At 72.4% G+C, this 56,993-nt stretch carries 48 protein-coding genes and 1 tRNA gene (1 of these 49 cut by a window edge); 23 read left to right on the top strand and 26 right to left on the bottom strand.

What is annotated here, in order from left to right; translation table 11 throughout:
* Positions 1-266: 266 nt before the first annotated feature.
* The 6 genes from ispD (at position 267) to ACZ52R_RS00485 (ending at position 6,504) form a co-directional block, all read left to right on the top strand.
* Positions 267-992 carry a 2-C-methyl-D-erythritol 4-phosphate cytidylyltransferase gene (gene ispD / locus ACZ52R_RS00510; RefSeq protein WP_360495879.1) on the top strand — a complete coding sequence of 242 codons (726 nt, stop codon included), beginning with the start codon at positions 267-269 and terminating at the stop codon, positions 990-992.
* On the top strand, positions 982-1,482 hold the full coding sequence (gene ispF, locus ACZ52R_RS00505; RefSeq protein ID WP_465625343.1) for a 2-C-methyl-D-erythritol 2,4-cyclodiphosphate synthase: 501 nt from the start codon (positions 982-984) through the stop codon (positions 1,480-1,482). The genes ispD and ispF overlap by 11 nt, the downstream gene beginning before the upstream one ends.
* 170 nt (positions 1,483-1,652) lie before the next feature.
* Positions 1,653-2,048: a PPOX class F420-dependent oxidoreductase gene (locus tag ACZ52R_RS00500; protein ID WP_360495873.1), complete on the top strand. Its 396-nt coding sequence runs from the start codon at positions 1,653-1,655 to the stop codon at positions 2,046-2,048.
* Positions 2,049-2,143: 95 nt separating this feature from the next.
* The gene (gene cysS / locus ACZ52R_RS00495) at positions 2,144-3,538 is read left to right on the top strand and encodes a cysteine--tRNA ligase (RefSeq protein WP_360495870.1); all 1,395 of its coding nucleotides are present in this window, start codon (positions 2,144-2,146) and stop codon (positions 3,536-3,538) included.
* A gap of 137 nt (positions 3,539-3,675) precedes the next feature.
* Positions 3,676-4,668 carry a 23S rRNA (guanosine(2251)-2'-O)-methyltransferase RlmB gene (rlmB, locus tag ACZ52R_RS00490; protein WP_360495867.1) on the top strand — a complete coding sequence of 331 codons (993 nt, stop codon included), beginning with the start codon at positions 3,676-3,678 and terminating at the stop codon, positions 4,666-4,668.
* 168 nt (positions 4,669-4,836) lie between these two features.
* Complete coding sequence (locus tag ACZ52R_RS00485; RefSeq protein ID WP_465625346.1) at positions 4,837-6,504, top strand: DoxX family protein; 1,668 nt, start codon at positions 4,837-4,839, stop codon at positions 6,502-6,504.
* A gap of 104 nt (positions 6,505-6,608) precedes the next feature.
* Here ACZ52R_RS00485 and ACZ52R_RS00480 read toward each other — a convergent pair whose 3' ends face one another.
* The 3 genes from ACZ52R_RS00480 to ACZ52R_RS00470 all read right to left on the bottom strand — a co-directional run bounded on the left by ACZ52R_RS00480 (position 6,609) and on the right by ACZ52R_RS00470 (position 9,224).
* Positions 6,609-7,445, bottom strand: a complete 837-nt coding sequence (locus tag ACZ52R_RS00480; RefSeq protein WP_360495861.1) for a nucleotidyltransferase family protein — start codon at positions 7,443-7,445, stop codon at positions 6,609-6,611.
* Positions 7,446-7,490: 45 nt separating this feature from the next.
* The gene (locus tag ACZ52R_RS00475; protein ID WP_360495858.1) at positions 7,491-7,934 is read right to left on the bottom strand and encodes a hypothetical protein; all 444 of its coding nucleotides are present in this window, start codon (positions 7,932-7,934) and stop codon (positions 7,491-7,493) included.
* Positions 7,935-8,126: 192 nt separating this feature from the next.
* Positions 8,127-9,224 carry an ABC transporter ATP-binding protein gene (locus tag ACZ52R_RS00470; protein ID WP_465625349.1) on the bottom strand — a complete coding sequence of 366 codons (1,098 nt, stop codon included), beginning with the start codon at positions 9,222-9,224 and terminating at the stop codon, positions 8,127-8,129.
* 282 nt (positions 9,225-9,506) lie between these two features.
* Here ACZ52R_RS00470 and ACZ52R_RS00465 point away from each other — a divergent pair.
* A tRNA-Thr gene (locus tag ACZ52R_RS00465) sits at positions 9,507-9,580 on the top strand.
* A 208-nt stretch (positions 9,581-9,788) separates the two neighbouring features.
* On the opposite strand, the gene ACZ52R_RS00460 is transcribed toward ACZ52R_RS00465, so the two are convergent.
* Positions 9,789-9,962 (bottom strand): hypothetical protein, encoded by a 174-nt coding sequence (locus ACZ52R_RS00460; protein WP_465664003.1) that lies wholly within the window; start codon positions 9,960-9,962, stop codon positions 9,789-9,791.
* 163 nt (positions 9,963-10,125) lie between these two features.
* Between ACZ52R_RS00460 and ACZ52R_RS00455 the strand changes: the two genes are divergently transcribed.
* The gene (locus tag ACZ52R_RS00455) at positions 10,126-11,880 is read left to right on the top strand and encodes an RICIN domain-containing protein (protein WP_465625393.1); all 1,755 of its coding nucleotides are present in this window, start codon (positions 10,126-10,128) and stop codon (positions 11,878-11,880) included.
* A 111-nt stretch (positions 11,881-11,991) separates the two neighbouring features.
* Here ACZ52R_RS00455 and ACZ52R_RS00450 read toward each other — a convergent pair whose 3' ends face one another.
* The 7 genes from ACZ52R_RS00450 to ACZ52R_RS00420 all read right to left on the bottom strand — a co-directional run bounded on the left by ACZ52R_RS00450 (position 11,992) and on the right by ACZ52R_RS00420 (position 20,654).
* On the bottom strand, positions 11,992-14,361 hold the full coding sequence (locus ACZ52R_RS00450) for a non-reducing end alpha-L-arabinofuranosidase family hydrolase (RefSeq protein WP_465752322.1): 2,370 nt from the start codon (positions 14,359-14,361) through the stop codon (positions 11,992-11,994).
* A gap of 294 nt (positions 14,362-14,655) precedes the next feature.
* On the bottom strand, positions 14,656-16,194 hold the full coding sequence (locus tag ACZ52R_RS00445) for a sigma-70 family RNA polymerase sigma factor (protein WP_465615889.1): 1,539 nt from the start codon (positions 16,192-16,194) through the stop codon (positions 14,656-14,658).
* A gap of 126 nt (positions 16,195-16,320) precedes the next feature.
* Positions 16,321-17,535: a sensor histidine kinase gene (locus ACZ52R_RS00440; protein ID WP_465752320.1), complete on the bottom strand. Its 1,215-nt coding sequence runs from the start codon at positions 17,533-17,535 to the stop codon at positions 16,321-16,323.
* Positions 17,532-18,332: a response regulator gene (locus tag ACZ52R_RS00435; protein ID WP_465752318.1), complete on the bottom strand. Its 801-nt coding sequence runs from the start codon at positions 18,330-18,332 to the stop codon at positions 17,532-17,534. Before ACZ52R_RS00435 ends, ACZ52R_RS00440 begins: the two co-directional genes overlap by 4 nt.
* Positions 18,329-19,189 carry a hypothetical protein gene (locus ACZ52R_RS00430; RefSeq protein ID WP_465752316.1) on the bottom strand — a complete coding sequence of 287 codons (861 nt, stop codon included), beginning with the start codon at positions 19,187-19,189 and terminating at the stop codon, positions 18,329-18,331. Before ACZ52R_RS00430 ends, ACZ52R_RS00435 begins: the two co-directional genes overlap by 4 nt.
* 177 nt (positions 19,190-19,366) lie before the next feature.
* On the bottom strand, positions 19,367-20,212 hold the full coding sequence (locus tag ACZ52R_RS00425) for a class F sortase (RefSeq protein ID WP_465752315.1): 846 nt from the start codon (positions 20,210-20,212) through the stop codon (positions 19,367-19,369).
* Entirely contained in the window at positions 20,199-20,654 is a 456-nt protein-coding gene (locus tag ACZ52R_RS00420) for a hypothetical protein (RefSeq protein WP_465615899.1), read from the bottom strand. The genes ACZ52R_RS00425 and ACZ52R_RS00420 overlap by 14 nt, the downstream gene beginning before the upstream one ends.
* A 532-nt stretch (positions 20,655-21,186) precedes the next feature.
* Here ACZ52R_RS00420 and ACZ52R_RS00415 point away from each other — a divergent pair.
* Genes ACZ52R_RS00415 through ACZ52R_RS00405 form a run of 3 tightly spaced genes read left to right on the top strand, consistent with a single transcriptional unit; the run spans position 21,187 to position 24,035 of the window.
* A complete protein-coding gene (locus tag ACZ52R_RS00415) occupies positions 21,187-21,315 on the top strand; it encodes a hypothetical protein (protein WP_360495807.1) in 129 nt (42 codons plus the stop codon).
* 51 nt (positions 21,316-21,366) lie between these two features.
* Positions 21,367-23,217 (top strand): ABC transporter ATP-binding protein, encoded by a 1,851-nt coding sequence (locus tag ACZ52R_RS00410; RefSeq protein ID WP_465615901.1) that lies wholly within the window; start codon positions 21,367-21,369, stop codon positions 23,215-23,217.
* On the top strand, positions 23,217-24,035 hold the full coding sequence (locus ACZ52R_RS00405) for a serine/threonine-protein kinase (protein ID WP_465752313.1): 819 nt from the start codon (positions 23,217-23,219) through the stop codon (positions 24,033-24,035). The genes ACZ52R_RS00410 and ACZ52R_RS00405 overlap by 1 nt, the downstream gene beginning before the upstream one ends.
* 30 nt (positions 24,036-24,065) lie before the next feature.
* Here the strand turns inward: ACZ52R_RS00405 and ACZ52R_RS00400 are convergent, their stop codons facing one another.
* On the bottom strand, positions 24,066-24,518 hold the full coding sequence (locus ACZ52R_RS00400) for a hypothetical protein (RefSeq protein WP_465752311.1): 453 nt from the start codon (positions 24,516-24,518) through the stop codon (positions 24,066-24,068).
* Positions 24,519-24,526: 8 nt separating this feature from the next.
* On the opposite strand from ACZ52R_RS00400, the gene ACZ52R_RS00395 reads away from it, so the two are divergent.
* The 5 genes from ACZ52R_RS00395 to ACZ52R_RS00375 all read left to right on the top strand — a co-directional run bounded on the left by ACZ52R_RS00395 (position 24,527) and on the right by ACZ52R_RS00375 (position 28,918).
* Entirely contained in the window at positions 24,527-24,823 is a 297-nt protein-coding gene (locus ACZ52R_RS00395; RefSeq protein ID WP_465615907.1) for a hypothetical protein, read from the top strand.
* A gap of 182 nt (positions 24,824-25,005) precedes the next feature.
* On the top strand, positions 25,006-25,239 hold the full coding sequence (locus tag ACZ52R_RS00390) for a hypothetical protein (RefSeq protein WP_360495792.1): 234 nt from the start codon (positions 25,006-25,008) through the stop codon (positions 25,237-25,239).
* 209 nt (positions 25,240-25,448) lie between these two features.
* Positions 25,449-25,994: a methylated-DNA--[protein]-cysteine S-methyltransferase gene (locus ACZ52R_RS00385; RefSeq protein WP_465615909.1), complete on the top strand. Its 546-nt coding sequence runs from the start codon at positions 25,449-25,451 to the stop codon at positions 25,992-25,994.
* A 235-nt stretch (positions 25,995-26,229) separates the two neighbouring features.
* A complete protein-coding gene (locus tag ACZ52R_RS00380) occupies positions 26,230-27,648 on the top strand; it encodes a family 2B encapsulin nanocompartment shell protein (RefSeq protein ID WP_465752309.1) in 1,419 nt (472 codons plus the stop codon).
* A 220-nt stretch (positions 27,649-27,868) separates the two neighbouring features.
* Positions 27,869-28,918 (top strand): family 2 encapsulin nanocompartment cargo protein polyprenyl transferase, encoded by a 1,050-nt coding sequence (locus ACZ52R_RS00375; RefSeq protein WP_465615913.1) that lies wholly within the window; start codon positions 27,869-27,871, stop codon positions 28,916-28,918.
* A 183-nt stretch (positions 28,919-29,101) separates the two neighbouring features.
* Here ACZ52R_RS00375 and ACZ52R_RS00370 read toward each other — a convergent pair whose 3' ends face one another.
* Positions 29,102-30,142 carry an NAD-dependent epimerase/dehydratase family protein gene (locus ACZ52R_RS00370; protein ID WP_465615915.1) on the bottom strand — a complete coding sequence of 347 codons (1,041 nt, stop codon included), beginning with the start codon at positions 30,140-30,142 and terminating at the stop codon, positions 29,102-29,104.
* A 269-nt stretch (positions 30,143-30,411) separates the two neighbouring features.
* On the opposite strand from ACZ52R_RS00370, the gene ACZ52R_RS00365 reads away from it, so the two are divergent.
* Both ACZ52R_RS00365 and ACZ52R_RS00360 read left to right on the top strand, forming a co-directional pair.
* Positions 30,412-31,815, top strand: coding sequence for a DUF1254 domain-containing protein (locus tag ACZ52R_RS00365; RefSeq protein WP_465615917.1), 1,404 nt, complete (start codon positions 30,412-30,414; stop codon positions 31,813-31,815).
* Positions 31,816-31,893: 78 nt separating this feature from the next.
* Entirely contained in the window at positions 31,894-33,228 is a 1,335-nt protein-coding gene (locus ACZ52R_RS00360) for a DUF1254 domain-containing protein (protein WP_465752307.1), read from the top strand.
* 148 nt (positions 33,229-33,376) lie between these two features.
* On the opposite strand, the gene ACZ52R_RS00355 is transcribed toward ACZ52R_RS00360, so the two are convergent.
* On the bottom strand, positions 33,377-35,290 hold the full coding sequence (locus ACZ52R_RS00355; RefSeq protein WP_465752305.1) for a BACON domain-containing protein: 1,914 nt from the start codon (positions 35,288-35,290) through the stop codon (positions 33,377-33,379).
* A 150-nt stretch (positions 35,291-35,440) separates the two neighbouring features.
* On the opposite strand from ACZ52R_RS00355, the gene radA reads away from it, so the two are divergent.
* Together radA and disA are read left to right on the top strand one after the other, a co-directional pair.
* Positions 35,441-36,976, top strand: a complete 1,536-nt coding sequence (gene radA, locus ACZ52R_RS00350; RefSeq protein WP_360495769.1) for a DNA repair protein RadA — start codon at positions 35,441-35,443, stop codon at positions 36,974-36,976.
* A gap of 201 nt (positions 36,977-37,177) precedes the next feature.
* A complete protein-coding gene (disA, locus tag ACZ52R_RS00345; RefSeq protein WP_360496087.1) occupies positions 37,178-38,236 on the top strand; it encodes a DNA integrity scanning diadenylate cyclase DisA in 1,059 nt (352 codons plus the stop codon).
* Between the two features lie 216 nt (positions 38,237-38,452).
* On the opposite strand, the gene ACZ52R_RS00340 is transcribed toward disA, so the two are convergent.
* Positions 38,453-39,334 (bottom strand): hypothetical protein, encoded by an 882-nt coding sequence (locus tag ACZ52R_RS00340; protein ID WP_465615923.1) that lies wholly within the window; start codon positions 39,332-39,334, stop codon positions 38,453-38,455.
* A 237-nt stretch (positions 39,335-39,571) separates the two neighbouring features.
* Between ACZ52R_RS00340 and ACZ52R_RS00335 the strand changes: the two genes are divergently transcribed.
* Positions 39,572-40,498 (top strand): HhH-GPD family protein, encoded by a 927-nt coding sequence (locus ACZ52R_RS00335; protein WP_465615925.1) that lies wholly within the window; start codon positions 39,572-39,574, stop codon positions 40,496-40,498.
* A 63-nt stretch (positions 40,499-40,561) separates the two neighbouring features.
* On the opposite strand, the gene ACZ52R_RS00330 is transcribed toward ACZ52R_RS00335, so the two are convergent.
* Positions 40,562-42,157 (bottom strand): MDR family MFS transporter, encoded by a 1,596-nt coding sequence (locus tag ACZ52R_RS00330; protein ID WP_465615927.1) that lies wholly within the window; start codon positions 42,155-42,157, stop codon positions 40,562-40,564.
* A 225-nt stretch (positions 42,158-42,382) separates the two neighbouring features.
* Between ACZ52R_RS00330 and ACZ52R_RS00325 the strand changes: the two genes are divergently transcribed.
* Entirely contained in the window at positions 42,383-43,078 is a 696-nt protein-coding gene (locus ACZ52R_RS00325) for a TetR/AcrR family transcriptional regulator (protein WP_465615929.1), read from the top strand.
* 10 nt (positions 43,079-43,088) lie between these two features.
* Here ACZ52R_RS00325 and ACZ52R_RS00320 read toward each other — a convergent pair whose 3' ends face one another.
* The gene (locus ACZ52R_RS00320) at positions 43,089-44,015 is read right to left on the bottom strand and encodes a M23 family metallopeptidase (protein WP_465615931.1); all 927 of its coding nucleotides are present in this window, start codon (positions 44,013-44,015) and stop codon (positions 43,089-43,091) included.
* 358 nt (positions 44,016-44,373) lie between these two features.
* Between ACZ52R_RS00320 and ACZ52R_RS00315 the strand changes: the two genes are divergently transcribed.
* Positions 44,374-45,567: a threonine aldolase family protein gene (locus tag ACZ52R_RS00315; protein ID WP_465615933.1), complete on the top strand. Its 1,194-nt coding sequence runs from the start codon at positions 44,374-44,376 to the stop codon at positions 45,565-45,567.
* Positions 45,568-45,728: 161 nt separating this feature from the next.
* Here ACZ52R_RS00315 and ACZ52R_RS00310 read toward each other — a convergent pair whose 3' ends face one another.
* The 9 genes from ACZ52R_RS00310 to nadC all read right to left on the bottom strand — a co-directional run.
* Positions 45,729-48,077 (bottom strand): immune inhibitor A domain-containing protein, encoded by a 2,349-nt coding sequence (locus ACZ52R_RS00310; RefSeq protein ID WP_465615935.1) that lies wholly within the window; start codon positions 48,075-48,077, stop codon positions 45,729-45,731.
* Positions 48,078-48,420: 343 nt separating this feature from the next.
* A complete protein-coding gene (locus ACZ52R_RS00305; protein ID WP_360495749.1) occupies positions 48,421-50,940 on the bottom strand; it encodes an ATP-dependent Clp protease ATP-binding subunit in 2,520 nt (839 codons plus the stop codon).
* A gap of 662 nt (positions 50,941-51,602) precedes the next feature.
* Positions 51,603-51,953 (bottom strand): histone-like nucleoid-structuring protein Lsr2, encoded by a 351-nt coding sequence (locus tag ACZ52R_RS00300; RefSeq protein ID WP_360495746.1) that lies wholly within the window; start codon positions 51,951-51,953, stop codon positions 51,603-51,605.
* A 91-nt stretch (positions 51,954-52,044) separates the two neighbouring features.
* The gene (locus ACZ52R_RS00295; RefSeq protein ID WP_465615938.1) at positions 52,045-52,581 is read right to left on the bottom strand and encodes an amino-acid N-acetyltransferase; all 537 of its coding nucleotides are present in this window, start codon (positions 52,579-52,581) and stop codon (positions 52,045-52,047) included.
* A gap of 9 nt (positions 52,582-52,590) precedes the next feature.
* Complete coding sequence (locus ACZ52R_RS00290) at positions 52,591-53,073, bottom strand: BlaI/MecI/CopY family transcriptional regulator (RefSeq protein ID WP_465615940.1); 483 nt, start codon at positions 53,071-53,073, stop codon at positions 52,591-52,593.
* A gap of 258 nt (positions 53,074-53,331) precedes the next feature.
* Complete coding sequence (gene lysX / locus ACZ52R_RS00285) at positions 53,332-54,888, bottom strand: bifunctional lysylphosphatidylglycerol synthetase/lysine--tRNA ligase LysX (RefSeq protein ID WP_360495738.1); 1,557 nt, start codon at positions 54,886-54,888, stop codon at positions 53,332-53,334.
* Between the two features lie 142 nt (positions 54,889-55,030).
* Positions 55,031-55,780: a hypothetical protein gene (locus ACZ52R_RS00280; protein ID WP_360495736.1), complete on the bottom strand. Its 750-nt coding sequence runs from the start codon at positions 55,778-55,780 to the stop codon at positions 55,031-55,033.
* 83 nt (positions 55,781-55,863) lie between these two features.
* Positions 55,864-56,649: a type III pantothenate kinase gene (locus ACZ52R_RS00275; protein ID WP_360495734.1), complete on the bottom strand. Its 786-nt coding sequence runs from the start codon at positions 56,647-56,649 to the stop codon at positions 55,864-55,866.
* A gap of 46 nt (positions 56,650-56,695) precedes the next feature.
* Positions 56,696-56,993, bottom strand: the 3' end of a protein-coding gene (gene nadC / locus ACZ52R_RS00270) for a carboxylating nicotinate-nucleotide diphosphorylase (protein WP_360495731.1). 671 nt of this gene lie beyond the right edge of the window; only the last 298 of its 969 coding nucleotides appear in the window; its start codon lies beyond the right edge, outside the window; its stop codon occupies positions 56,696-56,698.

Below are 56,993 nucleotides of genomic sequence, written 5' to 3'. Positions count from 1 at the left end.
ACTGTCCGGGAGTGGTGCAGTGGCACTTCGGGCGCTGAGGCGTGTCCGGACGACGCCTCCCACCCGAGCCGGTCCAGGCCTGCAAGACCGTTTCTGCACCCGCCCTTTCGCGCATTCCGCGGAGCGCGGACCCTGCAGAACCGTGCGGCGGGCAGCGGACCGTGGTTCTTCGGAAGGGGCCCGGTGCGCCCGCCGGGCACGCCAAGGCCATACCCACTTCGCCGAAGGAGTGAAACCTGAACGCGTCAGCAGCAGTCGCAGCAGCAGTGGTGCCCGCCGCCGGACGCGGTGAGCGGCTGGGGCCGGGGGCCCCGAAGGCCCTGCGGGAGCTCGGCGGTGTGCCGCTCCTGGTGCACGCCGTCAGGGCGCTGGCCCGCAGCCGGGCCGTCGGCCTGGTCGTGGTCGCCGCACCCGCCGACGGGGTGGCCGAGGTGGTCGCCCTGCTGGACAGCCACGGGCTGGACGGCAAGGACATCCGCGTGGTGGCCGGCGGCGCGACCCGCCAGGAGTCGGTCCGGCTGGGCTTGGCCGCGATCCCGGAGGACGTGGAGATCGTCCTGGTGCACGACGCGGCCCGTCCGCTCGTGCCGGTCGAGGTGGTGGACGCCGTCGCGGCCGCCGTCCGGGCCGGGGCGCGGGCCGTGGTGCCCGCGGTGCCGCTGGCCGACACCGTGAAGCGGGTCGAGCCGAACCCGGGCCGACCCGAGCCGGTGCTCGACACGCCCGAGCGGTCCACCCTGCGCGCGGTGCAGACCCCGCAGGGCTTCGATCGCGCCACCCTGGTCGAGGTGCACGCCAAGGCGCTGGCCGAGGAGAGCGCGGGCACCGCCGACGCGCCGCCGGTCACCGACGACGCCGGGCTGGTCGAGCGCTACGGCGGCCAGGTCGTCGTGGTGCCCGGCCACGAGGAGGCGTTCAAGGTCACCCGTCCGCTGGACCTCGTGCTCGCCGAGGCCGTACTCGCCCGCCGGAGGGCCGCCGATGCCTACTGACCCGCAGACTCCCGTGATCCCCCGTATCGGGATCGGCACCGACGTGCACGCCTTCGAGCCCGGCCGCCCGCTCTGGGTGGCCGGACTGGAGTGGCCGGACGCCGAGGTCGGGCTCTCCGGGCACTCGGACGCCGACGTCGCCGCGCACGCCGCCTGCGACGCGCTGTTCTCGGCGGCCGGGATCGGCGACCTGGGCGCGCACTTCGGCACCGACCGTCCGGAGTGGGCGGGCGCCGCCGGGGTGAAGCTGCTCGGCGAGGCCGCCCGGCTGGTCCGCGAGGCGGGCTTCGAGATCGGCAACATCGCGGTCCAGGTGATCGGCGTCCGACCGAAGATCGGCAAGCGGCGGGCCGAGGCGCAGGCCGCGCTGTCGGAGGCGGCCGGCGCCCCGGTCTCCGTCTCCGGCACCACCACCGACGGGCTGGGCCTGACCGGCCGGGCCGAGGGGCTGGCCGCGATCGCCACCGCCCTGGTGTACGAGCGGCGTTGAGGCCGGCGGTCCGGTGAGGTGAGCGGGCGAGGTGGGCGGGCGAGGAAGAATCCGTTCCTGACGGGTGTTCACCGGGTGCCGCGGGGCCCGAGTCGATACTGTTCGGTTTCGGGCCCGCGCGGGGTTCCCCCCCGGGCCGTTCCCGCCGCCGACGAGATGAGGTTCGCCAGATGACTTCCCAACTCTCCGACCGTGCCAAGGCGTTGATCGACGGCAAGAGCTTCGCCGTGGTCTCCACGATCCAGCCCGACGGCAGCCCCCAGTCCTCGGTGGTCTGGGTCAAGCGGGACGGCGACGACATCCTCTTCTCCACCGTCGAGGGCCGCCGCAAGCACCTCAACCTGGTGCGGGACCCGCGCGTCTCGATCCTGCTCAACCCCGCGGACAGCCCGTACGAGTACCTGGAGGCGCGCGGGGAGATCACCATGACCACCGAGGGCGGCCGCGAGCTGATCGACGAGCTGGCCGCCAAGTACCGCGGGGTGGACAAGTACACCTGGGACGGCCCGGACGACGTCCGGGTGGTGGTGCGGCTCACGCCGCGCAAGGTGGTCGGCAGCATCTGACCTTCCGCCCGCGACCTGCCGTTCCCCGGGATCACGGCACCGTTGTCCCGGGGAATGTAGCGGGGCACCCCCCACCGCCCACTACGCTTGACGCTGTGAGCATTCGTCTGTACGACACCAGCACCCGCCAGGTACGCGACTTCGTCCCGCTTGTACCGGGTTGTGTCTCGATCTACCTGTGCGGCGCTACCGTCCAGTCGGCGCCTCACATCGGGCACATCCGGTCCGGCCTCAACTTCGACATCATGCAGCGGTGGTTCGCCCACCGCGGCTACCAGGTGACCTTCGCCCGGAACGTCACCGACATCGACGACAAGATCATCGCCAAGGAGCGCGAGCTCGGCACGCCGTGGTGGCAGATCGCCTACGAGAACGAGCGCGCCTTCAACGACGGCTACAACGCCCTCGGCTGCCTGCCGCCGACCGTCGAACCGCGGGCCACCGGGCACATCCCCGAGATGGTCGAGATGATGCAGGGGCTCATCGAGAAGGGCCACGCCTACGCGGCCGACGGCAACGTCTACTTCGACGTGAAGTCCTACCCGGACTACCTCGCGCTCTCCAACCAGAAGCTCGAGGACCTGCGCCAGCCGAGCGGCGACGGCGAGACCGGCAAGCGGGACCAGCGCGACTTCGCGATGTGGAAGGCCACCAAGCCGGGCGAGCCCAGCTGGGAGACCCCGTGGGGCCGCGGCCGTCCGGGCTGGCACCTGGAGTGCTCGGCGATGGTCCACAAGTACCTGGGCCCGGCCTTCGACATCCACGGCGGCGGGCTGGACCTGATCTTCCCGCACCACGAGAACGAGATCGCCCAGTCCAAGGCCTACGGCGACGGCTTCGCCAACTTCTGGGTGCACAATGCCTGGGTCACCATGGCCGGCGAGAAGATGAGCAAGTCGCTCGGCAACTCGGTGCTGGTCTCCGAGATGGTCCGCGCGTGGCGGCCGATCGTGCTCCGGTACTACCTGGCGGCCCCGCACTACCGCTCGATGATCGAGTACAGCGAGGAGTCGCTGCGCGAGGCCGAGGCCGGGTTCGCCCGGATCGAGGGCTTCATCCAGCGCGCCGTCGAGCGCTGCGGCACGGTCGACGCGGCGCCCGAGGTGCCGCCGGCCTTCGCCGAGGCGATGGACGACGACTTCGGCGTTCCGCAGGCGCTGGCCGTCGTGCACACCGCCGTCCGCCAGGGCAACAGCGCCCTGAACGCGGACGACAAGGAGAGCGTGGTGGCGCGACTGGCCGAGGTCCGTGCGATGCTCGGAGTACTGGGCCTCGACCCGCTCGACCCGCACTGGGCCGGGACGGAGCGCGGCGAGGACCTCCACGGTGTGGTCGACTCGCTGGTCCGCCTGGTCCTGGACCAGCGGCAGGCGGCGCGCGAGCGCAAGGACTTCGCCACCGCGGATGCCATCCGCGACCAGCTCGGCCTGGCCGGGCTGGCGATCGAGGACACCCCGTCCGGCCCGCGCTGGACGATCAACAACCAGTAACCCCATCCGACGATCGGGGTGATGGGTGGGCCGTACCGGACCGGTGCGGCCCTCCCGCATGACGTAGCGCATGCCGTCGGCCGCCGCCGGACAGAACGGGGCGGCCGGGGCATGCCGGACAGACAGGAAGTACAGCCATGGCCGGCAACAGCCAGCGCAGGAACCGTCGCAACCCCGGATCGAAGAAGGGTGCGGCTGTCGGTACCGGCGGGCACAGCCGGAAGGCGCTCCAGGGCAAGGGCCCGACCCCGCCCGGGGAGGAGCGCAAGGGCCACCCGAAGCAGCGCGCCGCCAACGCCGCGATCAAGCGCGAGCGGGACGCCAAGGCCCGCGCCGGCATGCGCCGGGCCGGTGCCGGCGGTCGCGGTGGCCGCGGCGGCGCGGGCAGCGCCGAACTGGTCTTCGGCCGCAACTCGGTGGTCGAGGCCCTGAAGGGTGACGTGCCGGCCAACGCGCTGTACGTCCAGCAGTTCATCGACACCGACGACCGGGTCCGCGACGCCTTCCAGGCCGCCAACGACCGCGGCATCCCGCTGATGGAGGCCCCGCGCCCCCAGCTCGACCAGATGACCGGCGGGATGAACCACCAGGGCCTGGTGCTCCAGGTCCCGCCGTACGAGTACGCGCACCCCGAGGACCTGCTGGCGGAGGCCGCCGACGCCGGCCAGGACGCGCTGATCATCGCGCTGGACGGGGTCACCGACTCGCGCAACCTGGGCGCCGTGGTCCGCTCCGCCGCCGCCTTCGGCGCGCACGGCGTGGTCATCCCCGAGCGCCGCGCGGCCGGCATGACCGCCGGTGCCTGGAAGACCTCCTCCGGCGCCGCGGCCCGGCTGCCCGTCGCCCGGGCCACCAACCTGACCCGCACCCTGGAGGCGTACCAGAAGGCCGGCCTGATGGTGGTCGGCCTGGCCGCCGACGGCGAGGCCGAGCTGGGCGACCTGGAGCTGCTGAAGGGTCCCGTGGTGATCGTCGCGGGCAGCGAGGGCAAGGGCCTGTCCCGGCTGGTCTCGGAGACCTGCGACATGCGGGTGCGGATCCCGATGTCCGGCCTGACCGAGTCGCTGAACGCCGGTGTCGCGGCGGGCATCGTGCTGTACGAGGCCGCCCGGATGCGCGCCAAGCGCTGAGCACGTTTGACGGGCGGGGCGCAGGCGATCTTCCGAATTGCCCGCAACCCGAGTGAAAGGCGATCGGGCCCGACCGGGTCCGATCGCTTTTTTCATGATCACTTCAAGTGTGCGCCGGACATCCACCCGGGAGAGTGTCCTAAGCGGCCGTCACCCGGTTAGACGGGCGTGGACACCAGAACACCTCGGCGCCCCCTGTTCGGCGGCGGCAGCACCGGGATAGACGCGGGCCCGGGCCTCAACACGGTCAAGGTGGAGTCGGACCCGGCGCGGCTCAGCATCACCCAGGCGAGCTTCCGGCTCCGGCTCGGCGCTCCGGTGGCGCCGCTCATCGAGGCTCCGGCCGGACTGCTGTCCACCGGCGCCGCGTTCGGCGACCCGTACGCCAACCAGGGCCTGATCCGCCGTCCGCTGGTCACCCCGCAGGTCGTCGTGCCCGCCTCCGCCGTCCCGGCGCTGGCCGGGGCCGGGGCAGTGGCCGGCGGCGCACCGCGCCGCAAGGGCCGGGTCACCGCCGTCACCTGGACCGGCCAGGCGCCCCCCGGCGACCTCGCGGCCACCCAGCTGCTGGAAGCGGTGCGCCAGGGCGGCGCTCCGGGGCGCGGCGGCGTCGGCCTGGCCGAGGCGGACACCCAGGTGATCCCGTCCCTCGTCGGCGCCCGGACCGTCCCGCGCCAGCCCCGCGAGGGCAACGGCACCGCCACCGACGCGGGCGTCGGCCCGGTCGGCGAGCCGCACGGCTGGACCCCGAGCGGCGAACTGCCCGAGGTCTGCGCCGCCGACGCCGAAGGCAAGCAGCCCTGGTACCCCGGCCGACGGGTCGACCTCGGCCTGGTGCTGCTGCCACTGCGCGCCGTCCTCGGCTCGCTCTCGGTCTACGCCGGGTTCAGCAAGCTGTGCGACCCGGTGTACTTCGACGGCGGCGAGCGCGGCTCGATGATGCGCTGGCTCTCCTCGCTGCACCCCTGGAAGGTCGCCGAGCCGCTGCTGGCCTTCGCCATGGCGCACCCCGTGGGCGCCGGCCTGGTGGTGTCGTTCACCGAGATCGTGGTCGGCGTGCTGACCGTCCTCGGCCTCTGGCAGCGGCTCGCGGCCGGGGCGGCGATGACGCTCTCCGCCGTGCTGCTGTTCACCGTCAGCTGGCGGTCTGTCCCGGTCTACGACACACCCGATCTGATCTTCCTCGCGGCGTGGAGCCCGCTGCTGATCGCCGGGGCGCCGTTCGCCTCGCTCGACGGCCGGCTCAACCTGGAGGCCTGGCGGCGGTTCGGCGCGGACGCGCCCGGGGCACTGCGCCGCCGGGTGCTGCGCCGGGGCACGGTGGTCACCACGGTCGTCGTCGGCCTGACCCTGCTGCTCGGCTCGATGCTCGGCGCCGCCGTCCGCACCGGCGCCCGCGCGCACCAGGCGCCGACCCGCCCGGCCACCGACTACGGCACCCCGGTGTGGCCGGCCGGCGGCCCGTCCGGCGCCCCGGCCGGCAAGGCCCCGTCCACCTCGCCCTCGCCCGCCGCCCCGCGCCCGGCCACCCCGACGCCGAGCGCCACCGCGCCGGCCACCAAGCCGGCCACCCCGACGCCGAGCGGCAAGACACACTCCGGCAGGGCGGAGACCGGGACGGGCGCCTCCCCGGCACCCGCCGCCCCGTCCGCCGGGTCCGGCGGCTCCGCGCCCGTCCAGCGCAGCACCCCGGGCCCCGGCGGCTCGGGCTCGGCGCCCAAGTCCAGTCCGAGCTCCGGCGCCGGGCTGCTCGGCGGGGTGCTGGGCAGCGCGCCGCTGGCCGACCTGTCCGGCGACGGCCGCGCCTCCCGCCCGGGGGCCCCGACCGCGACCTGAGGCCCCGGTCACGCCGGTCGGCCGGGTGCTCCGTGGGGGAGCACCCGGCCGACCGGCGTTTCGTGGCGCCGCCGTTGTCGCGCCCTGGTTGCTGAAGGCCGTTGCTACTGGGGCGCGCGGCCGGCGCCGGCCGCGAGCTCCTTGGCCGCCTCGGTGAGGTCCTTGGCGGTGTCGATCGCGCGCCAGTACACGCCCTGCGGCAGCTGGTAGCCCGCCAGCCGCTTGCTGCGGGCGAGTTGGGGGAAGGTCGTGCGCTCGTGGTCGCCCACGTCCGGCAGCAGCTCGGCGAACTCCGGGCTGAACACGTACAGGCCGGCGTTGATCAGGAAGGGCGAGGGCGGCGCCTCGATGAAGTCCAGCACGTTGCCGAACTGGTCGGTCTCCACGGCGCCCCACGGGATCCGCGGCCGGGCCAGCGCGAGCGTCGCGACGGCGTCCCGCTCGTGGTGGAAGGCCGCCATGTCGCGCAGGCTGAAGCGGGTCCAGATGTCGCCGTTCGTGGCGTACCAGGGCTCGTCCGAGCGGGGCAGCGCCTTGGCCGCGTACTTGAGCCCGCCGCCGCGCCCGAGCGGCTCCGCCTCGACCACCGTACGCACCCGCAGCGGCAGGTCCGCCTTGTCCAGCCACTCCTCCAGCACGTCGGCGAGGTGCCCGCAGGAGACCACGACATCGGTGACGCCCTCGGCGGCGAGCCAGGCCAGCTGGTGCCCGAGGATCGGCGTACCCGTCCCCGGGATCTCGACCAGCGGCTTCGGGCGGTCGTCCGTGTAGGGGCGCAGCCGGGAGCCCTGGCCGCCGGCCAGGATGACGGCCTGGGTGACCGGCGTCGAGGTCGGCCGGGGCGGGTGCGGCTGCGGGGAGTTCGCGGACTGGAGGGAGTTCGCGGACTGGGGGGAGCTCGGGGACGTGAGGTCGGCGGTGGGGCCGGAGTCAGCGGTCATGTCTGAACAATAGGGCCGCCGCCCCGGCCACGGACCGGACGAGCGTCAACCCACCACGCCCGCCGCGAACGCCCCGTCGCAGACCGGGCGGGCGAAGGAACGGGCCCGCTGGACGTCGCCCTGGTACTTGCGCACCGCCGCCTTGCCCAGTTCGGTGGCCAGCGAGGTGCAGTACGGCGTCAGCGAGGGCTGCTCGCGCATCGAGCGCTCCAGCAGGTCCAGCGCGGCGGACGGGTTCTTCGCCCGCAGCTCGTCCAGCAGGGCCACCCGCAGGGACTCCTGCGGGGCGAGCCCGTCGGCGGTCTTGGCCGCGGTGGTGGAGCGTCCGATCCCGGCGCCGTCGCCGCTGGACGCCGCCACCACCTGCTGGTCTAGCCCGGTCGGCGGGGCCCACGGGACCCGGGTCACGGCGAGGGTGCCGGTGGTCACCAGGACGACCGGCAGGGTCAGGGCGACGGTCTGGCCGATACGGCGCACAAGCTGCTTCACCCTCAGGAGAGTAGCGGTGGGTACGGGCCGGATCGCCCTCCGTTACACCATCGAGTGACACAGTGTCCGGGTTCGTCCCCACGTCGTGTTGACGCGGGGGTGTACGGACGGAGCCCGCCGGACCGGGGAGGGTCCGACGGGCTCCGTCGTGCTCATCAGCCGAGTCGGCAGTTGCCGGCCGGGTCGGCTGCGTCAGTCGCAGACGCTCAGGCGCTTGCCGGTGCCGGTCGCGAAGACGTGGGTCTCGTTGGCGATCGGCACCACGTGGATGGTCTCGCCGCGGGCCGGGATCTGGCGGCCGGGCACGCGGACGACCAGGTCCCTGTCCTCGCCGCCGATCTTGGTGGTGCCGTAGACGAAGCCGTCCGAGCCGAGCTCCTCGACCACGTTCACGGTCACCGCGACGCCCTCGATGCCGCCCGCCGGGACGATCTCGAAGTGCTCGGGGCGGACGCCGACGGTCACCGTCTTGTCGGAGCCGGCGCCGGCCAGGTTCTCGCGCGAGATGTTGACGACCGAGCCGCCGAACTTCACGCCGCCGTCGACCAGCGGCACCTCGACCAGGTTCATGGCCGGCGAGCCGATGAAGCCGGCCACGAACAGGTTGGCGGGCTTGTCGTACATGTTGCGCGGGGTGTCGACCTGCTGCAGCAGACCGTCCTTGAGCACCGCGACCCGGTCGCCCATGGTGAGCGCCTCGGTCTGGTCGTGGGTGACGTACACCGTGGTGATGCCCAGACGGCGCTGCAGGCCGGCGATCTGGGTACGGGTCGAGACGCGGAGCTTGGCGTCCAGGTTCGACAGCGGCTCGTCCATCAGGAAGACCTGCGGCTGGCGGACGATCGCCCGGCCCATCGCGACACGCTGGCGCTGACCGCCGGAGAGCGCCTTCGGCTTGCGGTCCAGGTACTCGGTGAGGTCGAGGATCTTCGCGGCCTCCTCGACCTTGGTGCGGATCTCCGACTTGTTCACGCCGGCGATCTTGAGCGCGAAGCCCATGTTCTCGGCGACGGTCATGTGCGGGTAGAGCGCGTAGTTCTGGAACACCATCGCGATGTCCCGGTCCTTCGGCGGCAGGTGGGTGACGTCCCGGTCGCCGATGCGGATCGAGCCCGTGTTGACGTCCTCCAGACCGGCCAGCATGCGCAGGCTGGTCGACTTGCCGCAGCCCGAGGGGCCGACCAGCACGAGGAACTCGCCGTCCGCGATCTCCAGGTCCAGCGCGTCCACGGACGGCTTGTCCGCCCCGGGGTAGATGCGGGTCGCCTGGTCGTACGTGACAGAAGCCATGGTTGTTGCTCTCCTTCACCGGCAGGAACGTGCCGGACGATCCGAGTAAAGGGGTGTGTGCTTGCTCCGTCGCCCCGTCAGTGGTCTGAACCACTACACGAACCGACTCCCGGCGACGCTACCTGCGCTTCCGCGGCTTGTCAGCCCCCACCGACCCGATTTCGGCATCGGTTCCATCACGCCCGCCCCACCCCACCAACCCCCGGATATCCCACCACGCCGCCACCGCGGCCCGGTAGACTGCCCCCGGTGCCGCCGTGATCCCTCGCGGACGGTCACCGTGCCTCCTTAGCTCAGTTGGCCAGAGCACCGCTCTTGTAAAGCGGGGGTCGTCGGTTCGAACCCGACAGGGGGCTCCGAAATGGAAGGCCGCCGATCTGCCCGAAAGGGCAGATCGGCGGCCTTCTTCGCGTCTACGTGGATCTGAGCGACCCCCGCTTCGGCGGGTGGGCGGGGCGAGGATGGTGGCGCGTCGAGCGCGACCTCGTCCCTGTGTTCGGCCGGTACCGTGCGGCGGGCCGGGCGGCCCCCGGTGCCCACCGTCGCCGACCGACTGAGTGGCAGTCAGCTGCTTTCCGCCCTGGCCGCCGCCCCTCCCGGCGAGGTGATCGCCGCCTGGCGCGCGGCCGGGAAGGGATTCTCGCGGGCCGCGGCAACCTTTTCGGGGCCGGTGACAACCAGGTGTCGTCCGGCCGGGTGGTCCGGCCGGAGGAAGCGGCTGAAAGAGAGCACCGACATGTCCCCTCGCCCCTCCACGCCGTCGGAGGCGTCTCCCCCCGGCGACCACGGACGCCGTGGTCGTCCGTCGTTCCGCTCGGCCCTACCGGGTCAGCGGCAGACGCATCGTCGCCGCCGGTTGTACCAGCGTCGGGGTTTCTGGGCGGCCGTCGGCCTTGCTGTCGTGGGCGGCTCCGTGGTCGTGGTCAACACGGCCTCGGCGGGAACCGTGGACGTGGACACGAAGCCCTGGTACATGCTGGTCAACCGCAACAGCGGCGAGGTGCTGGACGGCCTCCGTTACGCCACGAACGACGGTGCTGCGGTGGTGCAGTGGGGCCGTCACGACGGGGCCAACCAGCAGTGGCGGTTCATCGACGCGGGTGACGGGAACTACCGGCTGCAGAACCGCAACTCCGGCAAGGTGCTGGACGACTACGGCTGGTCGAAGACCGCCGGCTCCGGCCTGGTGCAGTGGCGCGACCTGAACGGCGCCAACCAGCAGTTCCACCTGGAGAAGTCGCCGGACGGCTACCTGCGTCTGATCAACCGCTTCAGTGGCATGGCCGTCGAGGTCCAGAGCGGTTCCAAGACCGACGGGGGCCGCGTCGCCCAGTACCACGACTGGGGTGGCGCCAACCAGCAGTGGCTGCTCGTCCCGGTCGGGAACGCCGGCGGCACCGGGAGCGCGGCGGGCTCCGACAGCACCCCCACCCCCAGCACCCCCACCCCCAGCACCCCCAGCCCCGCCGTGCCCACCACGGCTGCCACGCCGGGCGGCGGCACTGCGACAGGCCAGGCTACGAGCGGGACCCGCCCGCCGTCGGCGCCGTCTCCGGCCGCCGGCGGTAGCGGCGCCTCGGCGACACGTTTCATGGGCAGCAGCACGGTGCTCATCGGCGGCTCGATGTCCGACGCCTCGGCGACCGCCGCGCCGTTCGACGTGCGATACGCCTATGTGCACAGCCAGCCCGCGCCCTCGTCGGCCTACTATTCGGCAGCGCTCTGCCAGGCCGCGTGGACGAGCTGGTGGGGCTGCTGGGGCGGCAACACCACGGCGCCCGGCAACTACGTGACCTGGGGCGACACCCATGCGGCCCAGGCGACGTACCAGGGCAAGCCGCGGCCGCAGAAGAACTTCTGGACCTGGTACTCGTTGCGCGACCTCGGGGATGCGGCGGGCCAGGGCGACGGCCCGGGCGAGGTCGTCGCCATCAACAAGGCCGACCTGCTCACCCGCTACATGAACGACTACCGGTTCTTCCTCCAGAAGATCGGCAACAACCACGACATGATCGACATCGAGCCCGACTTCTGGGGCTACGTCCGCTCGCTCGGCAATCCGCACCAGGTCGCCGCGCAGGTCACGGCAGCGAATCCGACGGACTGCGGATCGCAGGAGAACAGCGCCGCCGGACTCGCCGGTTGCCTGATAGCGATGGCGCACAAGTACGCGCCGAACACGGGCGCGGGGTTCCACCTCACCTGCTGGGACTGGCAGACCAACGTCCAGGGATGCGTCAAGGACTACGCGGACCTCGGGGCGAAGAACGCCGACTTCCTGGCCACCGATGTGGTGGACCGCGACGCGGGCTGGTACGCACAGCCGGCGCACGGCGGCCGTGACACCTTCTGGACCGACCAGAAGGCCGCTGCCGCGCTGGGCTTCTACAAGACGATGGCCGAGTCGGTGGGCAAGCCGGTGGTCCTGTGGCAGATCCCCGTGGGCAACATGGCGCAGAACAACACCCTCAACCACTACAAGGACGACAAGGTGGACTGGTTCTTCGCGCACATGGACCAGGTGGCGAACGCGCATATCGCTGGCCTCCTGTTCGGTGCGGGCCAGCAGGAACAGACAGGGGTCGAGTCCGACGGCGGGAACCTGATCAACAAGACGATCGCGTACCACAACTCGGGTGGTACGGCGCTCAAGTAGCCGCACGCAGCCTGTCGGCCCCTTCCCTTCGCCGTGGGCGCCGATGGTCATCTCGCATCAAGGAACCCCAGCCGACGCACGGCTGGGGTTCCTTGATGTGGTGGGTATCGGTCAGTGCTGCAGGGTGAGGAGGCCCGGCCGGTACGGCAGTTGGTCGTAGGGGCCGGTCGCGGTGGGGGACTTGCCCTGGTAGAGGAACTGCAGGTTGCAGGGGTCGATGGTCATGGTCTGGTCGGGGTTGTTGCGGACCAGGTCACCGTGGCTGATGTCGTTGGTCCAGGTGGCGCCGCTGTTGGCCTTGCCGGCGAAGGGGTTGCTCTCGCTGGCGGCCTGCGGGGTCCACGCGCCGCTGAGGCTGGAGGCCGTGAACGAGCGGAAGTAGCGCTGCTCGTTCGCACCCCGGGCCTCGACGATCATGAGGTACTGGTTCTGGCCCTGGACCTTGTAGACCTGCGGCGCCTCGAACAGGTTCTTCACCGTATCGCTCATGACCGTCGTGTACGACGAGCCGAAGTTGCCAGGGAAGTTCCCGATCGGCATGCTCGCCCGGTAGATGCTGCCGTTGTCACCGGCGAAGAACAGGTACATGTTCTGGTCGTCGGCGATCAGGGTCTGGTCGATCGGGGCAGCGCCCGGAATGCCGCCGGTGAACAGCGGCTGCGGCGCGGACCACCCGTTGGGGTTGGTGGGGTCGCTCGACGTGCGGTAGATGAACGGCCACGCACCCCACTGGTACGCCAGCACCCAGATGTTCTTGGGCGCGAAGTAGAACAGCGTGGGCGCCACCGCGGCCTGGCCCATCCCGCTCTGGCCGGCCGACGCCATGTCCGACCAGTTCGAGAAGGGACTGAACATCATCGAGCCGTACGACGACCCGTTCACGTTCGACGCGTAGACCAGGTGCTTGCCGTTGTAGACCACGTCCGTGAAGTCCTTCACCGAGGCCCACCCGTTCGCCGGCTGCGCCAACGCACCGGTCGACGACCAGCGGTACGTCGACGGCAGGGCACACGTGCCGCCCGGCGGGGTCGACGTCCCGGACAGGCCGGCCCACTTCTGGTTGCTGCCGCCGGACCAGCAGGTGTACAGCTGGATCTTGGTGGCGTTGGCGGTGCCCGCGCCGACGGCGTCGAGGCACAGCCCGGACCGGACGCCGGCGATCGAGCCGTCCGCGTTGATGTTCCACTGCTGGTCGGCGCCGCCGTTGCAGTCCCCGATGACCGCTGCCGTGCCATTGCTGGTGCCCTTGGCCTTGGCGGCCAGGCACTTCTTTCCGTAGACCATCAGCTGCTTGCCCGAGGTGTAGGTCCACCGCTGGTTGGTCTGTCCGTTGCAGTCCCACAGCTGCGCCTGGGTGTCGTTGACGGTGGTGAAGCCGTTGATGTCGATGCAACGACCGGAGGCGACGCCCTTGATCTCCCCGGTGCCGCTCCCTCCGCCCGTCCCACCCGTTCCGGTGCCGGAGGCGGCCTTGAAGGCGTTCATGACGGCGGTGTAGGCGGGCTTGGGGTTGCCGTTGCGGTCGAACAGCAGCGGGTTCTCGCCACTGCGCCAGGAGTCGCTGTCGCGGATGCCCCATACCGTGATGCCGGTGCACCGGGCGACGGACAGGCAGGCGTTCACCGCGTTGGCGTACGCGGTGGTGGACGCCTGGGCGATGTCGAGCTCGGTGAGCTGGACGTCAACGCCCAGAGCGGCGAAGTCGGACAGTGTGGTCCGGAAGTTGGACGGCGGGCCGCCGGCGCCGAAGTGGCTCTGGAAGCCGACGCAGTCGATCGGCACGCCGCGGGACTTGAAGTCCTTGACCATGGTGTAGACGCCCTGGGTCTTGGCGTCGGTCCAGTTCTCGATGTTGTAGTCGTTGTAGCAGAGCTTGGCCGAGGGGTCGACGTTCCGGGCGGTGCGGAAGGCCTCCTCGATGAAGCCGTCGCCCAGCACGTTCTGGAACACCGAGCTGCGGTGCCGGCCGCTGCCGTCGTCGGCGAAGGCCTCGTTGACGACGTCCCAGGCGTAGATCTTGCCCTTGTAGTGGGACATCTCGGTGGTGATGTGATTGTCCATCACGCCGCGCAGGGTGTTCGCGTCGCCGATGGAGCTGACCCAGGACGGGAGCTGCGAGTGCCAGACCAGGGTGTGGCCGCGCATCCGCTGGCCGTGCGCCGAGGCGTGGTTGACGATCGAGTCGGCGCCCCCGAAGTTGAAGTTGCCGCGGGACGGCTCGATCGCGTCCCACTTCATCTCGTTCTCCGGGGTGATCATGTTGAACTCCCGGTCCGCGATCGCGGTGTACGTCGAGTCCCCGAGCCGGCCGGCGGCCACAGCGGTGCCGAAGTACCTGCCGGAGGGGGTCGCCTGGGTACCCAGGGCGGCGGCTCCGGCGGAATTGGGGAGGAGCGCCACGACACCGGCCACCAGCGCCGCGGCCGACGTTGCTACCGCCACTACCTGGCGACGCCGGCTGAGCCGGTGCAGACCCTTCATGACTCTCCCCGCGGGTTGCGGGTCACCCTTGGCGCCGCGATCGTGCGCGCCTCGGCCGGGGGTTCGTGGGTGTGTCGCATCATTGGAGCGGCTTTCTTCCGGGGATTCCTCAGTGGGGAAGCACCTCCCATGCCGGCCCGTCAGGGTGAGCGGCGGGAAGAGCACCCCACACATGGGAGGCCTCCGGACTCACGGCCCCGTAACGAAAAAGGTGGCGCGATCCGGACGATTGCCCGGTGATGCATCTCGCAGGCGGAAAGCGTTACGCCGAGCCCTGCGGCCTGGTCGTCCCCGTCAGGCCTTGCGGATGATGAAGGAAGCCTGGCCGGCGAAGGCCCGAGTGCCGTCGGAGCCGTCGAGCCAGATGCCACCGTCGCGGTAGCGGAGGACCGATCCGGGATAGTTGTGCGCGTGCAGGGTCACCGACCCGGCCACCGCCCCGGGGAGCGGACAGAAGGTGGCGTCCTCACGGAACAGCTCGCTGCCGTCGTCGGTGCTCAGCCGTAGCCGCAGGTCGCGATGGCGCAGGTAGCGGCCGTCGGCGGCGCGGAAGGTGACGCACCGGGTGTCGGCCAGGCCGCCGATGACCGTGAAGGTGACCCGCTGCCGGGTCTGCGCGCTGCTGGACGCGTCGACGCGGCCGAGCGTCGCGAAGTCGCCGGCGTACGTGAGGTACAGGGCGGGGTCGTCCACGGACTCCAGCGACTGTGCGCCCAGCGGAACCACGGCTGCGATGGCGGACGGGCTCACCGGAGACGGTCCGGCCGAGGTGGTGGTGCCCGGCGAGGTCGGCGTGGGACTGCCGACCGTGGGAGCGGCGGTGACGCCGGGCACCCGAGGCGCCGGTTCGGGCCAGGTCGCGTAGGTGGTGGCGGCGCCGGTGATGAGCACCGCGCCGGTGGCGAGGCTCACCAGCGGATGAGCGGTCACCGCGGAGAGTTTGGCGATCAGCGAGCTGTGCAGGCCGCCTCCCCCCGTCGCCGTGCCTGCCGCGACCTGTGCCGTGGCCAGGCCGGCGGCGCTCGCGGCCGTACCCGACAGCAAGCCCTTGGCGGCCAGCGCGGCGATGAGCCCGGCCGGGACCGCCAGCGGCGCGACGCCGAGGAGCAGGAGTTCGGCCGGAATCCGTTCGGCCGTTGTCGCCGCGCAGACCGGGCATCCGCGGGTGTGCCGCGCGATCCGCTTGCGCCACACCGATGCGGGGCGACCGTCCCAGCCGACGACGGTCTCGTCCAACTGCGGACAGCGCGGGTCGGCGTTCAGCGAGGCGACGATCGTCCGGCTCAGATCCAGCTGCTCGCGCATGCGTTGCAGGCGCACTCCGATGTGGGCGGCCGTGAGCCCCGTCGCGGCGGCGAGGTCGTCACGGCTCAGCGAGCCGGCGCCTTCCTGCCACCACAGCGACAGCAGCACCCGATGGTCCGGGTCGAGCCACCGGCCGGCTTCGACGACCTGGCGGCGCTCGTCCGACACGTGCAGACGCAGGATCGTCATGTCCTCGGATTCGGCGCCGGCGTCCGGTATCTGGTGCGCCTCGTCGATGACCGCGCTCCGGCCGGCGAAGACGCGTTGCCGGTGGCGGTGGGTACTGATCTGACGGAGCGTGATCGACACCAGCCAGGACCGGAAGCTCTCCGGGGCACGCAGGGCAGGCAGGTCGCGCACCACGCGCAGCAGGGCTTCCTGGACGACGTCGTCGACGTCGGCATGTCCGCTCAGCGCACGCCCGACGATGTTGTAGAGCAACGGCAGGTACGCGGCGATCAGCTCCTCGCGCGCCCGGTCGTCACCGGCCTGCGCCGCGACCACCAGCCCCGCGTGGTCTGCATCCATGAGCCCCATCCCAACCTTCCTCAGGGGAGCGATCCGCCGCGTAGGCGCCACACCTTAGCGTCGGCAAAGGACTGCGGCCAAAGGCGGCCGAGGCCCGTGCCATGGGTCACGGACCGGCCCGGGGTGTCAGTCGGGTGGGAGGGTGAGGGTGGCGAGGGCGCCGCCGGCGGGGTGGTTGGCGAAGGTGAGGGTGGCGCCGATGACGCGGGTGTGGCCGGTGGCGATGGTGAGGCCGAGGCCGTGGCCGCGGCCGCGTTCGGGGACGTTGGTGCGGAAGCGCTGGGGGCCGTGCCGGAGCAGGTCGTCGGGGTAGCCGGGGCCGTGGTCGCGGACGGCGATGCGGTGGCCGTCGACGTGGAGGTGGACCGGGGCGGCGCCGTGGCGGTGGGCGTTGAGGATCAGGTTGCCGAGGATGCGGTCCAGTCGGCGCAGGTCGGTGCGGACCTGCCGGTCGGCGGTGGCTTCGGTGACCTCGACCGTGACGTCCAGTCCGGTGAGGGAGACGGTACGGCGCACCGCGCGTTCCAGGGGGACGGCGCAGAGGTCGGGGGACTCGGCGTCCGCGTCGAGGCGGGAGACCTCCAGGAGGTCCTCGACCAGGCCGCGCAGGGCTTGGACCCGGTTCTGGACGAGCTGGGTGGGGCGGCCGGGCGGCAGCAGTTCGGCGGCCGTGACGAGGCCGGTGAGCGGGGTGCGCAGCTCGTGGGCGACGTCGGCGGTGAAGCGCTGCTCGTCGGCGAGGCGGCGGTGCAGGGTGCGGGACATCAGGTCGACGGCGGCGGCGAGGTCGGCGACCTCGTCCTTGCCGTCGACGAGTTCGCCGATCCGGGTGTCCGTCCCGCCGGCGGCGATGCCCCGGGCGGCCGTGGCGGCGGTGCGCAGGCGGCGGCTGATCCGGTCCGCGACGAGCACGCCGGCCAGCACGGTGGTGAAGACCGCGGCGACGACGGTGAGCAGGATGATCCGGTCCAGGTCGGCGATGGCCTGCCGGTCCTGGGCGAAGTCCACCCGGACGGAGAGCACCCCGTCCTGGACCGGGGAGGCCGCCCACATCGACTCGCCCTTCCCGTCGGCCGCGAGCAGCGAGCCCTGCCGGCCGCCCCCGGCGAGGGTGCGCAGGGGGCCGGGCAGGGTGGGGTCGTCCAGCGCGGCGCCCCGGCCGGCCAGTTCGCGGTTGCGGCCGTAGTCGGTCAGGGCCGAGTCGAGGGCGGCGAGCGCGGTGGCGCGGGCCTGGTCGACGTGCTGACGGATCATCGCCTGGTGGACCAGCAGGCCGACGGCCACCGCGACCAGGACGGAGATGGCGGCGACGGCGGTGGCGATCTGGCGGCGCAGGGTCATGCCGGGCGCCGCAGCTTGTAGCCGAACCCGCGGACGGTCTCGATCCGGCCGGAGCCGATCTTGGCGCGCAGCCGCTGCACGTGGACGTCCACGACCCGGGTGTCGGCGCCCCACTCGTAGTCCCAGACCCGTTCGAGCAGGGTGGAGCGCTCCAGCACGATGCCGGGCGCGGCGGTGAACTCCAGCAGCAGCCGCAGTTCGGTGGGGGTGAGCGGGACGAGGCGGTCGTCGACCCGCACCTCCATGCTGTCGGTGTCCACTCGCAGGCCGTCGAAGCTGCGGACGGCGGCGGAGGACGGGGGCGCAGGGGCGTCCGGGGGCTGCGGGGCGTCGGTCGCGGCTGCGGGGATGCCGACTGTGGGGGAGCCGGCTGCCGGGGAGTCGGCCGAGGGGATGCCGGGCGCGTCGGCCGCCGGGACGACGCGGATGCGGCGCAGCACCGTACGGATCCGGGCGACCAGGACGGCGCTCTCGAAGGGCTTGACGACGTAGTCGTCCGCGCCGGCCTCCAGCCCGGAGACCACGTCCACCGGGTCGGTGCGCGCGGACATCATCAGGATCGGCAGCTGGCTCTCCTCGCGGATCCGGCGGCAGAGGCCGACCCCGTCGAGCAGCGGCAGCATGACGTCCAGCAGGAGCAGGTCGGGCCGGACGGCGTGGAAGGCCTCCAGGCCCTCCAGGCCGTCGGCGGCGGTGGTGACCGGGAAGCCGTAGCGCTCCAGGGCCATCCGGGTGGCCTCGCGGATCACCTCGTCGTCCTCGACCAGGAGGATGTGCGGGTGGGCGGGGGCGGTCATCGCTTCGGCTCCGGGGTCGCGGTGGGGGCGGCGGGCTGGGAGGTCGGGCGGGCCGCGCGCGCGGAGGGGACGGCCGCGCCGGGGGCCGGTTCCGGCGGTCCGACGACGGGGGAGCGGGCCGGCGACGCGGGGGACCTGGGGGTGGCGCTGGGCGGCTGGGCGCTGTCCGGGCCGGTGGGCGGCAGCACGCCGAGGCCTTCGTCCTTGCGTTCCAGCAGGACGAGCCTGACCCCGTCCCAGCGGTAGTGGCTGCTGGTGCGGACGTAGACGCTGGTCGACTCGTACAGCCACAGTTCGGAGCCGATGGTCTCGGCGCTGAAGGTCCGTTGGACCTGCACCCGCAGGACGGGCAGGAGCCGGTCCTCGGTGGGGGCGAGGGTGTAGACGTGCAGCACCACCGGCCCGGGGGTGCTGACGGTGGTGATCAGCGAGAGCCGTCCGTCCCCGGTGAGGTCGCGGAACTCGGGGCTGCGGACCTCGCACCCGGTGCAGGAGCCGAGCGCCTGCCGCTCCTCCGGGGTCACCGCCGGGTCCTTGGCGAGGACGGTGCGGACGTCGAGCGCGGTGATGTCGCGCCCTGGGACGGTCAGGTCCGGTACGGGCTGCGGTGGCGCCTGGGTGGCGCCGCCGGCCCCGGTGTCGGACGGGGGCGTCGACTGCGAGGAGGCCAGGTTCGGCCACAGCGGCCGGGGGACGGGCGATGGCGTGACGGCCCGGGCCGGGCCCTGGTCCCGCAGGCCGCCGGGGGTGGCCCGGCCGAAGGCCAGGGCGGCGAGGGCGAGGAGAACGACCAGGCCGGCCAGGGCCGCCACGGGGACGGCGCCGGGCCGGCGACGGGGTGCGGGTGGTGCTGCCACGGTCGGTGTTCGTCCTCCTGGTCTGCGGCGCGGTGCCGGTTCGTCGCCCCGTGGCCGTCCTGGTGGTAGGTCGCCCGGACGGCGGCCCGCGGTTCCGCCCGGGCCGGAGCGGCGCGGGTCAGGCCGGGACGACGGGCAGGTCGGGTCAGGCCGGGACGACGGGCAGGTCGGGCCCGGTCAGGCCAGGTCCGCCAGCACGATGATGTTGTCCGTCCAGTGGCCGTCCGAACCGATCCGCCCGCCGCAGGTGATCAGCCGCAGCGCGGGTGCGGGCGTGTCACCGTAGACCTGCTCGGTGGGGAAGCCGTCCTTGGCGGCCTGGAGCAGCGTACGGACCTTGAAGTCCACGGTGCTGCCGTCCGCGCGCCGTACCCGGACCAGTTCGCCGGGCTGCAGCTTCGGCAGCTGCCGGAAGACCGCCGGGCCGTGCACGGTGTCGTAGTGCCCGATCAGGACGGCGGGCCCGGTCTCGCCCGGGGTGGGGCCGTTGCGGTACCAGCCGACCTCGTCGCCCCGGTCGGCGGGCGGCACCTGGACCGTCCCGTCGGAGTTCAGGCCGAGGTCGGTCACCGGCGCGTCCACCCCGGCGGAGGGGATCAGCAGGCGGGTCGGCGGCGCGGGCGCGAAGGGCTTCGGCGCGCCGGGCACGGCGGTCGTGGGGGCCGAGGCGGCCCCGGTGGCCGGTGCCGTCGGCGGGGTGTCGGCGGTGCCGCCGTGGCCGGAGGTCTCGATCCGCACCACCGGGGTGTCCCGGCCGGAGAGCGCCAGCGAGGTGCCGAGCACCAGGCAGAGCAGGCCCGCCGCGCCGAAGGCCGTACGGCGCAGGGCGCTCGGCCCGGGTCTGGCGGCGCGACGCCGCCCGCGCGCGTGCCCGCGGCCGCGGGCCTGCCCGGCCCCGGCGTCGCGGTGGCTGCCGGTCCCCACCGCCGGGGCGGCCCCGGCGCCGCTTCCCCGCCTGGCCAGGTGCGGGGGAACGGCGCCGGGGTGCCCGGCGGACTCGGGACCGGTGTCAGCCGCGCGCACCGGAACGGCGGCGCAGGACGGCGAAGCCCAGCGCCCCGGCGCCGACGGCCGCGACGGCGCCGCCGCCCGCGAGCATCAGGCCGGAGCCGTCGGCGGCACCGGAGCCGTCACCGGCCTGCGCGGCGCCCTTCGGCACCTCACGGACCTGCGGCTGGGCGCCGTTGGGGGCCTGCGGAGTGGGTACGGCCCGCGGGCTCTCGGACGGCGAGGCCACGGCGGCGGGGGCCTTCGGGTTGGCCGGCGCCGGGGAGGCGGTGGGCACGGCGCCCGAAGCCGGCGAGGCGACGGCGCCGCCCGGGGCGGTCGCGACGGGCTTCGGCGCGCCGTCGGCCCAGGCCTGCCCGCCGGTGACGACGGTCAGCAGTGCGGCCCCGGTCAGGGTGCAGGCCGCCAGGAGGCGGCGGGCGGGCGAACGGTCGGTACGGCTCCTGCTCGTGCTCATGCGGTGTTCTCCATCTGCATCGGTGGTGTACGTCGGTCGTCGGTGCGGACCGATCGCGTCACGCGCGGCCTCGCGGATCGCGTCGCTCGGGACGTCGCGGATCGCGTGACGCGGCGTGATGCGCAGCGGTCGCGGACGTTCGTCGTCGGCGCCGGACGCGCACGTCCTCGTCACGGACGCCCACCGGCCGGTACAGCCGGAGCCGGTACAGCCGGAGCGGCCGCTACGGCCGGGGCGTCGACAGTGACGGTAGGAGGGCCGTGTCGCGGTCCTCGGCCGGTCGTGTCACGGTCGGCCATCGGCTGCGTAACGGCTGCGGGCGGCGACGTCACCGCGCCCCGTGACGTCGCCGCCCGGTGCCGCCGGAAGCACCCGCACCGGCACCGACGAACACTCCGCGCCGCCCACGAAGTCACTCCGCACCGCCCATGAAGACCCTGCGCATCGCACCGACGCGCCGGTGAGCGCCCCCGCCCTCCGGCGCGTACCTCTGGGTGGGGGACCGAGCGGGACCAACAGAGAGGTGACAGCGATGAGCATGCTGGCCAACCTGGTGCCGGCGATGCGGCATCCGCGCAAGCGGACCGGGACCGGCAAGGAGACCAGGCACTCGAAGACGAACGACCGTCGCCGCCGTCGTGGAAGCAACTCGCGGCACTGACGGCTTCGCCGTCCTGTCAGGGCCGGGCCGTCACAGGCCCGGCCACGTCCCATGGGCTGGATTCGTACCGTGTGGTCGCTGCGGCGCCTGATGGCCGTCGACGCGGGTGACGGCGACGGCCGGGCGGACCCGGTCGTCGAACCGGCCCCGGCCGTCCCGCTGCGGCGGACGTTCGGGCGGTTCTGGCCCTACACCCGAGGCGGCCGGCGCTGGCTGGCCCTGTTGCTGGGGTTCGTCCTGCTCGGGCCGCTGGTCGACGTGGCCGCGATCTGGCTGTTCAAGGTCGTCGTCGACGATGTGCTGGTGCCGCGCAGGCTCGGGCTGTTCCTGCCGGTCGCGCTCGGCTACGCCGGGCTGACGCTGGTGGCGGGGGGTCTGCGCTTCGCCGACGAGACGACCTCGACCTGGGTCAGCGAGCGCTTCCTGCTCGCCGTGCGCACGGACGTGTTCCGGCATCTGCAGGGCCTCTCCCTGGGCTTCTTCGAGCGGCGGCGGCTCGGCGACGTCCTGTCGCGGCTGACCTCGGACGTCGAGGCGGTCGAGACCTTCCTCCTCTCGGGCGTCCTCGACGCGGTCGCGTACGTCGCCGAGCTGGCCGTCTTCCTCGCCGTGCTGTTCTACCTGCGGTGGGACCTCGCCGCGGTGGCCCTCGTCGTCGCGCCGGTGTTCTGGTTCACCGCGCGGCGCTTCTCCGTGCTGGTGAAGGCCGCGTCGCGGGAGCGGCGGCGGCGCAGCGGCTCGGTGAGCGCGCTCGCCGAGGAGACCCTCGACAACATCGCGCTGGTGCAGGCGTACAACCGGCAGGACTGGGAGCAGGACCGGTTCCACCGGGAGAACCTGGCGCGGTTCCGGGCGACCATGGCCGCGACCCGGCTGCGGGCCCTGTTCGCGCCGATCGTGGAACTGCTGGAGCTGGTCGGCGCGCTGATCGTGCTCGGGCTGGGCGCCTGGGAACTCGCCACCGGCCGTCTGACACTCGGCGAACTCCTCGTCTTCGTCGCTCTGCTGAGCCGGCTGTACAGCCCGATCCGGGGCATCTCGCGGCTCAGCAACGGCTTCTACTCCGCCTCGGCCGCCGCCGAGCGGATCATCGAACTGCTCGACCAGCGGCCGCAGGTGGCCGATCCGCCGACCCCGCTGCGCCCCGGCCGGATCCGCGGCGCGGTGGCCTTCGACCGGGTGTGGTTCCGCTACCCGGGCACGACCCGGGTGGCGCTGTTCGACGTGTCCTTCCGCGCCGAGCCGGGCGAGACGGTCGCCCTGGTGGGGGAGAGCGGGGCGGGCAAGTCGACGAGCGCCAAGCTGCTGCTGCGCTTCTACGACCCCGAGCGCGGGGCCGTCCGGCTCGACGGCATCGACCTGCGCGAACTCGCCCTGTCCGACCTGCGCGAGCACATCGCGGTCCTGCTGCAGGAGACCCTGGTGATCCACGGCACCGTCCGGGAGAACATCGCCTACGGGCGGCCGGGCGCGACCGACGCCCAGGTCGTCGCGGCCGCGAAGGCCGCCGACGCCCACGAGTTCGTCAGCCGGCTGCCGGACGGCTACGACACGCTGGTGGGCCGGCAGGGCGGCCTGCTCTCCGGCGGGCAGCGGCAGCGGATCGCGATCGCCCGGGCGATGGTCCGGGACGCGCCCGTCCTGCTGCTCGACGAGCCGACCACCGGGCTGGACGCGGAGTCCGGACGGCGGATCCTGGAGCCGCTGGGCCGGCTGATGCGCGGCCGGACGACGATCATCATCTCGCACAACCTGCTGACCGTACGGAACGCCGACCGGATCGTGCTGCTCCGCGGCGGCTGCGTCGCCGCCTGCGGCACCCACCGGGAACTGCTCGCCCGCGACGACGGCTACGCCCGGCTCGACGGGCTGCACCGGCCACCGCTCCAGGGGGTGGCCTGATGGGCTCCCGACAGCCGCTCCCCGCCGGCGAGTCCATCGCCCCCGGCTACCGGGTCCTGGCACATCTGTGCCGCACCGGCTGGCTCGACGTGTACGACTGCTGGAGCGAGGAACGGGACTGCCGCTGCGTGGTCAAGGTGCTCCGGCCCGACCGCCGCCGCGACCGCCGACTCCGCGAGCGCCTGCTCCGCGAAGGCCGCTGGCTGGCCGAGTTCACCCACCCGCACCTGGTGCGCGGCTACGGCACGGGCGAGCGCCCGCAGCCGTACGCCGTGCTGGAGACCCTCACCGGCGAAACCCTCGCCCACCTGCTGGACACCCGACCGCGCCGCCCCGCCGCCACCGACCTGGCCATGCTCGGACTGCACCTCTGCTCGGCGACCCGCTACCTGCACGGCCAGGGCCTCCTGCACCTCGACCTCAAGCCCTCCAACATCGTGATCGACTGCCGGCGCGCCATCGTGCTCGACCTCAGCATCGCCCGCCCCCCGGGCCCGGGCACCCCCGGCATCGGCACGGACGGCTACCTCGCCCCCGAACAGGCCTCCGGCGGCCTGCTCACGGCGGCCACCGACGTCTGGGGCATCGGCATCACCCTCTACGAAGCCGCCACCGGCACCACCCCCTTCCCCGGCCCGTCCCCGCACGGCCCGGTCCCCCCGGTCGCCCGCAGCCGCCGTCTTCCGCGCCCCCTCGCCGCCGCCATCGACGACTGCCTCCACCTCGATCCCGCCGCCCGCCCGAACCTGCCCCAACTGGCGGAAACCCTGGACGAGTTGCTCCCCCAGGGGCGCCGTTGGGTGCCGCCGGAGGACTGACCGGCGCCTGCCGCGCCCGGGCAGCCTCGGCTACCGCGCCGCTCGCAGCTGCCGGAGGGTCCGGCCCGGCCCGAGCTTCCCGCTGTGGCCGGCGAAGAGTTCGGCGGCGCGGCGGTAGGAGAGGCGGGCGCGGCCGGTGTAGGGGCAGCGGTCGGGGGCGGGGGTGCCGGCGGGGGCGCGGCGGTCGGTGAGGAAGAGCGGGCGCGTGCTGCGGCCGGCGAGGAGGAGGGGGAGGAGACGGGCGGTGCCGGACTGCCAGTGGACGGGGGTGTGCCCGGGGCGGGTGCGGCGGCGGGGGAGGTCGAGGTGGTCGGTGTCCAGGGCCAGGACGGTCTCGATCGCGGCGCCGGACTCGTGCAGCAGGTGCCAGAGCGTCTGACTGCTGATTGCTCGGCCGCAGGCCGGGCCGCCCGCTCGCGGTGGCCACCGTGGTCGGCCTGGGCTGGGCGCTGCCCTCCGGGGCGCTCGCGGCCGGGGCGTCATTGCTCTGGGTGGTCGCCGGTGCGCTGGTGGCCGGGGTCGGTTCGGCGGTCTGCGGGACGCTCTACAGCGCGACGACGCAGAAGTGGGTGCCGGTGGAACTGCTCGGCCGGCTGACCTCCTTCGGCGCGCTCGGTTCCTTCGCTCTCGGCCCGCTCGGCCTGGCGGTGGCCGGTCCGTTGGCCGGCCGGTTCGGGACGGACAGCGTGTTGCTGCCCGGCGCGCTCTGGCAACTGGCCTCCGGAGCCGTAGTGTTGGCCATACCGGCGGTACGGAATCGCCGCTGGGAGGAGGGCCCGGAGAACTGACCCACCCCTCGGACGGCTTCGGGGCGCACCCCCGGCCCCCGGTGCGGCCCACCGCGCACCGCGCCCGGCCGGCCCCGGAGCGCAACCGGCTGCCCCACCCGCGCACGCACGCCTCCGCGGCGGGCGGGGCGGCCGACCCGGTCGTACCGTGGAGGGTGCGGGGGTATGGAGGAGGTTGTCCAATGCCCGGTTCGCTCACCATCAGCCACCACGAGTCCGCGGTCTCCCTGGACCACGCGGACGCCGAGCGGCTCGCCACCGTACTGGCCGAGCTGGCGTACCTGCTGGAGATTCCGGGCCCGAACCGGATCAACGACGCGCAGCTCGCCCTCCTGTGCGAGGGCCGCGCCCCGGACCGCGCCGGCCTGGCGCACTGGTCGCAGGCGCTCGCCACCCAGCTGAAGGGGCGGCTCTGACCGAAGCCGACCGCGGCCGGGAAACCGATCGCGACCGGGCAGCCGATCGCGACCGGGCAACCGGCCATGACCGGGCAACCGACCGCGGCCGGGCAACCGACCGCGGCCAGGCCGTCGGCCGCCCGCCGTACGATGGCGCGCGGGGCGGGGACGCCCTCCGGGTGCCGGGGTGGCCGGCGGCCGGTCCGGCGGAGGGTGGGGGCCCGAGCGTGCCGCAGTCCTGGTCGATGTCCTGGCTGACCGTGCCGACGCCGCTGCCCAGCGGCCCGATGCACATCGCGGTGACCCCGCTGGGCGTGGCGGCGGCCGGCTACGGCGGGCGCGAGGACGAGGCGCCGCCGTGCACCGACGAGTCGAAGGTCGCCGCCGTCACCGAGCGGATCGGCGCCTACCTGGCGGGCCGCACGCGCGAGTTGGGCCTGCCGATCGACTGGAGCCTGAGCTCCGGTCCGCACCGCGCCGTCCTGCAGACGCTCTGGCGCGAGGTGCCGTACGGCCGGACCGTCACCTACGGCGAACTGGCCGCCCGTAGTGGGGTGTTCGAGGACGTCACGGAGCCCGGCCTGGCCGCCCGGACGGTCGGGCAGATGATGGCCGCCAACCCCGTCGCCCTGCTGGTGCCCTGCCACCGGGTGGTGGCGGCGGACGGGATCGGCGGTTTCGGCGGCGGCCGGGTCGGGATCGAGGTGAAGCGCTGGCTGCTCACCCTGGAGGGGGTGCTGGAGCCGACGCTCGACTGGAACGGGCCGCTGTAGCAGGCGAATCGCCGTCGCCGTCGCCGGGGCCGTGGGAAGATGGGGTTCGGGATTCCAGTACTTTCGAATAAATAGTCGAATGAACTTCGATCAGGTGATCGAGTCGTACTATTTGTTCGGTTATTCCAAACCACTCGAATGAGTGATTGCGGGCTGCCCTCGAACGGGCCCACCATGAAGCTGCAACACGAATGTGCAGAGCGACACTTCATCGGGCACGCGAAGGGTTCCCCTCATGTCGACCGAAACCAATGCCGGTATTCCTGCGCCCGGCGCGCAGGCGGATATCCGGCAGCAGCAAAGTCTGAGCACGGCGGGCGCGCGGAACCTCGCCACGACCACCAAGTCCGCGCCGCAGATGCAAGGCATCAGCCCGCGCTGGCTGCTCAGGCGGCTGCCCTGGGTGCAGGTTTCCGGCGGGACCTACCGGGTCAACCGCCGCCTGCGCTACGCGGTCGGCCGCGGCCGGGTGAGCTTCGTCAAGACCGGCGCCGAGGTGCGGATCGTCCCGCCGACGCTCGCCGAGGTGCCGGTGCTGCGCGGATTCCAGGACGAGGCCGTGCTCGAGGAGCTGGCCTCGCGCTTCGTGCAGCGGGAGTTCAACGCGGGGGACGTCCTCGTCGAGGCCGGTACGCCGATCAGTGAGGTCTTCCTGATCGCGCACGGCAAGCTCGACCGGATGGGCACCGGCAAGTACGGCGAGGAGACGGTGGTCGGCACCCTCGCCGACGGCGACCACCTCGGCGACGAGGCGGTCCAGCAGGACGGCGGCACCTGGCCGTACACCGTCCGCGCCGCGACCTCCGGCACCGTGATGGCGCTGTCCTGGCCCTCCTTCGAGGAACTGCACGACCGCTCCGAGGCGCTGCAACTGCAGGTCATCGAATACCTGAACGGCTTCCAGCAGGCGCAGAACAAGCACGGCGAGGCCGCGATCGACCTCTCCGCCGGCCACCTGGGCGAGTACGAGCTGCCCGGCGCCTTCGTGGACTACGAGCTCAAGCCGCGTGAGTACGAGCTGAGCGTCGCGCAGACCATCCTCAAGGTCCACAGCCGCGTCGCCGACCTCTACAACCAGCCGATGAACCAGACCGAGCACCAGCTCCGGCTGACCATCGAGGCCCTGCGCGAGCGCCAGGAGCACGAGCTCGTCAACAACCCCGAGTTCGGCCTGCTGGCGAACGCCGCGTACGACCAGCGGATCCAGACCCACTCCGGCCCGCCCACCCCGGACGACATGGACGAGCTGCTCAGCCGCCGCCGCAGCACCAAGATGTTCCTGGCCCATCCCAAGGCCATCGCCGCCTTCGGCCGGGAGCTCAACAAGCGCGGCATCAACCCGGGCACGGTCGAGGTCGAGGACAAGCAGATCATGTCCTGGCGCGGGGTGCCGGTCTTCCCGTGCAACAAGATCCCGATCGTCGGAAACACCAGCTCGATCATCGGGATGCGAATCGGCGAGGACAACCAGGGTGTCATCGGGCTGCACCAGACCGGAATTCCGGACGAATACCAGCCGAGCCTTTCGGTGCGGTTCATGGGAATCGATGACAAGGCCATCATTTCCTACCTGGTGAGCGCCTACTACTCCGCCGCGATCCTGGTGCCGGACGCGGTCGGCGTCCTGGAGAACGTGGACATCGCGCAGCGCTGACGGGCCCGGCGGGGCCGATCGGAGATCCACGCCGTCCGGCCGGAGGTGCCCACCGCACCCCGGCCGGCAGGCGTTCCGACGTGTTCCGGCGCGTTCCGACGCATCCCGGCCCCGATGCGTCCCGCCGCGCCCGGACACTGCCCGACACCCACAGCGGCACGACCCCGGCCCGCCCGCGCCGGGCCATCCCACGACAGGCGCCAACAAGGGGGAGAGACCCATGACGAGTCCCACGCTGGAGCGGGACCACAAAGAGGGGCACGAGGCGGCCGAGATCCTCGCCCGCGCCCGCGCACTGGTCGACCCGGTCATGCGGGCCGCCGTCGACTCACTGCCCGGCACGATGCGCAAGGTCGCCGGCTACCACTTCGGCTGGTGGGAGGCGGACGGCACGCCCGCCGCGGCCTCCTCCGGCAAGGCGATCCGGCCGGCCCTGGTCCTCGCCGCCACCCAGGCCCTGGGCGGTACGCCCGGCGAGGCCGCCGCCGCGGCCGCCGCGGTGGAGCTGGTGCACAACTTCACCCTGCTCCACGACGACGTCATCGACCGGGACGACACCCGGCGCCACCGGCCCACCGCCTGGCGGGTGTTCGGCACCACCGAGGCCATCCTGGCCGGAGACGCCATGCACTCCCTCGCGCTGCGCCTGCTCGCCGAGGACACCCACCCGGCGGCCCACGGCTCGATCCGCCGACTCGCCGACTGCGTGGTCGAACTCTGTGAGGGCCAGCAGATCGACTGCGCCTTCGAACAGCGCAACGACGTCTCGCTGCCCGAGTGCCTGGCCATGGCGGAGGCCAAGACCGGCGCGCTGCTCGGCGCCGCCTGCGCGCTGGGCGCCCTGTACGGCGGCGCGTCCGAGGAGGCGGCGCAGGCGATGGACGGCTTCGGCCGGGAGATCGGCCTGGCGTTCCAGCTGATCGACGACCTGATCGGCATCTGGGGGGACCCGGCGGTGACCGGCAAGCCGGTCGGCGCGGATCTGGTCGCCCGGAAGAAGTCCCTGCCGGTGGTCGCGGCGCTGGGCTCCGACACTGTCGAGGGCAAGCGGCTGGCCGAGCTGTACGCACTCGAACGCGCCCTGAGCTCCGAGGAGTTGGCGCAGTGCGCGGCGGCCGTCGAGGGGGCCGGCGGGCGCGGCTGGGCGCAGGGGCAGTCGTGTGAGCGGATGGCCACGGCGATGGCGCAGCTGGCCGCCGCCGTACCGGAACCGTCCGCGGCCGACGAACTGCTGGCGCTCGCCGAGCTGGTCACCCGCCGGACGCATTGAGGCTCTACGCCCTGAGGCTGTACGCACCGAGGCCGGACGCACCGAGGCCGTACGCACCGAGGCCGGACGCACCGAGGCCGTACGCGCGGGGTGCCGTTGGTGAGTGGGAAGTCGGCCGGTCCGACTTCCCACTCCGCCGGCTCGCTCCGGCCCTCGCTCACCCGGCTCGCTCCGCGGGCTCGCTCACCCGAAGGCGGCCAACAGCCGTCGCTCCTTCGCGGGTTCGATGCCCTGTCGCGCCACCGCGCCCGGCCGCCCCTTGCGCCCGTCGGCATCGGTGTCCTCGGCGGGCCCGCGGGTCCGCAGCCACTCCCAGGTGTCCCGCGCGGTGTCGGCGAACGGCCGGCAGCGCAGCCCGGCCGCCTCCGCCCGGCTGGTGTCGGCGAGCCAGGCGCCCGCCATCCCGGGCAGATCCGGGGCCCAGAGCGGCAGTTCGGTCCACGGCTCGACCCGGTCCGGCCCCTCGGCGAGCAGCGGCCCGTCCGGGACCCAGACCAGTTCGGTGTCCGGGGCTCCCGCGACCGCCCGACAGGTCTCCAGCCACTCGCCGAAGCGCAGCCGTCCGGGCGGCGCCGTGGTGAGGAACCGGCCCGTCGTCCGGGCCGTCAGCAGGTCCAGCCCGAAGGCGGCGAAGTCCCGGACGTCGATCACCTGCATGGTCCGCTGCGGATCCCCCGGGGCGAGCACCCGCCCGCCGCGCGCCATCCGCTCCAGCCACCAGGGCAGCCGGCCGCCGTTCTCGTACGGTCCGATGAGCAGCCCGCTGTTGAGGAGCAGCGAGCGCTCGGCGCCGAAGCCCTCCAGCACCGCGCGTTCGCAGCCGGCCTTCAGGGCGGGGCTGAACGGCTGGTCGGGCGGGGTGTCGGCGGGGCAGGGGTGTCGTGGGGAGTCCTCGCCGATCACCCGGGCGGGCCAGTCGGTGAAGGCGTGCACGGAGGAGACGAAGGTGTAGTGCCCGGCCCGTTCGCGCAGCAGCCGCGCGGCGAGCGAGGCCTGGGCGGGCTGCTGGGCGGAGGTGTCGACGACGGCGTCCCAGTCGCGGCCGTCGACCAGCCGGGCGAGGTCCTCGGCGCTGTCGCGGTCACCCCGGACGGCCTCGACGCCGGGCAGGTCGGCGGCGCTGTGGCCGCGGTTGAAGGTGGTCACCTGGTGCCCCCGGGCGAGGGCTTCGGCGGCGTAGGCCCGTCCGAGGAAGGACGAGCCCCCGAGCAAGAGGATCTTCATACCGCTCACCTTCTCCCCGCCGCTCCGCCCGTACGCCCGGATTCGCGCTCAGCAGATGCCGCGGTGTCGAGCGAATGCCGCGGTGTCGAGCGAATGCCGTGGCGCCGAGCGAATGCCGAGGTGTCGAGCGAATGCCGCAGCGTCGAGCAGATGCCGCGAGGCACCCGATCCGACATGCCGCCCCCTCCCGCCCCACTTAGCATCCCATCTGTACAGGTCTGTACAGATCTGTGGCGGTTCCACCGGATTCGGAGTGGGAGAGCGACAGCATGGTCAACCCGGCACTCGTGGACCCGGCCACCGTCCGCGCGACCGCCGCCGAGGCCTGGATCCGCGCCCAACCGATGCTGCGCAACTACCGCGCCCTCTACGCCCAGGCCCTGGACGACGCGGACCCGTCGTACGTCGGCGGCTTCGGCGTCTTCCGCCACCACCCGCAGCCACCCACCCCCGCCGACACCTCCGCCCGCACGCCCGCCGAGCCCCTGACCGGCGGCGTCACCGGCGGCATCACCGGCGGTGTCACCGGCGGCGAGGCCGGTGACACCCCGTACTCCCGGGCCTGGCTCGACCTGCGCACCGAGCCCTGGGTGGTCTCGGTCCCCGCTGAGGACCGCTACTACGTCCTCCCGTTGCACGAACTCGACACCGTGTACGCCGGTTTCATCGGCTCCCGGACCACCGGCCCGGAAGCCGGCGACCACCTGGTGGCCGGCCCCGACTGGCACGGCGAGCCCCCGCCCGGCATCCGCGGCGTGATCCGTACCGCCACCCGGCTGGTCGGCATCCTCGGCCGCACCCGGCTCGCCGGGAACACCCCCGCCGAGGTCGCCGAGCTCGCCGCCGTCCAGGAGCGGTACCGGCTGCGCCCGCTGCACGAGTACGCCGGTACTCCCGCGCCGCCGCCCGCCCCGGAGCCGCTCTGGCCGGTCTGGCGCGAGGAGGTCCCGGACGGCGTCGAGTTCCTCGCCTTCCTCGACTTCCTGCTCGGCTTCTTCCCGGCGGACGGCCCCGTCCGGCTGCCGCCCGCCGAGACCGACCTGCGCGGCCGCCTCGCCGACCTCGGCGTCGACGGCCGCGGCGAGTTCGAGCCCGCCGCCCTCCCGCTGGAGCTGCGCGCCGAGATCGAACGAGGCATCGCCGACGGCCGCGCGCAGCTGCGGCGCGCCACCGCCGAACTCCGCGACCGCGCCGGGCTGTTCGGCACCCGCGAGCAGGTCGGCGCGGACTTCCTCCGGCAAGCCGTCGGCGCCGCGGCCGACCTCCACGGACTGCCCACCGAGGAGGCCTGGTACGGCCGTTGGGAGGCGGACGGCACGGGCCGCCGGCCGCCGGACGCGAGCGACCGCGACCACGTCATCCGCTTCACCCCGGACGCGCTGCCGCCGGCCCGCTTCGCCTGGTCCGCCACCCTGTACGCGCTCCCGGACCACCGGCTGGTCGACAACACCCTGGACCGCTACTCGATCGGCGACCGCACCCCCGGACTGGTCCGCGACCCGGACGGCGGACTCACCCTCTATGTCCGGCACAAGCGGCCCGCCAACGCCGAACACTCCGCCAACTGGCTGCCCGCCCCGGACGGCCCGTTCACCGTGGTGCTCCGGCTCTACGGCCCGGACCGGGCCGTCCTCGACGGCCGCTGGCGGCTCCCGCCGCTCGACCCGCGCTGACCGAAGCCCCTCGTCCTGACCGAAGCCCCTCGTCCCGACCGACCCCCTTGTTCCGACCGACCGTACGAAGGACCCCCGATGAACCAGCCCGAGCTGGAGGCACTGGCCGCCGACGCGTACGTCTACGGCTACCCGCTGGTCGCCGGCCTCACCATGGTCGATCGCTTCACCCGGGGCGGCCTGGGCACCCTGCCGGCGGCGCCGTTCAACCACTTCAGCCACGCCACCCGGCTGGCTGGCCCGTCCGACGAGTTCGTCTCGGTCAACAACGACACCATCTACTCGATCGCCCAGCTCGACCTCTCCGAGGGCCCGCAGGTGCTCCACGTCCCGGACACCGCGGGCTCCTACTACGTGCTGCAGTTCATCGACGCCTGGACGGACAACGTCGCCTACCTCGGCCGCCGCGCCACCGGCACCAGCGCGCAGACCTGGCTGATCGTCCCGCCCGGCTGGCACGGCACCCCGCCGGACCCGGACCGGGTGATCGAGCTGCCGACCACGGTCGGCACCGTGGTCGGCCGGTTCGCCTGCACCGGCCCGGACGACCTGCCCCGGGTCCGGGCCCTGCAGTCCGCCCTCGTCCTGGAACCGCTGGAGCCCGGCGGCCTGGTCGCCGGACTGCCCGAGCCCGACCCGAACGTCCCCGAGCGGCTGGCCTTCTTCGAACGCCTTCGGGTGTGGATGCAGGCCTTCCTGCCGGCCACCGCGGACATCGAGTACCAGCGGCGCTTCGCCCCGCTCGGCCTGCTGGACGACGGCGTCTCCCCGTACCGCGCGGCCGTCCCCGAATGGACGCTCTCACTGGCCAAAGGCCTGGCCGCCGGCCGCGAACGGGTCGAGGACGCCACCCGCCCACCCGAAGACCACCCGCCCGGCGAATGGCGCTCCGCACTCCACCTCTTCGACTACAACACCGACCACCTCGGCCCCGGCACCCTGGACGACCCCGAATGGCGCATCCCCGACCGTCGCGCCGCCTACCTCAGCCGCGCCGCCGCCGCCCGGGCCGGCCTCTGGGGCAACCACGCCTACGAGGCCTCGTACGCGATGACCTACGACGACTCGGACGGCCGCCCCCTCACCGGCGCCAACAGCTACACCCTGCGTTTCGACCTGCTGCCCCCGACCGAGGCCTTCTGGTCCGTCACGATGTACTCCGTCCCGGACTACTACCTGGTGGAGAACCCGATCGACCGCTACTCGATCGGCGACCGCACCCCCGGCCTGGTCTACGGCGACGACGGCTCCCTCACCCTGACCCTCCAGCACGACCAGCCCGAGGACCCGACCGCCGCCGCCAACTGGCTCCCCACCCCACCCGGCGAATTCCGCCCCATCATCCGCCTCTACCAGCCCAAACCCCTGGTCCTGGACGGCACCTACCAGGTCCCCCCGATCCACCGCACCTGACACCACCCCAGCCCCGGCACCGAAGCCCGGCCAAGCTCCGTCACCCGTGCACGGGAAGTCGGCCTGGTCGACTTCCCGTGCACGGCTCACGCGGCTCGGAAGCCCGAAACGCCCGCCGGGTGACACCTCTGCCGAACCGGCGTTCGCCCTAATGCGCCGGTGCCGGTGCCGATGCCGGTGCTGACGCCGGAGCCGTGGGCCGCCCCGTCGGATGTGGAGAGGCGCTGCTCGTCGGCGCTGCCGTCGGGGTGCCCGAGGGGGACGGCGAACCCGTCGGCGGGCCGGACGGCGTCGCCGGTGGCGAGGGCGACGACGGCGAGCCCGACGGTGAAGGCGCGCCCGTGGAGGTCGGCGAAGGGGTGGCCGTCGGTGGGGCGGTGGCCGTCGGGGACGGGTCGGTCGGGGAGGGGGTCGAGCCGCCGCGGTTGTGCGGGCCGCCTTCCAGGGTGACCACCGCCTGCGAGGGCGGCAGTGCGATCCGGGCGGTCCAGTGCGTGGTCGGCGCGAGGTCCTCGTCCACGGTGACGATCACGGTGATCCGCTGGCCGGGCGCGAGTGTGCCGGAGTCGCGGCTGAGCCGGAGCCAACCGGCGTCCGTCACCGCGTGCCAGCGGATCTCCGTGGTGCCGGAGTCGGTGAGGGTGAGGACCGTACGGCTGCCGTACTCGCCGGCTTCGACGGTGAGGAGTCCGGTCGGGGTCGGTTCGGGCGCCCCCGGTGCGGAGGCCCGGTCGACGACGGGGGCCGGGGCGGCGACCAGGGTCGGGCTGCTGAGCGGGGTGGCGCCGTGGGCTGGGACCGGGATCACCGCGCCCTGGAAGGTCAGCCGTGGAAAACCTGGAAGCAACGTTTCTGCACCGCTGACACCGCCCGCGCCGGCACCGCCCGCCAGCTCCAGCCCCGGTACCCCCGGCCCGGCCGGGCCCCCGACCCCCGATTGCGGCGGCCGCTGCCCGGTCTCCCGACCGGCCTCGTCCACTCGCACCGCCGACACGGAGGCCGCCGCGCCCGGCCCGCCGCCGTTCCGGTGCCCGGCCCAGAGCGCGACCACCGGTGCCGCCAGGACGGCCGCGAGCACCCCCGTGGTCACCACCCGTCGGCGGACCGCCAGCCCGCGCCCGGCGTCCGGCGCCCGGTGCCGGGGAAAACCGCTCTGGTCGAACCGCAGCGCGGGCTCCGCCACCCCCCGACCGGAGACACCCCCGACAACCGCGGCACCCCCGACAACCGCGGCACCCCCGACAACCGCGACACCCCGGACAGGCATGGCACCCGCCACCCCCACCACACTCTGCGGAGCGCCCAGCAACGGCAGCCCGGACAGCCCCGCCGACCCCTCCGCCGCCTCGCCGGCCACCCGCTCCGCCGTCCCCCGGCAGGTCGGGCAGTCCACCACGTGCTGCACCAGTTCCCGCCGCAGCGCCGGACCGAGCACCCAGTCCCGCCAGGACTCCGCCCCAGCCCCGCCGAGCCGGTCCAGCTCCGGGCAGCTGCCCACACCGAGCACCAGCAGCGCCGCCCTCGTCCGGGCGACCTCGGCCTCGGCGCCGGCCAGCAGCTCGCGGGTCCGTTCGAACGGCTGGCCCAGCACCGCCGCCACTTCCAGCGGGGTCAGCCGGTGCCGGACGGACAACTCCAGCGCCTCGCGCTGCTCCGGGTCGGTGCCGGCCGCTTCCGGCCAGGCGAGCGAGGCCAGCTCGCGGCGCCGCCGGGCCGCCTCGGCCTCGCTCGGCTCCACTCCGGAGGCCCGACCGCCCTCGAACCCATTCCCGCCCCCGCCCCCGACCCCAGCGCCGGCCCCGGTCCCGGCCCCGTCCGCGAGTCGCCGCAGGCAGCAGTACCGGGCCAGCGAGAACAGCCAGGCCCGTACCAGCCCGGGCTCGGCCAGTCGGGCGCCGTGCCGTTGCGCCAGTTCACGGACCTCGCGCAGGGCGTCGGCGGCGGCGTCGTGCTCGCACAGCACCGAGAGGCAGTAGGTGAAGAGGCCGTCCGCCTGCCGGTCGTACGCCGCGAGTACGGCGGGTGTCTGCGGCCCGGCCGGCCCAACAGTTCGCGTTGTCACCCGTCCGACGGTAGAGACCCCGGACGGCCTGTCCCCGCCAATCGACGGGTATGTACTTCTTTCGGGTAACAACATCGCCCATCTGTGTGGATGCACGGCGAGTCCGGTGGCGGACGGTCGCTGTCGTACCCAGGCGCTACCGTGGGCCGCATGCCTCCGCGTTCCAAGACCACCGCCAAGCCGCGCCCGGCGTACCGCTGCACCGAGTGCGGCAACCAGCTGCCCAAGTGGGTCGGCCGCTGCCCGGAGTGCAACGCCTGGGGGACGGTCGAGGAGTACGGCGCCGTGCCGATCCGGACGACGGCCGCCGGCCCGGTCAGCGCGCCCGCCCGTCCGATCGCCCAGGTGGACGGCCAGGTCGCGACGGCCCGTTCGACGGGCGTGCCGGAGCTGGACCGGGTGCTCGGCGGCGGGCTGGTCCCCGGCGCGGTGGTGCTGCTGGCGGGCGAGCCCGGCGTCGGCAAGTCCACCCTGCTGCTGGACGTCGCGGCCAAGGCGGCCACCGACCGGCACCGCACGCTCTACGTCACCGGCGAGGAGTCGGCCGGCCAGGTCCGGCTGCGCGCCGACCGGATCAACGCCCTCTCCGAGCACCTCTACCTCGCCGCCGAGTCCGACCTGGGCGCCGTGCTGGGGCACATCGAGGCGGTCAACCCCGGCCTGCTGATCCTGGACTCGGTGCAGACCATCGCCTCCGCCGAGCTGGACGGCGCCCCGGGCGGCCCGGCCCAGGTCCGGGAGGTGGCGGCCGCGCTGATCCGGGCGTCCAAGGAGCGCGGCATGGCCACCCTGCTGGTCGGTCACGTCACCAAGGACGGTCAGATCGCCGGCCCGCGCCTGCTGGAGCACCTGGTGGACGTGGTGCTCAGCTTCGAGGGCGACCGGCACGCCCGGCTGCGCCTCATCCGCGGGGTCAAGAACCGTTACGGCGCGACCGACGAGGTGGGCTGCTTCGAGCTGCACGACGAGGGCATCGTCGGCCTGGCCGACCCGTCGGGCCTGTTCCTGACCAGGCGTGACAAGCCCGTCCCCGGCACCTGCCTCACCGTCACCCTGGAGGGCAAGCGCCCGCTGGTCGCCGAGGTGCAGGCGCTGATGGTGGATTCGCAGATCCCTTCGCCGCGCCGGACGACATCGGGCCTGGAGTCGCCCCGGATCGCGATGATCCTGGCCGTCGTCGAGCGGCACGGCGGTGTGAAGCTCGGCAAGCAGGACATCTACACCGCGACGGTGGGCGGGGTGAAGCTGAGCGAGCCGTCCGCCGACCTCGCGGTCGCGCTCGCGGTGGCCAGTTCCTCCACCGACACCCCGCTGCCCAGCAACCTGGTGGCGATCGGGGAGGTCGGCCTGGCGGGCGAGGTGCGGCGGGTGACGGGTGTGCAGCGGCGGCTCGCCGAGGCGCACCGGCTGGGCTTCACCCATGCCCTGGTCCCGCCGGACCCGGGCAAGGTGCCGACGGGCATGAAGGTGGTCGAGGTGGCCGACATCGGCGAGGCGCTGCGGGCCATCCCGGGCCGCCGCCGGGCCGCCGCCAAACCGCGCGGTGAGGCCCGTGCCGAGGCCCGTGGCGAGGCCCGCACTGAGGCACCGTCGGCGCCGCCGGCCCCGCGCTCGGCCCGGGTCGCGGCCTACCCGGAGGAGCTGATGGACGGCTGGGAGCCGCTCGACTCCGACGAACTCCGCTGACCCAAGCCCTGCCGAAGCCACACACAGTTAGACTTTCCCCAGTCTCATTGGCCAGAAGGCAGTACCGAGCGGTACTGAGCGACAGAGCAACAGACCGCGGACCGTCGCACGGCGCGAGGCGCGCGGCACGGGGTCGACCGGAGGAGTCACGTGGCAGCCAGCGACCGGGGGGCGGACAAGGCCTCCCGTGAGGAGGCCCTGCTGCGTGCCTCCCTCACCGCCATCGCGCCCGGCACGGCGTTGCGTGACGGCCTGGAGCGGGTCCTGCGGGCCAACACCGGTGGCCTGATCGTGCTGGGTTTCGACAGGACCGTCGAGCCCCTCTGCACCGGTGGCTTCGTCCTGGACGTCGAGTTCACCGCCACCCGGCTGCGCGAGCTGTGCAAGCTCGACGGCGCGGTGGTGCTCGACAAGGACATCACCAAGATCGTCCGGGCCGGCGTGCACCTGATGCCGGACTCGACCATCCCGACCGACGAGACCGGTACCCGCCACCGCACCGCCGAGCGGGTCAACCGGCAGACCGGCTACCCGGTGGTCGCGGTCTCGCACTCGATGCGGCTGATCGCGATGTACGTCAACGGCACCCGCCGGGTGCTGGAGGACTCCACCACCGTGCTGTCCCGCGCCAACCAGGCGCTGGCCACCCTGGAGCGCTACAAGCTGCGCCTGGACGAGGTGGCCGGCACGCTCTCCGCGCTGGAGATCGAGGACCTGGTGACGGTCCGGGACGTGACGGCCGTGGCCCAGCGCCTGGAGATGGTCCGGCTGATCGCCACGGAGATCGCCGGCTACGTGCTGGAGCTCGGCATCGACGGCCGTCTGCTCTCGCTGCAGCTGGACGAGCTGATCGCGGGCGTGGAGCCGGAGCGCGAACTGGTCGCCCGGGACTACTTCCCGGAGCGGGCCGCCAAGAAGGGCCGGACGGTCAACGAGGTGCTGGCCGACCTGGAGGCGCTCACCCACGCCGAGCTGCTGGACCTGCAGACCGTCGCCAAGGCGCTCGGCTACTCGGGTACGCCGGAGTCGCTGGACTCCGCCGTCTCGCCGCGCGGCTACCGCCTGCTGGCGAAGATCCCGCGGCTGCCCAACACGGTGATAGAGCGCCTGGTCGAGCACTTCGGCGGCCTGCAGAAGCTGCTCGCCGCGAGCATCGACGACCTGCAGACGGTCGAGGGCGTCGGCGAGACCCGGGCCCGTTCGGTCCGCGAGGGCCTGTCCCGCCTTGCCGAATCGTCCATCCTGGAGCGCTACGTCTGACCCGACGCGCGAACGGCGGACGGCCCCCGGGGGAAACGCTTCCCCGGGGGCCGTCCCGCGTCCCGGCCCGGTGCCCTTGCCGCAAGCCTGAGAGCCGGCAAGCCCGAAGGAGCCCGTAAGCCCGAAGCCCGAAGCCCGAAAGAATTGGAAGAGCCCGGAACGCCGGAGCCCCCGGCCGCGCGGCGACCGGGGGGCTCCGAGGGAGTCGACCGTCCCTCAGTTGTCCAGCCGGATCGAGGCCCGCGCCGAGACCTTGTCCCCGGAGAGCCCGGTGAGCTCGGCGAGCACCACGTAGGTGCCGTTCGCCGGCGGCGCCGCGTCCGCGGTCGCGCACTGGGGCTTGCTGCGGCTGCGGTCCCAGGTGAAGGTCTCGGTCTGGCTGCCGTTCGCGGCCAGCTGCACCCAGATGCTGCCCTTGTCGGCCGGGCAGTCGCCGGAGGACCAGACCCGGTCGCCGTTGCTGGCGCTCACGGTGATCGCGGAGGCGACCCGGCCCAGGTCCACCCGGCAGTTGGCGCCGGAGGAGTTCTTGACCGTCAGGGCGAGCCGCGGCTTGTCCTTGGGCTGGTACGAGTTCTGGGCGCCGGCCAGTTCCAGGGCGACCTGCGAGGAGGCGCAGACCGGAAGTGCCATGACCTCGGGGGTGTTGAACGCCGGGGCGCCGCCGGAGCCGCCTGCCGCACCGCCGCCGGAGCCGCCCGCCGCGCCGCCACCGGTGCCGCCGGCCCCACCGCCCGTGCCGCCGGAACCGCCTGCGGGGGCCGGGTTGGCTCCGCCGGTGCCGCCGCCGCTGAGGTTGACCTCGGTGCCGCCGCTGCCCGCCACCGGGCCGCCGGCGGGGTTGCCCGATCCGCCGGGGCGCGCCGCGGGGCCGCTCGGCGAGGCGCCGGGCGTGATGGCCTGGGCCGGAGTCTGGTTCTGGGACGGAACGGCCTGGGCGGCCTTGCTCGGTGAGCCGCCGTCACCGCCCCCGCCCTGATCGGTCATCAGCCAGGCGATCAGGGCGATGACCGCCGCGACGGCGGCGAGCACGACGACGCGCCGACGCCAGTAGATCGAGGCCGGCAGCGGTCCCACGGGTTGACGCAGAGAGGGCACGATCAAACTCTACGAGACTGTGTGTGGCGTTTGACTCACCAACACCGCACAGTCGTCCCTTCCTTCACATGATCCGCCATTTGATCCGTTCGAGGGAGCCCCGGAGGGCTGATTTCCGGGAAATCCTCCGGGGGATCCGGAGTAATTTCCTCCGATTCGACGCCGCTTCTCCTCCACGTCGACTCCGTCCCGACTCCACTTCGACCGGGTCGGCGGGCATGGGAGGATCGAAGGGCCATGACTGCCATCACCGCCACCGCTGCCGCCACCGAAGCCGCCCGGCTCCCGATGCCCCTGCCGCTGTTCCACTCGACCGTCCTGGACTGGTACGAGGCGACCAAGCGCGATCTGCCCTGGCGGACCCCCGACGCGACGCCCTGGGCGGTCATGGTGAGCGAGTTCATGCTCCAGCAGACCCCCGTCAAGCGCGTGCTGCCCGCCTGGGAGGCCTGGCTGACCCGCTGGCCGACCCCGGCCGACCTCGCCGCCGAGGCGCCCGGCGAGGCGGTCCGGATGTGGGGTCGACTGGGCTACCCGCGCCGCGCGCTGCGGTTGCACGCGGCCGCGGTGTCGATCACCGAGGAGCACGGCGGCGAGGTCCCGGACGACCACGCCACCTTGCTCTCGCTGCCCGGCGTGGGGGAGTACACCGCCGCCGCGGTCGCGTCCTTCGCCTTCCGCCAGCGGCACGTGGTGCTGGACACCAACGTGCGCCGGGTGTTCGCCCGCGCGGTGACCGGCGTCGAGTACCCGGCCCAGGCCACCACCGCCGCCGAGCGCCGCACCGCCACCACGCTGCTGCCCGACGACGCCGAGACCGCCGCCACCTGGGCGGTCGGCGTGATGGAGCTGGGCGCGCTGGTCTGCACCGCGCGCGGCCCGGAGTGCGGGGAGTGTCCGCTGTTCGCCGGCTGTGCCTGGCAGCGGGCCGGCCGCCCGCCGTACGAGGGCCCGGCCCGGCGCGGCCAGTCCTACGAGGGGACGGACCGCCAGGTGCGCGGCAAGCTGCTCGCGGTGCTGCGCGACGCGCACGGCGAGGTCGAGCAGGCCCGGCTGGACGCGGTCTGGCCGGACGCCGTGCAGCGGGCCCGGGCCCTGGACGGCCTGGTCGCGGACGGTCTGGTCGAGCCCGTCGAGCAGGGCGTCTACCGACTTCCCCAGTAGGCGCCGGAACGCGACGGCGCCCCGGGAGCGGAACTCCCGGGGCGCCGTTCGAAGCGGGGGCGGTCAGACGGCCGCCGCCTCCAGCGAGGCCTCGGCCGGCTTCTCGCCCTTGCCCGCCCCGCGCAGCGGCACCTCGCGCAGGAACAGCGCGGCGGCGATCGAGATCACGGCGACCCCGGCACCCACCAGGAAGACGGTGTGCATGCCGTTGGACACCGCGTGGTGGTAGGCGTCCTGGATGTTCTCGGGGAGCTTGCGCAGGGCGGCCGGGCTCATCTGGCCCGGGTCCTTCACGCCACCGCCCGCCGCGGCCTGCTCGCCGAGCTTCTCCTTCATGGTGTCGGTCACCCGGTTGTTGAACAGCGCGCCGAACAGCGCGACACCGAAGGAGCCGCCGATGGTGCGGAACAGGGTGGCGGTGGAGCTGGCCACGCCCATGTCCTTGAGCTCGACGCTGTTCTGCGCGACCAGCATGGTGATCTGCATCAGGAAGCCCATGCCGGCGCCGAGCACGATCATCCAGCAGGCCGAGGTGAAGCTGCTGGTCCCGGTGCCCATGGTGGAGAGCAGGACCAGGCCGCCGGTCATCACGATCGTGCCGATGATCGGGTAGATCCGGTACTTGCCGGTCTTGGTCACCGCCTGGCCGACCACCAGCGAGATCACCAGCATGCCGAACATCATCGGCATCAGCAGCAGGCCGGAGTTGGTCGCCGAGGCGCCCTGGACGACCTGCTGGTAGAGCGGCAGGAAGACGGTCGAGCCGAACATCACGAAGCCGACGATGAAGCCGATGATCGAGACCAGGGTGAAGTTCAGGTTCTTGAAGAGGCTCAGCGGCAGCATCGGCTCCTCGACCCGCTGCTCCACGTAGCAGAAGGCGATCAGCGAGGCGGCGGCGAGCGCGGCCAGGCCGAGGATCTGCTTGGAGCCCCAGGCGTACTGCTGGCCGCCCCAGGTGGTGATCAGCACGAGCGAGGTGATGCCGGTGGTGAGCAGGATCGCGCCGAGGTAGTCGATCTTGGCGGTGCTGCGGACCTTCGGCAGCTTCAGGGTGACGATGACCACGGCGAGCGCGACCACACCGAGCGGCAGGTTGATGTAGAAGGTCCAGTGCCAGCTCAGGTGGTCGGTGATGAAGCCGCCGACCAGCGGGCCGCCGATGGTGGCGAGGGCCATCACCGCGGCGAACATGCCCTGGTACTTGCCGCGGTCGCGCGGCGGGACCAGCGCGCCCATGATCGACATGACGCCGACCATCAGACCGCCGGCGCCCAGGCCCTGCACGGCGCGGAAGCCGATCAGCTCGTTCATGTTCTGCGACAGGCCGGACAGCGCCGACCCCACCAGGAAGATCACGATCGAGGTGAGGAAGGTGCCCTTGCGGCCGTACATGTCGCCGAGCTTGCCCCAGATCGGGGTCGAGGCGGCGGTGGCCAGGGTGTACGCGGTGACCACCCAGGACAGGTGCTCGGCGCCGCCGAGATCGCCGACGATGGTCGGCATCGCGGTACCGACGATCAGGTTGTCGAGCATGGCGAGCAGCATGGTGACGACCAGGCCGATCATCACGAGGCGGATCTCGCGGGGCGACCGCGGCTGCTCCTCCTCGGCCGTCTTGTCCTCCGGTACCGGGCCGGCGGTCTTGGACTGTGACATGAGGTGGTGTCTCCCGGAGGGGTGGTTCGGACGGAGCGTCGGGCCGTGCGGCGGCTCACTTACTTGTCGCCCGGCTAGTTTTATCGATCGTCGGCACGGTAAGTTGTTTACTAGCCGGTCGTCAAGCCAGTTTTCGAACCGGCCACCTGGGCAGGGAGAATGGTGCCCGGGGCGGACGCCACCCGGGAGTCCGCAGCAGTCACCGACGCAGTCATGAGGCAGGCCATGGGCACTCCGCACAGCCCCCGCAGCGACACCCGGGCTCGCATCATCGAGGTGTCACTGGAGCTCTTCTCCGAGCATGGCTACGAGCAGACCTCACTGCGCGAGATCGCCGACCGCCTGAGTGTGACCAAGGCCGCCCTCTACTACCACTTCAAGACCAAGGACGACATCGTCCTGGGCATCGTCGAGCGGATGGCCGCGCCGATCGACGAGACCATCGAGTGGGGTCGCAAGCAGTCCTGGAGCCCGGAGATGCGGGACGAGCTGATCCGCCGCTTCGCGGACGGGATGGCCGAGCGGGCCCCGCTGCTGCGCTTCTTCCACGAGAACCAGCCCGCGCTGCGGGAGTCCCCGGCCGGGCTGGCCTTCCGGGACCGCATGGTCACCATGATCCAGCTGGTGCACGGGCCGGAGGCGGACTTCCCGGACCGGCTGCGGGCCGCGATGGCACTGTTCACCGTCCACTCGGCGCTGTTCCTGCTCAAGCAGGACAACGCCCCGGACTGCGCTCACGCCGAGAACGTCTGGGGCGAGCCGCTGGAGACGGCGGCCACGTTGGACGAGGCGATCGGCGCGGCCCGGGACGTCGCGCTGGAGATCGGCGGCCGGATCAGTCACCCGGCACCGGCCGCCCCGGCCCCCGTCCCCGCGCCTGCCCCGGCACCGCCCGCACCCGCGCCGGAGCCCGTCCGCTAGTGGCGGGCGGTCAGAAGTCCGTGACGCCGTGCCCCGCGAGGTACGCGAGCGGATTGACCACCGCGCCGTAGCGGTTGCTGGTGCGGATCTCGAAGTGCAGGTGCGGCCCGGTCGAGTTGCCGGTGCTCCCGGACAGCCCGATCCGCTGGCCGGCCGACACCTGCTGGCCCGCCGAGACCGCGAGCGAGGACAGGTGCGCGTACTGCGCGAAGTGCCCGTCCGCGAGCCGCAGGACGACCTCCTTGCCGTACGCGCCGTCCCAACCGGCCGACACCACGGTCGCGTTGCCGACCGCCAGCAGCGGCGTGCCCGGGGAGACCGCGAAGTCCACCCCGGTGTGGTACCCGGCCGCGTACCCGCGGTTGGCCACCCCGTACGGGTTGCTGGTCGGCGCGTTCGGCACCGGCGCCGACCACTCGGGTGCGGGGGCGGCCGCGGGTGCGGCCTCGGGTTCGGGCGCCGGCGCGGCGGCGGGCTCCGGCTCCGCGGCCGGGGCGGGCGGCTCGAGCGGCAGCAGGTTGACCGCCACCGCCACGAACTGCTGGGCCGTGTCGCCGTCCTCGGGCAGCTTGTACGGGCTGGGCCCGGCCACCTGGACCAGCCCCGCGTTGGGCACCTCCGCCCGCGGGGCGGTGAAGGCCGAGCTGCCCGGCGTGGTGGGCAGTACGGTCTGCGCCGAGGCGCTGCCGGGCGCGGCCACCAGCAGCACGCCGGCGAGCAGTGTGGCGGCCGCCCCGACCGAGATCAGCGCGTGGTCGTGCTCGGCCCGCTGACGGCTGCCCGGCAGGGTGGTGTGCCGGGGCGTGGCGAGCGTGCGCAGCGGAGCGGCGTGGGTGCGGACGGCGTGGCCGAGTCGGGGCTGCCAGGCCGCCGCCTGGGCCGCCGTTCGGGCGGCGAGCCGGCGCAGGGCCGGCCCCACGGGCGGGACGGTGGACATCGGTGGCCGTACCTCACGGGTTGTACGAGGGCAGCACGAGAGACCCGTTCGGGCGCGTGCTGAGCGGGGGACCACTCAGGTGTAACCGCCACCGAACGGACTCCCAAACCGTGTGACGTACTACCGCGTGTAGTCGGCGTGGCGCCGGATGTTCGAACCGACGGGGTGACGATCATGAGATCCGGTCGCCCACCGCCGCTTCGGGGTGGCTCGCGGGCCCGACCCGACCAACTACTACCCTCGGTCGTACCGGGCCGGAGGCCTGTGACCAGGCCCACGCGCGGCCGGGGTTTGACGGGCTCGGACCGCTTCCGTCCGCACCGCTGACCGGCCCGGCCCGCTGCGGGACCATCGACCCATGTATGGCAACAGGAGCGAAGACCCCGACGCCAGTGACCGCCAGAACCCGGCGGACCGCCGCTTCGCCGCCCTGCGCGGCTGCGAGCGCATCCTGTCCGGCGCCCGGCCGCAGACCATCCGCGAACGCCTCGCCGCCCTGGCCGACCCGCTGTCGGAGGCGGCCGGGGCCGCCCCCGGCCTGGACCGCCGGCCGGACCAGTACGGGGACGGCGTGGTCCGCGCCCTGGAACTCCGGGTCGCCGGGCTGCTCGGCACCGAGGACGCGGCCTTCTTCCCGACCGGCACGATGGCCCAGCAGATCGCCCTGCGGATCCACGCCGAGGCCGCCGGGCTGCCCACCGTCGCCACCCACCCGCTGGCCCACACCGACCGGCACGAACGGCACGCGCTCGGCGTCCTCACCGGTCTGCGCAGCGTCTGGCCGACCACCGCGCCGCGCCAGCCCACCGCCGCGGAGCTGCGCGCCCTGGACGAGCCGTACGCCGCGCTGAGCCTGGAACTGCCGCTACGCGACGCCGGGTTCGTGCTGCCCGACTGGGAGCGGCTGCGGGCCCTGGCCGCGGTGGTGCGGGAAGAGCACGGTGCGGCGCTGCACCTGGACGGCGCCCGGATCTGGGAGTCCGCCGTCGCCCTCGGCCGTCCGCTGCCGGAGGTCGTCGCCCTGGCCGACTCCGTCTACGTCTCCTTCTACAAGACGCTCGGCGGGATCAGCGGCGCCGCGCTGGCCGGTCCGGCCGGCTTCGTCCGGACCGCCAGGGCCTGGCGGCACCGTTACGGCGGGCAGCTCTTCCAGCAGTGGCCGTTCGCGCTGGCCGCGTTGGCCGGGCTGGAGCGCGAACTGCCGCTGCTGGAACGGTACGTGTCGCACGCCCGGACGGTCGCCGAGGCGCTGGCCCGGGCCTTCGCCGCCGTCCCCGGTGCCCAGGTGCACCCGGCCCCGCCGCACACCCACCAGTTCCGGCTCTGGTTGCCGTACCCGGCCGAGGAGTTGGAGGAGGTCTCGCTGGCGCTGGCCGAGGAGACCGGGATCGGGCTGTTCGGCGCCTGGCGCGAGCGCGAGCTGCCGGGCCTGGCGATGACCGAGGTCACGGTCGCCTCACCCGCCCTGGACTGGACGGGCACCGACGTCGAGGTGGCGGCGGCCGCCTTCCTGGACCGGTTGCCCGCCGTCCACAAGGCCGACAGCACCTGACCGACAGCACCTGACCGGCAGGGCCTGACCGACGGACCGACAGGGCCCGGTAACCGGCAGGGCCCGGCAAAGCGTCCGGCCCGCCCCCGCGCGATGCGGGGACGGGCCGGACGTGGAGTTGTCAGAGCTGCCTGGTCACAGGCTGATCGCTACGGGCTCGATCAGTTGTCGACCGGACGGACCCGGATCCAGGTCTCCAGGTAGTTCGAGGACTCGTTCTCGACCTCGATGCTGGTGCCGGTCTTCGGCACGTCCACACCGCTGTACGGGTTGTCCTTGGACCACCACGACTTCAGGTCGTTGAACTCGTCGACGCCCTTCGCCTTCGGGATGACGGTCTCGACGCCGGCCTTGTGCAGGGTCAGCGCGGGGACGCGGCGCGAGCCGAAGGTGGAGTCGGCGCCCTGCACGCGCGGACGCATCAGGCTGCCATCGCTCCACTTGACCGGGGTCGGGTGCGAGTCGACCGGCAGGACCAGGCCGTGGCCCGGGTGGGCGCTGACGTTGTTGTCGGTCTGCGACGCGTCCCAGTACCAGATCAGCAGACCGGGCTGGTACGCGTAGTGCTCGACCCAGCCCGGCTTGTCGGCGAAGCCGAAGTTGTACGGGCCGGTCTTCAGCGTCTGGTCGAACGACACGTACTGCTTGTTCTCCGCGATGTAGTACTGCGCGTAGTCCTTGGTGTACGAGCCGCCGAAGCGGGTGAAGCCGGTGGCGGCCCAGCCGTTGACACCGTTCTCCACGTCGTCGCTGAACACGGTGGCGCCGTCGGCGGTCACCGAGACGTTGTCCACCGCGAAGCCGCGGTAGTGCAGGCCGCCGTCAGTGGTGTTGTGGTAGCGGAACTGGACCTTCTGGCCGGCGTAGGCGTCCAGGTTGAAGGACAGGTCGCCCCAGGCGGCGGCGAGGCCGTTGACGGCCGGGCGGCCGTTCTCCTTGGGGAGCGGGGCGCCGTTCCAGGTGCCGTCCACGACGGTCCAGGTCTTGCCACCGTCGGTGGAGACCTCGCCGAAGGCGTAGTCGAAGTCCGGCTCCAGCTCGTACCAGGCCTTGGCGTTGATGCTGGCCTTGGTCTTGCCGGTCAGGTCGAGCTCACGGGTGAGCGTGACGTTGAGGTTGTCGGCGCTGCCGCTCCACCACTCGTTGCCGCCCGCGAACGGCTTGTTGATGTCGGTGGTGATGCTCTTCTTCGGCAGGTCGACGAGGAGCGCCTGCGGCAGGTTGGTGTTGTACTCCACCGGGCCGATGTGGTGCGTCGACTCGGTGCCCGCCTTGGCGCGGTCGACCTTCAGCCAACCGAGCTGGTACTTGCTCCAGGCGTCGAGGTCGTTCGGCATGTCGCCGATGCTGTCCTTGCCCTCGCCGAGCCAGGAACCGGAGGACATCAGCGACCAGAAGCCGACCGAGTTGTCGATGCCCTTGCCGGCGGTGTCGTAGAGGTCCGGCAGACCGAGGTCGTGGCCGTACTCGTGGGCGAAGACGCCGAGGCCGCCGTTCTCCGGCTGCATCGTGTAGTCGCCGATCCAGAGGCCGGAGCTGCCGACCTGGACGCCACCGAGCTTGTTGCCCTCGGGGCCGGCCTGGCCCGTCAGGTTGCCGTAGACGTAAGAGCGGTGGGCCCACAGGGCCTTGGTGCCCTGCTTGCCGCCACCGGCCGACTTGTCCTCACCGGCGTGCACGATCTGGAAGTGGTCGATGTACCCGTCGGGCTGGTTGAAGTTCCCGTCGTGGTGCGAACCGTAGCGGTCCCACTGGTCGTACTGGGCCAGCGTCGCCTTGATCTGCGCGTCGGTCTGACCCTTGGCCAGCTGGTCCTTGTACCAGATGTCCACGGCGTCGCGGATCAGGTCCTGGGCGCTGGCGCAGACGTTGGAGCCGCAGTAGTCGGAGCCGTACCGGGCCTCGTTCCACGGCACCCGGACCCAGTCCGAGACCACGCCGTCGACCGAGTAGCGGCCCGAGGACTGCTTCTCGTAGAAGGTCTTCAGCGAGGGCTTGTCCTTGGAGAAGTACAGCTCCTGGTAGTGCTGCTGGTTGTAGTCGGCCTGCCAGGCGGTCGAGTTGTTCGTGGCGCGATCCGGCGCCGCGATCTCGTTGTGCTTGGGGCCGGCCTCGCCACCGTACTTGACCTTGCCGTCGGCGGTCTTGGTGGTGTTGTCGACCTGGTCGCCGAAGTCGACGAGGATCGTGAAGATCTTGTCCGTGCGCTCGCGGGCGAGCTCCACGTACTTGTCCTTGCCGAGCTTCACGCTGGTGCTGCCGTTGTGCTGCTCGACCTGGGCGGTGCCGTTGAGCACCTGCTCGGTGGCGGCCTTCTGCTCGGCCTCCACCTTCGCGGTCAACGGGCCCGGGATGTTGTGCTCGGTGTTCGACTGGACGGCATCAGCCGGGTCCTTCGGCACGGGGGCCGAGCCGGCGGCGACGGCGGTGCTCGGGAAAAGACCCGCGCCGAGCGCGACTATGACCGCCGCGGCCGTCGCGGCCGCAGCGGTTCTCCTGGTGTTCTTCAACGGTGTGACGTCCTCCCCGACCGGGGCCAGCTCTTAGCCAAAGCCCGGCAAACCAAAATGAAAGACAGGTGGACGTCATTTGATACAAGCGTGCACAAAAAAGATAGACCTTGACCATGACATGGCCACGGCGCTATGCTCCGCGACTTCCCGTCAGCTGACCATCTGTCAACCGTATGTTCGTTAAACCTGCCTGAGAAATCGAGCGCATCCGTACTAACCAGCCCGGGGGCCGCCCGCTCCGGCCGGTGGTGGCACCCGCTTCGGCGGGGCGGAACGCACCGAGCCCCCGGCGCGAACGCCGGGGGCTCGGTTGCTGTGAAGTTGTCTGTTAAAAGTTGGGCTACTTCGTCAGGTCGGGACCGGACGAGGCGACCGCGGCCGGGGTGTCCGCGACGGCCGACTTCTCCTCGCCGCGGAAGGTGAACTTGGCCTCCTTGCCCTCACCCTCGACGTCGACGACGACGATGTGGCCGGCCCGCAGCTCCCCGAAGAGGATCTTCTCGGAGAGGTGGTCCTCGATCTCGCGCTGGATGGTGCGGCGCAGCGGACGGGCACCCAGGATCGGGTCGTAGCCGCGCTTGGCCAGCAGCTTCTTGGCCTCGACGCTGAGCTCGAGGTCCATGTCCTTGTCCTTGAGTCGCTCGTCCACCTTGTCGATCATGAGGTCGACGATCTGGATGATGTCTTCCTCGGACAGCTGGTGGAACACGACGATGTCGTCGACACGGTTCAGGAACTCGGGGCGGAAGTGCTGCTTGAGCTCCTCGCCGACCTTCGCCTTCATCCGCTCGTACCCGCTCTGGGTGTCACCCGTGGCCGCGAAGCCCAGGTTGAAGCCCTTGGAGATGTCCCGGGTGCCGAGGTTGGTCGTCATGATGATGACGGTGTTCTTGAAGTCGACCACCCGGCCCTGGGAGTCGGTCAGGCGACCGTCCTCCAGGATCTGCAGCAGCGAGTTGAAGATGTCCGGGTGGGCCTTCTCGACCTCGTCGAAGAGGACGACCGAGAACGGCTTGCGGCGGACCTTCTCGGTCAGCTGGCCGCCCTCCTCGTAGCCCACGTAGCCGGGCGGGGAGCCGAACAGCCGGGAGACGGTGTGCTTCTCGGAGAACTCGGACATGTCGAGCGCGATCAGCGCGTCCTCGTCGCCGAAGAGGAACTCCGCCAGCGTCTTGGACAGCTCGGTCTTACCGACGCCGGACGGGCCGGCGAAGATGAACGAACCGCCGGGGCGCTTCGGGTCCTTGAGGCCCGCACGGGTGCGTCGGATGGCCTGGGAGAGCGCCTTGATGGCGTCCTTCTGGCCGATGACGCGCTTGTGCAGCTCGTCCTCCATGCGCAGCAGACGCGAGGTCTCCTCCTCGGTCAGCTTGAAGACCGGGATGCCGGTGGCGGTGGCCAGGACCTCGGCGATGAGCTCCTCGTTGACCTCCGCGACGACGTCCATGTCGCCGGCCTTCCACTCCTTCTCGCGCTTGGCCTTGGCCTGCAGGAGCTGCTTCTCGTCGTCGCGCAGGGACGCGGCCTTCTCGAAGTCCTGCGCGTCGATCGCGCTCTCCTTCTCGCGGCGCACGTCGGCGATCTTCTCGTCGAACTCGCGCAGGTCCGGCGGCGCGGTCATCCGGCGGATGCGCATTCGGGAGCCGGCCTCGTCGATCAGGTCGATCGCCTTGTCCGGCAGGAAGCGGTCCGAGATGTACCGGTCGGCCAGGGTGGCGGCGGCGACCAGGGCGGCGTCCGTGATGGAGACCCGGTGGTGGGCCTCGTAGCGGTCGCGCAGGCCCTTGAGGATCTCGATGGTGTGCGGCAGCGAGGGCTCCGCGACCTGGATCGGCTGGAAGCGGCGCTCCAGCGCGGCGTCCTTCTCCAGGTGCTTGCGGTACTCGTCCAGGGTGGTGGCACCGATGGTCTGCAGCTCGCCGCGGGCCAGCATCGGCTTGAGGATGCTGGCGGCGTCGATGGCGCCCTCGGCGGCGCCCGCGCCGACCAGGGTGTGCAGCTCGTCGATGAACAGGATGATGTCGCCGCGGGTGCGGATCTCCTTGAGCACCTTCTTCAGGCGCTCCTCGAAGTCACCGCGGTAGCGCGAGCCGGCCACCAGGGCGCCCAGGTCCAGCGTGTAGAGCTGCTTGTCCTTGAGCGTCTCCGGGACCTCGCCCTTGACGATCGCCTGCGCCAGGCCCTCGACCACGGCGGTCTTGCCGACGCCGGGCTCACCGATCAGCACCGGGTTGTTCTTGGTGCGGCGGGACAGCACCTGCATGACCCGCTCGATCTCCTTCTCGCGCCCGATGACCGGGTCGAGCTTGGCCTCGCGGGCGGCCTGGGTGAGGTTGCGGCCGAACTGGTCCAGGACCAGCGAGGTCGACGGGGTGCCCTCGGCGGGCCCGCCGGCCGTGGCCGACTCCTTGCCGCCGCTGGTCTGGTAACCGGAGAGCAGCTGGATGACCTGCTGGCGCACCCGGTTGAGGTCGGCACCCAGCTTGACCAGGACCTGGGCGGCGACGCCCTCGCCCTCGCGGATCAGGCCGAGCAGGATGTGCTCGGTGCCGATGTAGTTGTGGCCGAGCTGCAGGGCCTCTCGGAGCGACAGCTCCAGGACCTTCTTCGCCCGGGGGGTGAAGGGAATGTGACCGGACGGGGCCTGCTGGCCCTGGCCGATGATCTCCTCGACCTGCTGGCGAACGGCCTCAAGAGAAATCCCGAGGCTCTCCAGGGCCTTGGCGGCGACGCCCTCGCCCTCGTGGATCAGACCCAGGAGGATGTGCTCGGTGCCGATGTAGTTGTGGTTGAGCATCCGGGCTTCTTCCTGAGCCAGGACGACAACCCGCCGCGCGCGGTCGGTGAACCTCTCGAACATCGTTTATCGCTCCTCAGAGCGGTCGGGCAGTTCGGGGTCCGTCCCCGCCCTGTCCTTCCGCATGCTAGTCCCGCTCAGCGGCGCGGCCCACGGATTCACTCCCCGGTAGAGGAGCGAGATGCTGCGCGACCAGCCGACACCAATCCCAACCTGATGCTGGGATTCGGTGTTCCCACTGGTGGGCCGGATGCACCGGAATCCGCTACGCCATCGGCGAACAAGCGCCGCCGGACGCGGTCGGACTCCCTCCGGCCGGTCACGCATACTGCCCCTGGACGGGCGCAGAACCCGTCCACCTGCATTCATACCCGGTATCGGGGCGGTTCTCGCGCAGTTTCCGCGGTGGCGGTGTTCGCCTGGCGAGAAGTCGGGCCGTGGTGACGGTGGTTCAACGGAGGCCCAGGTGGTCGGTACGCCATCCCGGTGGTGTCCGCGTTACCGCTTCGCCCCTACAGCGTTGCACAGCTCGTGATTGTTCCGCCGCCCGAGTCCGACCCCCGGACGTCCCCCGGGACCGGGCCCGGCACCGGCGGCGCCCCGGTCGTTCGGGCACGCGCTGCGGGGCGCGGAGGAGTCTCCTCCGCGCCCCGCGCGTGTGTCGTCGACGCCGTGCACAGCCGCCGGGGCCCCGCACCCGCTCCGGCGTGCCGGCAGCGCCGGGGTCAGGCCGCGTTGGCCTTGTCGTAGGCCTCGCGGACCGTGCTCGGCACGCGGCCGCGGTCGTTGACATCCATGCCCTGCTCCTTGGCCCACGCGCGCACCTTCGCGGTGTCCGGAGCGCTGCCGGAGGGGCGCTGGGCCGTGCCGCGGCCCGGGCGGCGGGGGCCTGCGAGCCGGCCGCTCTGCTTGCGGCCCTTCTCCACGTACGGCGCCAGCAGACCGCGGAGCTTGTCCGCGTTGGCGCTCTTCAGGTCGATCTCGTAGGCAACGCCGTCGAGCGCGAACGTCACCGTCTCGTCCGCCGAACCACCGTCGAGATCGTCTTCAAGAATGACCTGCACCCTCTGTGCCACGGGCTTCCCTTTCCGCTAAACGACCCATTGCCTAAGGAAAGGAAAGCGCTTTTCTCCGGAAAACACAAACCCTTGACCCCGGCGGAGCCGCTCAGAGGTGCAGCAGCATGCGCGAGTTGCCCAGTGTGTTGGGCTTCACCCGCTCCAGGTCAAGGAACTCGGCGACGCCTTCATCGTACGAGCGGAGGAGTTCTTCATAGACATCCGTAGCGATCGCCGCCGGGTCTGTCGTACCATCATCGGTTTCCTGGAGCTCCCCGATCTCGACGAAACCGTGTTTCGCGAAGAACGCGACCTCGAACGTCAAGCAGAAAATCCGACGGACGCCGAGCCAGCGCGCCGTCTGTACCAGCTTCTCCAGCAGCAGATGCCCGATGCCGAAGCCCTGGCAGACCGGATCCACCGCGAGTGTCCGGACCTCGGCGAGGTCCTCCCACATCACGTGCAGGGCGCCGCAGGCCACCACCGCGCCGTTGTCGTCGCGTTCCGCGACCCAGAACTCCTGGACGGATTCGAACAGTGTGACAGTGGGCTTGTCCAGCAGAATGCCGTCGCGCGAGTAGGCGTCGATGAGCCTGCGTACTGCCCGCACGTCCGTGGTCCGTGCGCGGCGGATGGTGACCTCCATGGCGGGACGTTATCGCGTCGGCCCCGGCGCGGTCTCCCCGGTATGCGGTCCGCCGGTATCGGGTCCGCCGGTTTCCGCCCCGTCGGTATCCGGCCCGTCCGCCGGGGAATCGGCCCCCGGCGGATCGGCCGGGAACAGCGCGGCGACCCGCAGCGCGTCCCGGAGTGCCTCGCGTTGCTCGGGCGACATCAGGCCGAAGAAGTGCACCAGGGCGGCCGCCGGATTGTCACTGGTGGCCCAGGCGTCGTTCATCAGGGCCGCCGTGTACGCCTCACGTGAGGAGACCGGTTCATATCGATAGGCCCGGCCGACCCGCTCGCGGCGCAGCCAGCCCTTTCTGTGGAGCTTGTCCAGGACGGTCATCACCGTGGTGTACGCGATTTCGCGTTCCGACCGCAGATCCAGGAGAACCTCGCGAACCGTCACCGGTCGGTTCCACTGCCACACCCGGGTCATGATGGCGTTCTCAAGTTCGCCGAGTTGCCGGACCATAGTGCGGCCAGGATAGGGAGTGATTGGGGCAAATCTTGTGAAGTGCACCAAACCGGCGCGCCGCCACCCCGGGGAATCGGGAATGGCGGCGCGCCGGTCGTCCGGGGCCCGGAACCGTCCGGGACCCCGGGGGATCAGTCGAAGTCTTCCTTGGCCCGCTGGCTCCCGCCCTGGCTGCGGACGATGGCCCGCACCAGGAACCCGAAACCGATCGCCATGACCAGCGGCGGCACGATCGCGCTGACGTAGTCCATCAGGTCACTCCTCCTCGGTCTTCTCCGCCGTCGCGGCGGCAGCCTTCGGCTCCGGCTTCACCAGCGGGAAGAGCACGGTCTCCCGGATGTTCTTGCCGGTCAGCAGCATGATCAGGCGGTCCACGCCGAGGCCGAGGCCACCGGTCGGGGGCATCGCGTACTCCAGGGCGCGCAGGAAGTCCTCGTCCACCTGCATCGCCTCGACGTCGCCGCCGGCCGCCAGCAGGGACTGGGCGGTGAGGCGGGCGCGCTGCTCGACCGGGTCGACCAGCTCGGAGTAGGCGGTGCCGATCTCGGTACCGAAGATCACCAGGTCCCACTTCTCGGCCACGCCCGGGATCGAGCGGTGCTGGCGGGTCAGCGGGGAGACCTCGGTCGGGTAGTCCTTGATGAAGGTCGGCCGGACGGCGTTCTCCTCCAGCAGACGCTCGACCATCTCCAGGACGATCTGGCCGTGGCCCCAGTCCTTCTCGAACGGGATGCCGTGCTCGGCGGCCAGCTTGCGCAGCTCCTCGACGCCGGTCTCCGGGGTGACCTCGGCGCCCAGGCGGGCGGAGATGCCCGGGTAGACGCTGACCTCCTCCCACGGCTCGGCCAGGTCGATCTCGTGCTCGACGCCGTGGGCGTCCACGCCCTTGATCACCGTGGTGCCCAGTGCGTCCCGGGCCGCGTTGACGATCGTCTCGCGGATCAGCTCGGCCTGGGTGTCGTAGTCGCCGTAGGCCTCGTACGACTCCAGCGAGGTGAACTCCGGGTTGTGGGTGGAGTCCGCGCCCTCGTTGCGGAAGTTGCGGTTGATCTCGAAGACCTTCTCGGCGCCGCCGACCACCAGCCGCTTGAGGTACAGCTCGGGGGCGATGCGCATGTAGAGGTCGATGTCGTACGCGTTGATGTGCGTCTTGAACGGACGCGCGTTGGCGCCGCCGTGCACCGGCTGCAGCATCGGGGTCTCGACCTCGATGTAGCCGCGGTCCTCGTAGGTGCGGCGGATCGAGCGGACCACGCGGCTGCGCAGGTGCAGGATCTCGCGGGCCTCGGGGTTGACGATCAGGTCCACGTAGCGCTGGCGGACCCGGGCCTCCGGGTCGGTCAGGCCCTTGTGCTTGTCCGGCAGCGGGCGCAGGCACTTGGCGGTGAGCTCCCAGCGGTCCACCATCACGGACAGCTCGCCGCGCTTGGAGGTGATCACCTCGCCCTCGACGCCGACCTGGTCGCCGAGGTCGATGTCGGCCTTCCAGGCCGCCAGCCGCTCCGCGCCCAGCTTGTCCAGGGAGAGCATCACCTGCAGGTCGCCGGTGCCGTCGCGCAGGGTGGCGAAGCACAGCTTGCCACCGGTGCGGGAGAGGATCACCCGCCCGGTGATGCCGGCCCGCTCGCCGGTCGCGGTGTCCGGCTCCAGGTCCGGGTGCTTGGCACGCAGGTCCGCAATGGTGCTGGTGCGGGGGAATCCGACCGGGTACGGGTCGACGCCGGCCGCCCGGAGCCGGTCCAGCTTCTCGCGCCGGACGCGCATCTGCTCGGGAAGGTCGTCGGTCGCGGGAACAAGACTCTGATCGCTCACCCCACAAGGGTAGCCAGCCACACACGGTGCTCCGTGACGGGACCGGCGGGAAGCGGGCCGGGACCGGCGGGAAGGACAGGCCGGGACGCGGAAGGGGGAGACCGCCGTCGCGGTCTCCCCCCTGCGGGGCGGGCGGGGCGGCTCAGCCGGTGCCGGTGGCGAGCTCGATCTCCTCGGGGGCCTCGTCGGCGGCCGGGGCGGGCCGGGCCGGGGGCTTGGGCCGGCGGCCGAAGAGCTCGGCCGGGGTGGGCATCCGGTGCGGGCGGGGCGGGGTGTTCGCGGCGGCGGGCTCGGCGGGCTGCTCCGGGCGGGAGTCGGTGCTGCTCATGGTGGTCCGTCCTCCTACAGGGGTGGGGTGACTGCTCGGGGGTGCGGCGGGGCTCGGTACGGCCACCAGGTGGCGCGGCTGGCCGGTGGTGAGGGCGAGGCGTTCGCGGACGGCGGCCTCGGCCAGCGCGTGGCAGCGCCCGGCCAGCCGCGAACGGCGCGACCGTTCACCGTGGCCGCAGGGCTGACGGATCAGCCCGCGCAGTGCGGTGAGGTCCTCGGGACCGGGCAGGTACCCGTCGGACACCGCCTCCTCCAGCCGTTCCAGGTAGCCGGGCGCGCTGCCGGGCAGGGCGGAGCGGTAGCGGCCGAGGTCGGCGAGCAGGAAGGCGCGCAGTCGGCCGCCCTCCTGGACGGCCTCGTCGATCGCCTCGGTCAGACGCAGCGCGTCCTGGACGTCCTCCGCCCACAGTTCGGCGCCCGGCCCGGTGAGGGCCGGCCGGTCGGGCACCTGGAGATGGACGGGAACGGCGGGGTGCAGGGCTTGGGCGAGGGCTCGGCGCAGCACGCGGACTTCGTCGGCGCTGAAGGCCATGCCGCCGCGCGATCCGTGTGGCGTAGGCATGGGTTGACACTACGTGACGAATATCCGATTTGTCGGTAACGTCGCGCCGAACCACCCACGTTCGGCCCGACGGGGGGAGCCGGTCAGCTCGGACGGTTGCGTTCGTAGACCAGGCGCAGGCCGATGAGGGTGAGCCAGGGCTCGTGGACGTCGATGGTGGTGGCCTCGCCGAGGACGAGGGGGGCCAGGCCGCCGGTGGCGATCACCTGGACGTCGTCCGGGTCCTTGGCGAGTTCGCGGGCCATCCGGTCGACCAGGCCGTCGACCTGCCCGGCGAAGCCGTAGAGGATGCCGGACTGCATGCCCTCGACGGTGTTCTTGCCGATCACGTTGCGCGGGCGGGCCAGCTCGATCTTGCGCAGCTGGGCGCCGCGGACGCCGAGGGCCTCCACCGAGATCTCGATGCCGGGGGCGATCGCGCCGCCCACGTAGTCGCCGCGGGCGTTGACGGCGTCGAAGGTGGTCGCGGTGCCGAAGTCGACCACGATGCACGGGCCGCCGTACAGGTGGTTGGCGGCCAGGGCGTTGACGATCCGGTCGGCGCCGACCTCCTTGGGGTTGTCCATCAGGACGTGCACCCCGGTCTTCACGCCGGGCTCCACGATCACCGCGGGGACGTCGCCGTAGTAACGGCGGGTCACCTCGCGGAGCTCGTGGAGCACGGCGGGAACGGACGAGCAGATCGCCAGGCCGTCCACGGTGGCCTCCCGGGCCGCGGTGTGGTTGCCCATCAACCCCTGCAGCAGCACCGCCAGTTCATCGGCGGTGCGGCGCGGATCGGTGGAGATCCGCCAGTGTTCCACCACTTCCTCGCCGTCGAACAGGCCGAGCGTGGTCTGGGTGTTGCCGACGTCGATGGTGAGGAGCATGGGGCGCTTTCTGCGAGTCGGGACGGGTCTGCGCTGGTCCTGACGGTCAGGCGCGCAGGTCCAGGCCGATGTCCAGGATCGGCGAGGAGTGCGTGAGCGCGCCCACGGCCAGGTAGTCCACACCAGTCTGGGCGACCTCGCGCGCGTCGGCCAGGGTCAGTCCGCCGGAGGCCTCCAGCTTCGCCCGGCCGGCCACCAGCGCGACGGCCTCCTTCAGCTGCTCGACGGTGAAGTTGTCCAGCAGGATCAGGTCGGCCCCGGCCTCCAGCACCGGCGCGATCTGCTCCACCTCGTCCACCTCGACCTCGACCGGCAGCTCCGGGTACGCGGCCCGGACGGCCCGG

Source organism: Kitasatospora sp. NPDC034023 (assembly GCF_055575795.1).
This window is presented reverse-complemented; position numbering and strand designations above follow the sequence as displayed.

Coding starts and splice junctions, on each gene's coding strand:
- ACZ52R_RS00405 (WP_465752313.1), top strand. CDS start 23,217: ATGGGCTCCCGACAGCCGCTCCCCGCCGGCGAGTCCATCGCCCCCGGC.
- ispF (WP_465625343.1), top strand. CDS start 982: ATGCCTACTGACCCGCAGACTCCCGTGATCCCCCGTATCGGGATCGGC.
- ACZ52R_RS00375 (WP_465615913.1), top strand. CDS start 27,869: ATGACGAGTCCCACGCTGGAGCGGGACCACAAAGAGGGGCACGAGGCG.
- radA (WP_360495769.1), top strand. CDS start 35,441: ATGCCTCCGCGTTCCAAGACCACCGCCAAGCCGCGCCCGGCGTACCGC.
- ACZ52R_RS00445 (WP_465615889.1), bottom strand. CDS start 16,194: ATGGATGCAGACCACGCGGGGCTGGTGGTCGCGGCGCAGGCCGGTGAC.
- ACZ52R_RS00295 (WP_465615938.1), bottom strand. CDS start 52,581: ATGGAGGTCACCATCCGCCGCGCACGGACCACGGACGTGCGGGCAGTA.
- ACZ52R_RS00315 (WP_465615933.1), top strand. CDS start 44,374: ATGTATGGCAACAGGAGCGAAGACCCCGACGCCAGTGACCGCCAGAAC.
- ACZ52R_RS00480 (WP_360495861.1), bottom strand. CDS start 7,445: ATGACCGCTGACTCCGGCCCCACCGCCGACCTCACGTCCCCGAGCTCC.
- ACZ52R_RS00460 (WP_465664003.1), bottom strand. CDS start 9,962: ATGTCGGTGCTCTCTTTCAGCCGCTTCCTCCGGCCGGACCACCCGGCC.
- ACZ52R_RS00290 (WP_465615940.1), bottom strand. CDS start 53,073: ATGGTCCGGCAACTCGGCGAACTTGAGAACGCCATCATGACCCGGGTG.
- ACZ52R_RS00420 (WP_465615899.1), bottom strand. CDS start 20,654: ATGAGCACGAGCAGGAGCCGTACCGACCGTTCGCCCGCCCGCCGCCTC.
- ACZ52R_RS00415 (WP_360495807.1), top strand. CDS start 21,187: ATGAGCATGCTGGCCAACCTGGTGCCGGCGATGCGGCATCCGCGCAAG.
- ACZ52R_RS00380 (WP_465752309.1), top strand. CDS start 26,230: ATGTCGACCGAAACCAATGCCGGTATTCCTGCGCCCGGCGCGCAGGCG.
- ACZ52R_RS00365 (WP_465615917.1), top strand. CDS start 30,412: ATGGTCAACCCGGCACTCGTGGACCCGGCCACCGTCCGCGCGACCGCC.
- ACZ52R_RS00470 (WP_465625349.1), bottom strand. CDS start 9,224: ATGGCTTCTGTCACGTACGACCAGGCGACCCGCATCTACCCCGGGGCG.
- ACZ52R_RS00390 (WP_360495792.1), top strand. CDS start 25,006: ATGCCCGGTTCGCTCACCATCAGCCACCACGAGTCCGCGGTCTCCCTG.
- rlmB (WP_360495867.1), top strand. CDS start 3,676: ATGGCCGGCAACAGCCAGCGCAGGAACCGTCGCAACCCCGGATCGAAG.
- ACZ52R_RS00370 (WP_465615915.1), bottom strand. CDS start 30,142: ATGAAGATCCTCTTGCTCGGGGGCTCGTCCTTCCTCGGACGGGCCTAC.
- ACZ52R_RS00450 (WP_465752322.1), bottom strand. CDS start 14,361: ATGAAGGGTCTGCACCGGCTCAGCCGGCGTCGCCAGGTAGTGGCGGTA.
- ACZ52R_RS00435 (WP_465752318.1), bottom strand. CDS start 18,332: ATGACCGCCCCCGCCCACCCGCACATCCTCCTGGTCGAGGACGACGAG.
- ACZ52R_RS00410 (WP_465615901.1), top strand. CDS start 21,367: ATGGGCTGGATTCGTACCGTGTGGTCGCTGCGGCGCCTGATGGCCGTC.
- ACZ52R_RS00305 (WP_360495749.1), bottom strand. CDS start 50,940: ATGTTCGAGAGGTTCACCGACCGCGCGCGGCGGGTTGTCGTCCTGGCT.
- ACZ52R_RS00335 (WP_465615925.1), top strand. CDS start 39,572: ATGACTGCCATCACCGCCACCGCTGCCGCCACCGAAGCCGCCCGGCTC.
- ACZ52R_RS00275 (WP_360495734.1), bottom strand. CDS start 56,649: ATGCTCCTCACCATCGACGTCGGCAACACCCAGACCACGCTCGGCCTG.
- ACZ52R_RS00330 (WP_465615927.1), bottom strand. CDS start 42,157: ATGTCACAGTCCAAGACCGCCGGCCCGGTACCGGAGGACAAGACGGCC.
- ACZ52R_RS00400 (WP_465752311.1), bottom strand. CDS start 24,518: ATGACGCCCCGGCCGCGAGCGCCCCGGAGGGCAGCGCCCAGCCCAGGC.
- ACZ52R_RS00320 (WP_465615931.1), bottom strand. CDS start 44,015: ATGTCCACCGTCCCGCCCGTGGGGCCGGCCCTGCGCCGGCTCGCCGCC.
- ACZ52R_RS00325 (WP_465615929.1), top strand. CDS start 42,383: ATGGGCACTCCGCACAGCCCCCGCAGCGACACCCGGGCTCGCATCATC.
- ACZ52R_RS00360 (WP_465752307.1), top strand. CDS start 31,894: ATGAACCAGCCCGAGCTGGAGGCACTGGCCGCCGACGCGTACGTCTAC.
- ACZ52R_RS00440 (WP_465752320.1), bottom strand. CDS start 17,535: ATGACCCTGCGCCGCCAGATCGCCACCGCCGTCGCCGCCATCTCCGTC.
- ACZ52R_RS00280 (WP_360495736.1), bottom strand. CDS start 55,780: ATGCCTACGCCACACGGATCGCGCGGCGGCATGGCCTTCAGCGCCGAC.
- ACZ52R_RS00500 (WP_360495873.1), top strand. CDS start 1,653: ATGACTTCCCAACTCTCCGACCGTGCCAAGGCGTTGATCGACGGCAAG.